General features: G+C 54.7%; 50 protein-coding genes and 1 pseudogene (1 of these 51 running past the window's edge). 26 read left to right on the forward strand and 25 right to left on the reverse strand.

Annotation, left to right across the window (positions count from 1 at the left end):
- The 3 genes and pseudogenes from ACR0A2_RS00005 to ACR0A2_RS00015 form a co-directional block, all read left to right on the forward strand.
- On the forward strand, positions 1 to 1,199 hold a 1,199-nt coding region (locus tag ACR0A2_RS00005; RefSeq protein WP_480833644.1), incomplete at its 5' end, for a fasciclin domain-containing protein.
- A gap of 124 nt (positions 1,200 to 1,323) precedes the next feature.
- Positions 1,324 to 1,998 (forward strand): annotated as a pseudogene (locus tag ACR0A2_RS00010) (IS6 family transposase).
- Between the two features lie 2 nt (positions 1,999 to 2,000).
- A complete protein-coding gene (locus ACR0A2_RS00015; protein ID WP_480833645.1) occupies positions 2,001 to 2,240 on the forward strand; it encodes a hypothetical protein in 240 nt (79 codons plus the stop codon).
- Positions 2,241 to 2,379: 139 nt separating this feature from the next.
- Here ACR0A2_RS00015 and ACR0A2_RS00020 read toward each other — a convergent pair whose 3' ends face one another.
- The 9 genes from ACR0A2_RS00020 to ACR0A2_RS00060 all read right to left on the reverse strand — a co-directional run bounded on the left by ACR0A2_RS00020 (position 2,380) and on the right by ACR0A2_RS00060 (position 12,670).
- A complete protein-coding gene (locus ACR0A2_RS00020) occupies positions 2,380 to 3,465 on the reverse strand; it encodes a BamA/TamA family outer membrane protein (protein WP_480833647.1) in 1,086 nt (361 codons plus the stop codon).
- 342 nt (positions 3,466 to 3,807) lie between these two features.
- On the reverse strand, positions 3,808 to 4,545 hold the full coding sequence (locus ACR0A2_RS00025) for a hypothetical protein (RefSeq protein ID WP_480833648.1): 738 nt from the start codon (positions 4,543 to 4,545) through the stop codon (positions 3,808 to 3,810).
- A gap of 213 nt (positions 4,546 to 4,758) precedes the next feature.
- Positions 4,759 to 5,316: a hypothetical protein gene (locus ACR0A2_RS00030; RefSeq protein WP_480833649.1), complete on the reverse strand. Its 558-nt coding sequence runs from the start codon at positions 5,314 to 5,316 to the stop codon at positions 4,759 to 4,761.
- A 41-nt stretch (positions 5,317 to 5,357) separates the two neighbouring features.
- Complete coding sequence (locus ACR0A2_RS00035) at positions 5,358 to 7,082, reverse strand: amidohydrolase (protein WP_480833650.1); 1,725 nt, start codon at positions 7,080 to 7,082, stop codon at positions 5,358 to 5,360.
- Positions 7,083 to 7,114: 32 nt separating this feature from the next.
- Positions 7,115 to 7,948 (reverse strand): hypothetical protein, encoded by an 834-nt coding sequence (locus ACR0A2_RS00040; RefSeq protein ID WP_480833651.1) that lies wholly within the window; start codon positions 7,946 to 7,948, stop codon positions 7,115 to 7,117.
- A 270-nt stretch (positions 7,949 to 8,218) separates the two neighbouring features.
- Positions 8,219 to 9,160, reverse strand: a complete 942-nt coding sequence (locus ACR0A2_RS00045; RefSeq protein ID WP_480833652.1) for a helix-turn-helix transcriptional regulator — start codon at positions 9,158 to 9,160, stop codon at positions 8,219 to 8,221.
- Positions 9,161 to 9,811: 651 nt separating this feature from the next.
- Entirely contained in the window at positions 9,812 to 11,077 is a 1,266-nt protein-coding gene (locus ACR0A2_RS00050) for a flavin monoamine oxidase family protein (RefSeq protein WP_480833653.1), read from the reverse strand.
- Positions 11,078 to 11,204: 127 nt separating this feature from the next.
- The gene (locus ACR0A2_RS00055; RefSeq protein ID WP_480833654.1) at positions 11,205 to 11,468 is read right to left on the reverse strand and encodes a hypothetical protein; all 264 of its coding nucleotides are present in this window, start codon (positions 11,466 to 11,468) and stop codon (positions 11,205 to 11,207) included.
- Positions 11,465 to 12,670: an aromatic ring-hydroxylating oxygenase subunit alpha gene (locus tag ACR0A2_RS00060; RefSeq protein WP_480833655.1), complete on the reverse strand. Its 1,206-nt coding sequence runs from the start codon at positions 12,668 to 12,670 to the stop codon at positions 11,465 to 11,467. Before ACR0A2_RS00060 ends, ACR0A2_RS00055 begins: the two co-directional genes overlap by 4 nt.
- Positions 12,671 to 13,136: 466 nt before the next feature.
- Here ACR0A2_RS00060 and ACR0A2_RS00065 point away from each other — a divergent pair, with 466 nt between their 5' ends.
- The 5 genes from ACR0A2_RS00065 to ACR0A2_RS00085 all read left to right on the forward strand — a co-directional run bounded on the left by ACR0A2_RS00065 (position 13,137) and on the right by ACR0A2_RS00085 (position 17,913).
- Entirely contained in the window at positions 13,137 to 14,246 is a 1,110-nt protein-coding gene (locus ACR0A2_RS00065; protein ID WP_170352662.1) for an extracellular solute-binding protein, read from the forward strand.
- A gap of 88 nt (positions 14,247 to 14,334) precedes the next feature.
- Positions 14,335 to 15,477, forward strand: a complete 1,143-nt coding sequence (locus tag ACR0A2_RS00070; RefSeq protein WP_170352663.1) for an ABC transporter ATP-binding protein — start codon at positions 14,335 to 14,337, stop codon at positions 15,475 to 15,477.
- Between the two features lie 65 nt (positions 15,478 to 15,542).
- Positions 15,543 to 16,436 (forward strand): ABC transporter permease subunit, encoded by an 894-nt coding sequence (locus ACR0A2_RS00075; protein ID WP_216599185.1) that lies wholly within the window; start codon positions 15,543 to 15,545, stop codon positions 16,434 to 16,436.
- A complete protein-coding gene (locus ACR0A2_RS00080) occupies positions 16,437 to 17,279 on the forward strand; it encodes an ABC transporter permease subunit (RefSeq protein WP_170352665.1) in 843 nt (280 codons plus the stop codon).
- A 1-nt stretch (position 17,280) separates the two neighbouring features.
- Positions 17,281 to 17,913, forward strand: coding sequence for a TetR/AcrR family transcriptional regulator (locus ACR0A2_RS00085; protein ID WP_170352666.1), 633 nt, complete (start codon positions 17,281 to 17,283; stop codon positions 17,911 to 17,913).
- A 24-nt stretch (positions 17,914 to 17,937) separates the two neighbouring features.
- Here ACR0A2_RS00085 and ACR0A2_RS00090 read toward each other — a convergent pair whose 3' ends face one another.
- Complete coding sequence (locus ACR0A2_RS00090) at positions 17,938 to 20,397, reverse strand: GcvT family protein (RefSeq protein ID WP_480833656.1); 2,460 nt, start codon at positions 20,395 to 20,397, stop codon at positions 17,938 to 17,940.
- Between the two features lie 186 nt (positions 20,398 to 20,583).
- Here ACR0A2_RS00090 and ACR0A2_RS00095 point away from each other — a divergent pair, with 186 nt between their 5' ends.
- Entirely contained in the window at positions 20,584 to 21,363 is a 780-nt protein-coding gene (locus ACR0A2_RS00095; RefSeq protein ID WP_480833657.1) for a class I SAM-dependent methyltransferase, read from the forward strand.
- 33 nt (positions 21,364 to 21,396) lie between these two features.
- On the opposite strand, the gene ACR0A2_RS00100 is transcribed toward ACR0A2_RS00095, so the two are convergent.
- From ACR0A2_RS00100 to ACR0A2_RS00115, 4 genes are read right to left on the reverse strand one after another with little or no spacing between them, the layout of a single operon-like run.
- On the reverse strand, positions 21,397 to 22,776 hold the full coding sequence (locus tag ACR0A2_RS00100; protein ID WP_170556619.1) for an aminotransferase: 1,380 nt from the start codon (positions 22,774 to 22,776) through the stop codon (positions 21,397 to 21,399).
- Positions 22,777 to 22,789: 13 nt separating this feature from the next.
- Positions 22,790 to 24,049 carry an aminomethyl transferase family protein gene (locus tag ACR0A2_RS00105; protein ID WP_480833658.1) on the reverse strand — a complete coding sequence of 420 codons (1,260 nt, stop codon included), beginning with the start codon at positions 24,047 to 24,049 and terminating at the stop codon, positions 22,790 to 22,792.
- Entirely contained in the window at positions 23,962 to 25,494 is a 1,533-nt protein-coding gene (locus ACR0A2_RS00110; RefSeq protein ID WP_480833659.1) for a phytoene desaturase family protein, read from the reverse strand. Before ACR0A2_RS00110 ends, ACR0A2_RS00105 begins: the two co-directional genes overlap by 88 nt.
- Positions 25,491 to 27,128 (reverse strand): phytoene desaturase family protein, encoded by a 1,638-nt coding sequence (locus tag ACR0A2_RS00115; RefSeq protein ID WP_480833660.1) that lies wholly within the window; start codon positions 27,126 to 27,128, stop codon positions 25,491 to 25,493. Before ACR0A2_RS00115 ends, ACR0A2_RS00110 begins: the two co-directional genes overlap by 4 nt.
- A gap of 139 nt (positions 27,129 to 27,267) precedes the next feature.
- On the opposite strand from ACR0A2_RS00115, the gene ACR0A2_RS00120 reads away from it, so the two are divergent.
- Entirely contained in the window at positions 27,268 to 27,906 is a 639-nt protein-coding gene (locus tag ACR0A2_RS00120; protein WP_170352673.1) for a TetR family transcriptional regulator C-terminal domain-containing protein, read from the forward strand.
- A 27-nt stretch (positions 27,907 to 27,933) separates the two neighbouring features.
- Complete coding sequence (locus ACR0A2_RS00125; RefSeq protein WP_480833661.1) at positions 27,934 to 29,286, forward strand: MATE family efflux transporter; 1,353 nt, start codon at positions 27,934 to 27,936, stop codon at positions 29,284 to 29,286.
- Between the two features lie 21 nt (positions 29,287 to 29,307).
- Here ACR0A2_RS00125 and ACR0A2_RS00130 read toward each other — a convergent pair whose 3' ends face one another.
- The gene (locus ACR0A2_RS00130; protein WP_170463967.1) at positions 29,308 to 30,600 is read right to left on the reverse strand and encodes an NAD(P)/FAD-dependent oxidoreductase; all 1,293 of its coding nucleotides are present in this window, start codon (positions 30,598 to 30,600) and stop codon (positions 29,308 to 29,310) included.
- A 77-nt stretch (positions 30,601 to 30,677) separates the two neighbouring features.
- Here ACR0A2_RS00130 and ACR0A2_RS00135 point away from each other — a divergent pair, with 77 nt between their 5' ends.
- The 5 genes from ACR0A2_RS00135 (at position 30,678) to ACR0A2_RS00155 (ending at position 35,300) form a co-directional block, all read left to right on the forward strand.
- Entirely contained in the window at positions 30,678 to 31,007 is a 330-nt protein-coding gene (locus ACR0A2_RS00135; protein ID WP_170463965.1) for a DUF6614 family protein, read from the forward strand.
- A gap of 157 nt (positions 31,008 to 31,164) precedes the next feature.
- The gene (locus ACR0A2_RS00140) at positions 31,165 to 31,848 is read left to right on the forward strand and encodes a TetR/AcrR family transcriptional regulator (protein WP_480833662.1); all 684 of its coding nucleotides are present in this window, start codon (positions 31,165 to 31,167) and stop codon (positions 31,846 to 31,848) included.
- A 75-nt stretch (positions 31,849 to 31,923) separates the two neighbouring features.
- Complete coding sequence (locus ACR0A2_RS00145) at positions 31,924 to 33,990, forward strand: oxidoreductase (protein ID WP_480834441.1); 2,067 nt, start codon at positions 31,924 to 31,926, stop codon at positions 33,988 to 33,990.
- Positions 33,956 to 34,498: a GNAT family N-acetyltransferase gene (locus ACR0A2_RS00150; protein ID WP_371810531.1), complete on the forward strand. Its 543-nt coding sequence runs from the start codon at positions 33,956 to 33,958 to the stop codon at positions 34,496 to 34,498. The genes ACR0A2_RS00145 and ACR0A2_RS00150 overlap by 35 nt, the downstream gene beginning before the upstream one ends.
- A gap of 94 nt (positions 34,499 to 34,592) precedes the next feature.
- A complete protein-coding gene (locus ACR0A2_RS00155; protein WP_480833663.1) occupies positions 34,593 to 35,300 on the forward strand; it encodes an IS6 family transposase in 708 nt (235 codons plus the stop codon).
- Positions 35,301 to 35,779: 479 nt separating this feature from the next.
- On the opposite strand, the gene ACR0A2_RS00160 is transcribed toward ACR0A2_RS00155, so the two are convergent.
- The gene (locus ACR0A2_RS00160; protein ID WP_480833665.1) at positions 35,780 to 37,417 is read right to left on the reverse strand and encodes a GMC family oxidoreductase; all 1,638 of its coding nucleotides are present in this window, start codon (positions 37,415 to 37,417) and stop codon (positions 35,780 to 35,782) included.
- A gap of 10 nt (positions 37,418 to 37,427) precedes the next feature.
- Complete coding sequence (locus ACR0A2_RS00165) at positions 37,428 to 38,456, reverse strand: LacI family DNA-binding transcriptional regulator (protein WP_480833666.1); 1,029 nt, start codon at positions 38,454 to 38,456, stop codon at positions 37,428 to 37,430.
- Positions 38,457 to 38,694: 238 nt separating this feature from the next.
- Between ACR0A2_RS00165 and ACR0A2_RS00170 the strand changes: the two genes are divergently transcribed.
- The 8 genes from ACR0A2_RS00170 (at position 38,695) to ACR0A2_RS00205 (ending at position 47,659) form a co-directional block, all read left to right on the forward strand.
- On the forward strand, positions 38,695 to 40,161 hold the full coding sequence (locus ACR0A2_RS00170) for an aldehyde dehydrogenase family protein (protein ID WP_480833667.1): 1,467 nt from the start codon (positions 38,695 to 38,697) through the stop codon (positions 40,159 to 40,161).
- 55 nt (positions 40,162 to 40,216) lie between these two features.
- Positions 40,217 to 41,191, forward strand: coding sequence for an ABC transporter substrate-binding protein (locus ACR0A2_RS00175; protein ID WP_152458551.1), 975 nt, complete (start codon positions 40,217 to 40,219; stop codon positions 41,189 to 41,191).
- Between the two features lie 67 nt (positions 41,192 to 41,258).
- A complete protein-coding gene (locus tag ACR0A2_RS00180; protein WP_480833668.1) occupies positions 41,259 to 42,794 on the forward strand; it encodes a sugar ABC transporter ATP-binding protein in 1,536 nt (511 codons plus the stop codon).
- Positions 42,779 to 43,756, forward strand: coding sequence for an ABC transporter permease (locus ACR0A2_RS00185; RefSeq protein ID WP_480618070.1), 978 nt, complete (start codon positions 42,779 to 42,781; stop codon positions 43,754 to 43,756). The genes ACR0A2_RS00180 and ACR0A2_RS00185 overlap by 16 nt, the downstream gene beginning before the upstream one ends.
- A 3-nt stretch (positions 43,757 to 43,759) precedes the next feature.
- Positions 43,760 to 44,758 carry an ABC transporter permease gene (locus tag ACR0A2_RS00190; RefSeq protein ID WP_480618071.1) on the forward strand — a complete coding sequence of 333 codons (999 nt, stop codon included), beginning with the start codon at positions 43,760 to 43,762 and terminating at the stop codon, positions 44,756 to 44,758.
- Complete coding sequence (locus ACR0A2_RS00195; RefSeq protein WP_480833669.1) at positions 44,755 to 45,855, forward strand: mandelate racemase/muconate lactonizing enzyme family protein; 1,101 nt, start codon at positions 44,755 to 44,757, stop codon at positions 45,853 to 45,855. The genes ACR0A2_RS00190 and ACR0A2_RS00195 overlap by 4 nt, the downstream gene beginning before the upstream one ends.
- Complete coding sequence (locus ACR0A2_RS00200) at positions 45,852 to 46,892, forward strand: zinc-dependent alcohol dehydrogenase (RefSeq protein ID WP_480833670.1); 1,041 nt, start codon at positions 45,852 to 45,854, stop codon at positions 46,890 to 46,892. Before ACR0A2_RS00195 ends, ACR0A2_RS00200 begins: the two co-directional genes overlap by 4 nt.
- Positions 46,889 to 47,659 carry an SDR family oxidoreductase gene (locus ACR0A2_RS00205; protein ID WP_480833671.1) on the forward strand — a complete coding sequence of 257 codons (771 nt, stop codon included), beginning with the start codon at positions 46,889 to 46,891 and terminating at the stop codon, positions 47,657 to 47,659. The genes ACR0A2_RS00200 and ACR0A2_RS00205 overlap by 4 nt, the downstream gene beginning before the upstream one ends.
- A gap of 30 nt (positions 47,660 to 47,689) precedes the next feature.
- Here ACR0A2_RS00205 and ACR0A2_RS00210 read toward each other — a convergent pair whose 3' ends face one another.
- The 7 genes from ACR0A2_RS00210 to ACR0A2_RS00240 all read right to left on the reverse strand — a co-directional run bounded on the left by ACR0A2_RS00210 (position 47,690) and on the right by ACR0A2_RS00240 (position 54,453).
- Complete coding sequence (locus ACR0A2_RS00210) at positions 47,690 to 48,109, reverse strand: secondary thiamine-phosphate synthase enzyme YjbQ (RefSeq protein WP_480445614.1); 420 nt, start codon at positions 48,107 to 48,109, stop codon at positions 47,690 to 47,692.
- Between the two features lie 112 nt (positions 48,110 to 48,221).
- Positions 48,222 to 49,085, reverse strand: a complete 864-nt coding sequence (locus ACR0A2_RS00215; protein WP_480833672.1) for a sugar phosphate isomerase/epimerase family protein — start codon at positions 49,083 to 49,085, stop codon at positions 48,222 to 48,224.
- Positions 49,086 to 49,096: 11 nt separating this feature from the next.
- Positions 49,097 to 49,987 carry an NAD(P)-dependent oxidoreductase gene (locus tag ACR0A2_RS00220; protein ID WP_480833673.1) on the reverse strand — a complete coding sequence of 297 codons (891 nt, stop codon included), beginning with the start codon at positions 49,985 to 49,987 and terminating at the stop codon, positions 49,097 to 49,099.
- A gap of 224 nt (positions 49,988 to 50,211) precedes the next feature.
- Complete coding sequence (uxuA, locus tag ACR0A2_RS00225) at positions 50,212 to 51,393, reverse strand: mannonate dehydratase (protein ID WP_480833674.1); 1,182 nt, start codon at positions 51,391 to 51,393, stop codon at positions 50,212 to 50,214.
- A complete protein-coding gene (locus tag ACR0A2_RS00230) occupies positions 51,390 to 52,442 on the reverse strand; it encodes a Gfo/Idh/MocA family protein (RefSeq protein WP_480833675.1) in 1,053 nt (350 codons plus the stop codon). Before ACR0A2_RS00230 ends, uxuA begins: the two co-directional genes overlap by 4 nt.
- Positions 52,439 to 53,440 carry a Gfo/Idh/MocA family protein gene (locus ACR0A2_RS00235; RefSeq protein ID WP_480833676.1) on the reverse strand — a complete coding sequence of 334 codons (1,002 nt, stop codon included), beginning with the start codon at positions 53,438 to 53,440 and terminating at the stop codon, positions 52,439 to 52,441. Before ACR0A2_RS00235 ends, ACR0A2_RS00230 begins: the two co-directional genes overlap by 4 nt.
- Positions 53,437 to 54,453, reverse strand: a complete 1,017-nt coding sequence (locus ACR0A2_RS00240; protein ID WP_480833677.1) for a Gfo/Idh/MocA family protein — start codon at positions 54,451 to 54,453, stop codon at positions 53,437 to 53,439. Before ACR0A2_RS00240 ends, ACR0A2_RS00235 begins: the two co-directional genes overlap by 4 nt.
- Before the next feature lie 123 nt (positions 54,454 to 54,576).
- On the opposite strand from ACR0A2_RS00240, the gene uxaC reads away from it, so the two are divergent.
- Together uxaC and ACR0A2_RS00250 are read left to right on the forward strand one after the other, a co-directional pair.
- A complete protein-coding gene (uxaC, locus tag ACR0A2_RS00245) occupies positions 54,577 to 55,920 on the forward strand; it encodes a glucuronate isomerase (RefSeq protein WP_480834443.1) in 1,344 nt (447 codons plus the stop codon).
- Positions 55,921 to 57,117: a mannitol dehydrogenase family protein gene (locus ACR0A2_RS00250; RefSeq protein WP_480833678.1), complete on the forward strand. Its 1,197-nt coding sequence runs from the start codon at positions 55,921 to 55,923 to the stop codon at positions 57,115 to 57,117.
- Here ACR0A2_RS00250 and ACR0A2_RS00255 read toward each other — a convergent pair.
- On the reverse strand, positions 57,104 to 57,671 hold the 3' portion of the coding sequence (locus ACR0A2_RS00255) for a sugar kinase (RefSeq protein WP_480833679.1). The gene runs 296 nt beyond the window's last position; the window shows 568 of its 864 coding nt (coding positions 297–864); the start codon falls outside the window, past its right edge; its stop codon occupies positions 57,104 to 57,106. The two genes, ACR0A2_RS00250 and ACR0A2_RS00255, sit on opposite strands and share 14 nt — an antisense overlap.

Consider the following 57,671-nt stretch of genomic DNA (forward strand, 5'->3'; position numbering starts at 1 on the left):
GCACTGAGCTGGTCGACAATGAACCCGATGTCGACAATCCCAACATCGTTGGACCGGACATTGCGGCCTCCAACGGCACCATTCAGATCATCGATCGCGTCCTGCTGCCCATCGACATTCCGGGCAATGGACCGGTCGAGCTCACCGATCCGACCCTTGCGGGAATCGTCGCGGCAAGTGGCGGTGTTTTCGACGACGATGCGACAGATTTCGACATCCTGTTCAATGCGGTTCAGGCTGCAGGCCTGGTCGAAGCCCTTGACGATCCTAATGCCAGCCTAACCGTTTTCGCTCCGAACGATGCCGCCTTCGTCGCGCTAAGTCAGGCGTTGGGCTTTGAAGGAGGGGATGAAGCAGGCGCGTTCGACTACCTGGTAGAAGCTCTTGCACTTCTGAATGGAGGCGATCCAATCGGAATTTTGCAGAGTGTTCTTAAATACCACGTGGCACCCGGCGAATTGGGCTCAGACGAGGTGCTGAATGCCAGCTCGATCCAGACCTTGCTGGATGGCGCCACGCTAGGCGTAGACGGCGCGACGCTGGTGGATGCGGATCCTGACGTTGCGGATCCAAATCTGATCGTAACGGACGTTCCGGCCAGCAACGGTGTTGCACATGTGCTGGACGGAGTTCTTCTACCGGCAGATTTGCTGCAATCCGACGGTTCAAATGACGTCGATTTCGTGATCAAAGGCGATCAGTCAGACTATGTCCGGACCGGGCGTGACAATGATTTCGTCGACGGAAATGGCGGAAGTGACAGGATCCTGCTGGGCCGCGGTGACGATGTCGGCTTTGGGGGTCTTGGGAAAGACAAGGTCTTTGGAGGGCACGGCGATGACAGCCTCTACGGCGACGAAGGAGCCGACTACCTAAGCGGCGGCAGGGGCGATGACATGATCACCGGCGGAGCCGACAATGACCTGTTGGTTGGCGGACTTGGTGCAGACACGTTCATCTTCAACTCGGGGGATGGGCATGACACCATTCTAAGGTTCCAACAGGGAGAAGACACAATCGACCTGTCCGGCGCCGGGATCTCGGGTTTTGACGAGGTGTCCGATATGATCGAAGCATCCCTTTTCGGTGCCACAATCCACCTCGGAGAAGAACAGAGCATATACGTGCAGGCCTTCAAACTGGACTTGGATGAAACCGACTTCGTTTTCGCCCCAAGCGCATACGACACAATCGCGTAAGGGCTCAAAAGAACTGAAGAAGTGCCCGCTTGGATCCGAGCGGGCACTTTTTGTGTTATCAGCAAACTGGTCCTGTCAGAAGAACTTGGTTTGAGGCGTGCAGGTGCTCTCGTAACCCTCGCGCATGACTAAACAATCGCCATTCAAGTACTTCAAAACCAGTCCCGAGATCATCCGCCTTGCTGTGACGCTGTACATCCGTTTCACGCTCTCGCTTCGGAATGCCTAAGATCTGCTTCATGAGCGCGGCATCGATGTGAGCCACGAAACTGTCCGATACTGGTGTAACAGGTTTGGCTCGATTTTTGCATCAGAGATCCGAAAAAGGGTTCAGCAACTCCGCGCATTCTCGAAGTGGAAGTGGCATGTGAACGAAGTATTCGTGAAAGTGAACGGAAAACGCCACTACCACTGGCGTGCCGTCGATCACGAAGGTGAGGTGCCGGAAACCGTTGTTCCCAAACGCCGAAACAAATCTGCAGCACTGAAATTCTTCAAGAAATTGATGAAGCGGCACGGTTGCGCCGATTAGGTCTTCCCAGATCGCTTCGCTTCCTACAAGGCTGCGCTCAGAGAAATGGGCGCGCTTGAAAAACAACGGACGGGCAGGTGGCTCAACAACCGCGTCGAGAATTCGCACCTCCCGTTTCGACGACGCGAACGCGCGATGCAGCGTTTCAGGCGCATGCGAAGTCTACAGATATTCGCCTCCTTACATTTCTCTGTCTACAACCACGTCAACCAGGAAAGATCGCTAGCCACTCGAGACACCTTCAGAAAGCGACAGAGCAGCTTGTGAACATGTTGCTGTCATCGGTTAAAGCTCAGCACGGAGCGGACTTTCATTTCCTCGAAGCCAACGACCGCTTTGTCCGCATAGCCGACTTCGATCCAATGGCAGCAAAGTCCGCAGAGCGGACATTCATGCAAGCTGTAGCGAATGGCTGTTTCGAGCCCATAGTGACCGATGCTGCGCGATCAACCGACGGCGGCTATGCGCAGAAAGCTGACTTTGCAAATTTACGAGAACGGCTCAAATGAAATTGACTTTCACCAAACGACGAACATGCAGGCGTGAGGTCGGGTAGGCGTCTTGGTTGAAATCTAAACGGGGCGCGTACTCGGAATTGGAACGACTGCAATTTGAGGGAGAATATTCGCTGTATCTTACAAAAGTGACTTAAAATCTTTGGCCGACATAAAAATACAGAAAATCATCGCCGTCGTCGTTAACTGCCGCGTCTATGGAAAAATCCAGTTTGTGTTTTTTCGTTACTCGGTAGCGCAAACCGACACCGCCAGCGTAGCGGAAGCCACTATCGACAGAAATACTGTTCTTTTGCACTTCGCCACCACCAGCAAATGCGACGTATCCAAATCGCTTAGAAAGTCTTCCTCGGTATTCAGCTTGCGCGGTAAGCATCGAGTTTCCATAAACATCAAACAATGGAAAACCCCTTATTTCAGAACCTAGAAGGCAACTGTCGAAGAAAGGAGTGCGGTCGCTTTTTTCGCAAGCCGTTGCTCTGAAGGCGACAACTGATTCATTACTAACGGGCCAAAACCTATCGTAGCTTAGCTTCAGTCCGTAATAGGACAGATCCCCGTTTTGAACATCGTTTGAGTAGGTCAGCGCCAGATCCACTTTGTTCCCGCTAACCGGGTAAAACGTATCGTCGCGAGTATCCCATTTCGCGACGAGGCCTACTGTTGCTAACGCAGTGTCTGAGAGTTCGGCAACTTCAGGAGGCAACGCGATACCGTCTACACCTGAAACTACGGTATTCAGATACTGCAACGATGCACCTGCGGAAAAAGAATCCGTAAAGCTGTAGCGATACGCGCCTTGGAACGCGAGGCCCTGCTGCTCGACGTTTATCGAGTCATTAATCAGGAACAGATCGTATCTTAAATCTCCGTATGCGAGTATGAACTCAACGTTTTGGCGATTGTTGTCGAGAGACAAACCGCCACCTAGACCGATTGCGTAGCTTTCCTTGTTTGTCCCCGCAATGGCTGCACCTAAAGACGAGGTTTTTGATCCTTCGTCACTTTGAAAAAGATATCCAACACCCAAAACTAGCCCAGCACCGAAAGTCGGGTCGTTAATCGGGATGGGAACACCAACAAAAGAACCATTTTTAAACCCCGGTTCACTTTTGTCCTGGCTTGCATTGTCATCAGTGCCTTCCGCGCTCGCTACAAACGCAGTGCAGAACATCGCAACTGCGCAAAAACCGGCCAAAGAAGTGCGACGTTTACTCATTGAATAGGTTTCGTGAAAAGTTTGGCACTTAGTAGATACTCAGTCTTGTAAGCTAATCTGGACGTTTTTTACTTTCACCAGAATTAAGAGTAGCAAGCAGCTGTCAGACCTGTCCAGCTTATCGGTTGGGAACGCTCAAAGCACGTCCTGTGACTCGCCAATATTCATCTAAGCCGGATTTTTTCGCATATAAATTTGGCTGATCATGACAGCGTAATGAGCTGAATTGAGAGCAAGGTGCACATTCTGCCGAACGGCGGGAGCAGTTTTTCAGAAGTTCAGTCCACGATAAAATGGAACATCTGAAATGTGATAGCCCGTTGGTGAACAGAATGATTGGCATCAAACCAAACCGGAACCAGTGAGAAAATACTTGAATGCGTCAGCGATGAAAGCCAAGCCCAAGACACCAAACAGCAGTGGGATGAACCATGATGCGGTGCTGCCTAGGAACGTGATGAGCACTTCCAGTTTGTCTACAATGGACTGTCCCATGACAGCATATGCAAATGGAATCAGCACATATGGTAGCGCGTACAAAAGGTTGTAGATCAGCAAACCTAGTGCCTTAGATTCAACATTGAAGCTGAACAACTCATTGATGAAGCCGAAATACGGTACAGAAAACGGCATACTCAAAACGCAAATTGTTACTCCCATCATGAAAGATGGAAACAAACCTTCTTTCTGCTCGCTGACTTCAGATCTTGTAGATTGCTTTTCAATTTGGGCACTTGTGCTCATCCTCATAGCGAAGCCGAGCAAAACCAGCCCCAGAACAAAGCCGATGACGAAGTTGATGCGCGTTGGGTCCACGAAACCTTTGACGACGAAGTCCACCACCGGAGCGAAAAGTTCCGCAAGTCCGTTGGCGACCAAACTGCCCATCACAAAGTAGACAAATCCGTAAACGATTAAAATGCCCATCAGAAAGTAGGCAAGTGTATGGCCCAAGATTAGTGCGTAGCTTTTTGCAATCGGACGGCTCCTTGTGAGAGCAAATGCAATTGCGACGAGTAGGACGGGGTTTGCTACATCAACCAATAAAATAGGTATTCCTACCGCCCAAATACTACTCATTCCCGGCACCACACAGTTGCATCATTTGGCTTCTTGGACATCCATTCACGTCTTCATTTAAGCTTGCAAATGAGCCAGGAGCAAAAGATGCTGCACTGCCCTGTGGCCCATTATCGGTTTCAACGTGTCGCGAGGTGACCCAAAATTGCAGCGTTCCGAAAATCTCTCGTATCGTAGATTCATCTGACGGCTCTAAGCCAATTGTTACAAGACTTAGGGCTTGAACGACGCATTCGACACGCCTCCAAATACCCCGGACAGAGTTTCACCAGATCGAGATTGTGAAATTACCAAGAGTTCGTTTTCGACCATCGCGTCGAAGCTGAGGTCGTGCCGCCAACCTGAATGCAAAACGTTCACTGTCGTGGTAATGTCGTAGTCCGAAATCGTCTTGAGTTCAGTGGCCGCCAGAATTTCGGGTGCTTGATCACCACTGTGAAAACGAATGGCCGCAACTTCGATTGCAAGCAGGACAGTGAGTGTCTCACCCTCCTGCAAATTGGCAGAAATCGACGGTGCCATTTCTTGGGCGAGCCTGTTCAGGGACCTAACGGACCACGCGTGATACGAGACGCCTGGTCTTTTAATATATGGTCTCGCTTGGACAAGACCCGACGTTCGCGCAGCCAAATCTGCCGTGAAAGCAACCTTCGCTTCCGGGTGGCGTTCAAAAAGCATGGCCCATTGCATTGGGTTGCCGCACGCAAGCGATGCTCCTGCCGTAACTACAAGACAAAACCCGACCAATACCGCACTAAATGAAAGTTTCATCGCTTTCTCCTGTTCGGGCGAACGTTAGAAATCCAGCACTCTTACTTTTTCGTATGGTCCCACGTAAGCTCGCCGTCCATGATCGCGTAAAGAACATCAACTTCCGAGATGTCATTCGGGTCGATCTCAAAAATGTTCTCGCCCAAAACAACCAAGTCTGCTTTTTTACCGACTTCGAGACTTCCGACTGTGTCTTCCATTCTTAACTCGTAAGCCGCATTGATTGTCGAAGCTCGTAGGGCCGTATCGACAGACACGCCGGCCTCAATCCCACCAAGTGGTGCAACGTCTTTGCGTCCATCTATTGTCCGGGTAACAGCCGTTTCGATTGCAGACAGCGGCCGATATTCTGAAATCCAACCGGAGACAGGCCAGTCTGAACCAAGAACAACCGTACCGCCCGACTCGGCAATCTTTGCCATCGGGAACATTTCCTGAACGCGTTCTTTCCCAAGTTTCTTGTCTGAAATCAGTTGAAGGTTAGGGTCATAGCTCATCCACGCTCCCGAGCTATTCCAAGTCACACCGAGTTCGGCAAACCGGGGAATGTCATCAGCATGTACCGAGTTTCCATGTGCGACAGCAAATCGGCGATCTCGCTCCGGATTGACTTTGATGGCCTCTTCCACGGCATCCAGCATTATTCTAACCGCTGCATCCCCGAAACAATGGCAAACGGAATCAATGCCTTTGGCATCGGCTTCTACAACTGCATTGATTATAACGTCGCGCGGAATAATCGGTTTCGGGTCGTTATCCGGATTGTCGGCATATCCATCTACGTAAAGTGCGCTATCGCTATCGTCTCCGCCATCAACATTAATCTTTATTTTCAGAGGCTTGGCGTCTTCATGCTTGAATTGGCCAATGAGTGCTTCGATCTCCTGAACAGGGTCAACGCTCTCATCATTCCAATAGAAAACCCCTCGAACTCTAAATGGGAGGTCACCGCCATTCGCCAAGTTTTCGACAAGTGCAAATCCTTCGTCCTGCCCTATGCCTTGAAAGCCAAGATCCTGAACTGTTGTAATTCCGGATGCAGCAAATCGTGGCAACCAATCCCTCATGCCATCCACCATGTACTCTGGCGTTATGTCCACAAGCGCGGATAACACCTGCATTTGGGCCGGTATCTCCACGATCCAACCTGTCGGATTTCCGTCAGCATCGCGTTCGAAAAACGCATATCCAGGCACGGTATCGGGCGTATCCTTGTCTATTCCGGCAATTTCCAGTGCTTTGGAATTCACCCACGCCTTGTGACCATCAATTGCCCAAAGGAAAACGGGGCGTTCACTTTCAATTTCGTCAAGCATTGCCGCTGTAGGGTTGCCGTCGGTCCATGGGTTGAACCGCACACCGTATCCCGTGACTACGTCATCAGTACTTTGTTCAGCATGTGCGCGAACGCGATCTAAAATTTCTTCGACGCTGTCAGACTGAAGATCAACACCAGTCATAATCAGCCCACCCGCGAACAGGTGCATATGAGCTTCGACAAAGCCGGGAATGACCATTGCGCCGTCGAGATCGATTACCTCTGTTCCAAGTCCAATCACGTTTCTGAGGCCGTCTGCGCCGCCAACATATACGATCTCGCCGCCTTCAATACCAATGGCTTCAGCAATTGTACCGGCATCGTCCATAGTGTGGATAGATCCGTTTATCAGCGCGTAATCTGCGGTAGGGTTTTCACGTCCCGTTTGCGCGTAGACCGCAGTAGTCAGGAGGTTTGCAGCGGCAGTTAGCAGAACAATATTTCGCATGACTTTAGAGTTCCCTATCTCGTCTATTGTGTTCAGAAGAAAAATGAGATTCCAAATTTGAACTGTCTGTTTGGTCCGCCTGTCGGAGACTGGTTAACGTCGTAGTAACCAGCGCTCAGGTCCAGTGCCGTACCCTTCTCCTCGTTGGTTATGATAGTTTTGCCGACCGTTAGGCCCAATGGCACTAACCAGGCGTCATCACTGCTAGAGGCATTCCAGTTATATGATATCACATTATTATATCCGAAATACCAACCCCCACCAAGGCCATAGATCAGGATCGGTTGTAGTATAGTCGTGCTGAAGTCGCTCTCTCCCCACATGTGAGCAAGAACACCGCCCCAGGACAAATCTCCTGCCTGGCCAAATATCACGACGGCCGGACCCGCCCCCCAGCCTGCGCCCTGAAGCGCGTCATCGGTGTGGGTCGGTAAAGATACTTGTAGCCCATAGCCGAGAGAAATATTGCCCGAAGGTGTCGGCGCATAAAACGCCTGAACCGTTGAATCACCTATACCCCATTCGAGATCGGAGTTTTGGGTAGGTTCACCTATGCCGGGTGGTAGAACTGCACCTGGTGCAACACCTTGAATTGGGATAATGCCCCTCAGCACCAGGTTGGCGCCGTCAAGTGGAACTGCGTAGACTGGTTGAATCTGAAAGTTATAACTGTCTTCCTCATCCGTGCCCGTTCTGAATGCCACCGTGTTGTCGGTCATGATCGCGCGAATGTCGGCGAGGGGGTTGGCGGCTTTTCGGGCAGCTTCACATGCAGCATCGCAGCCGGCGTCCTGAGCTTGCACAATCGCAGGCAAAAAGCTGTATGCCAGCACACCAAAAAGCAGATGTGACAACTTCTTTTTCATCTTCAATTCCCCGCCCTTAGAATACTGATTTAGCACAAGTCTTCTGTCTCAAGGCTGCAAAGCGAACCGTCAGCGCTCAAGTCCTCTATCAGGAGTTAACATTCATTTTTGTTTAAGTATGCCGTTTCGCTTAAAAAATATCGAACGGTTTGAATACGCAAATTGTGCAAATCTCGCTCAATTTGCTCTTCCAGTTGTGACCGTAGTTTTGGGCGAGTATGGGGGTGGAGGACCAGTTGAGAACTCAGAATGGAATAGCAGTCCAATATCTTACTGCTTTCTCAGTGTATCGCTCGGCAACTCGCCATATTGTCGTTTGTAATACTCAGAGAAACGCCCAAAATCGCGAAACCCATGTTTGCTTGCCACTTGCTTGATCAAAGTGTTCTGACTGTTGCTCATCGCCAATTCGAACCGGGCGTTCTGAAGCCTGCGATAGCGTATAAATTTTACTGGGGAGACTCCAAGCTCCTGTCGGAAAGACAGATATAACAGTCTGGGACTAACGCAAATCGCATCGGCAAGCTGTCGAGAGCTCAAAAACTGCTGGGAACTTCTTATGGCTTCCAAGGCTCGTGCAACAGTCTTCCAAGTGGCGGCGCTTTTCAGGTTCGCGAAATCCTTTGACTTCTCGTTGTCTTTGCAAAGCATGTCACCAAGCGAAAACAGGATGTGGTCTTGGAGATCATCGGGCGGAAATTGATCCCAAAGATGCGGATGGTCAAATAAGCTGAACAGCAATTTCCGTAAACGTCGTCCAGTCGTCCCAAGCTTTGCAATTCCGTTTGTGGTATTCTGCGCCGAGTAAATTCGACCAAGTTCATGGACCCCGTAGCGGTCTAGCAGGTTGGTCTCGAAGGTCACAAAAATCGAACTAAGGCCAGCTGGTGTCAGGCTTGCATGGTCACGACCGGAGGACGTTATCAAAACATCATCCGCTTCTACAGGTAAACCACACCAAATCTCGTTTTCGCTATTCGGGCGATAGAACGCAAAGCTTGTTGTTTCGCCGTCATGGGTCCAGTTTAGGTGGCAAGGATGAGATTCTTCATTAAGCATGATTTGAAGGTCCGCTACGCGAACGATCTGCAATTTGGAATGCGTTATTCCAGGTTTAAGTTGGACGGCTTCAATGTTCCAACCACTCATTGCTGCGTCAGTTTCCTGAAGAAAAGAAAACTCCTGATCCACGAGCCATTTCTTTGTTCTCATCCGCTAGGCACCTCAAATCAAAGATAGACAGTTTTTACCTCTACCGCGAGACCAAGGTGGCAAAATCCAACTTTTTGGAATAATTGCTCCAATCGATTATCATTCCCCAAAGTAGCGGTGTTCCGCCACCGGGTAGGGGAGCACTGAACTGTTGCTCCGACGTATGATCCCTTGTTCATCTAATACCGCCGATACCATCAGCAGTTTAGCTCGAATACCGGATGCACGCATTGCGCGGATGAAAGCGAACGGCAGTTTGTCCGCGTATAGGAAGTCACCATGCTTGGATTTGAAGGTCCGCTTTGGGCTGTCTGCGGTCCTCCGGTGAAAACGGGCCAATGGCGGCAAAGTCCGCACAGCAGACATAGTCGTTTTACGAAACAAAGTCTGGTTCCGTTCTTTAGCGGACATCAAGGGAAACTGCTCAAGACAGAGAGTATCTGGTCCCCATCGAGCCACCCCGCTGAAACATGGTCAGCTTTTGTTCTTCAAAACTTTCAATTTCTTATCATCTGTCTGTGACCGGATAGCTTACCCTGAACTGGTCGCGGAGCATGCGAAAGATGAACTTGGCCTTGTGACTTATAGTCAAAAGTTCATTCGAAATTCTAAGACTGTTCCACTTGCTGGAGCAAGTTGATCGCCAGGTGTTCAGCGTAGCTGCGCCAACACATCTTCCGCGGCCCTTAATCCTTCCAGGTGGGCTCCGCTGACCGAGCATTGTTGGTTAGGATGTGTAGCTTCACCGGCGAAGTGCACCCGCTCAGCATGAGACTGGCGTAAGATAGCGCGTTTGTTGTGGCCTCCCGGCTTGGCTCCAGCGTAAGAACCACGCACATAGGGTTCATTTCGCCAAGCGGTAGCGTGGCCTTTGATGAAGGCTTTTCTGACTGTTGTGCCGAAGAAGCCAACCAGTGTTTCGAGCGCATGTTCGATGGCGCTCTCAGGTCCGTCATCCTGCAACTCTTTGGAAAAGCTGCCAGAGCTTTCAAAGCTAGTTAGACCGGTGTTTGAGATGTCGCAAAGAAAACCACCTCCACGGGCTACCCCTTTGGCGTCGGGTTCTAATTGGTATGTTAGCCAAGTATCCGGTTGCACGGGCAAAGCACCGGGATGGAAAAGGAGGCCAGCGTGATTGTAGTCACCCATAGTGATGAGCTCGAGCGCTGAGCGTCGGTCGGGTTCTAGTGGGGGATCAAAGCGGATGATGTCTTCGGCTAAGACCCCGACAGAAACTGTTACGATTACGGTTCGAGCATTGATCTTGCCAGTAGCCGTGGTTATCTGCACGCCTTCAGTGAGAGATTTTATTTCTGTGACCGGAGTGGCCAATTTAATTGGCAGCCCCTTTGCAGTGCATGCAATTAGGTGTCCGAAGCCTTCGCGACAAAACCAATCGTCTCCGCCCTCCCAGGCACTGATGTCTCGCAGAGATGTATCCGGCAAATCTCTGGCAATCGACAAGGCAAATGTCATCGCTGCCGTGAACGACCAATGCCCTTTGTTCTGCCAAATGTCTGCCAAGGACCGGTCTGTTGGAATTCCGGTACTTGCTTCAATTTCTGCATCGATGCGCGCCGCTTCAGTGATCGCGCTATGAAGCTCGTCGACTTCGTCCCACAGAACAGCGTCATCCTCCAAGCCATATGTCACCGCGTTGTCTGGGGCTGCATAGAGATCAAGGCCGAGTGCGAGACCTGGAGCTTTCAGAGCGTTTGCATGTTCGGTGTGCATCCAGTGCGCACCCATGTCGAACGGGACGCCAAAGATTTCCGTGTCCGTGTGTGTGCGCCCCCCGACGCGGTTGGATGCCTCGATGCAGACTACTGAGAGTCCCGCGGATTTGAGAGCGTGAGTAGCTGCAATTCCTGCTGCTCCGGCGCCAACGACAACGACGTCAAAGTCGTGAACTTTCAATGCTTTCGCTCCAGAAATGAGATTGGCATGAGAGATGTTTTTCGGAGTGGGTTTGCGCTTTCCTTACATTTTGAGAATTTACAAGGATTTGAGTTATCCAAGGATTTTGTCGTTTGCGCGGAAGCAGTCATTGATTGGTTCTTGAGTTTGGATTGCAAACGAATTCTGGAATTGAAACGCCCTCGTATCTAGCCAGATCGAGCGGATCTTCCGTGTCAAGCTTGCTGCATCTTCGGTAGATTTCCAGCATCTCGGCAGAAAGCTCGCCGCTCTTAAAAAAATACATCGCGGCAGCATATCTTGTGGCGCCAGAGCCAGGTTTTCCGATGGCTGTTACCAGGAACTGCGTTTGAGCTTCTGCTTCCTCCACTTTGAATATACCTTTAGTCACGATTTCGGCTCAGCGGACATCGCATCATTCAACGCGGCAACTTCATCTTCTCCAGGCGCTGATTCAGAGTTGTAGATTGGCAGAATGTTCCTGAGATGGTCATGATGAGAGCGCACGCCGTACTCGAGATCAGAAAGATAGAAGCCTTCAAACGCCTCCGAAACCATGGCTTCGTTGGACCATATCGTGAGCTGAATATCTTCTTCCACTGTCTCTCGATCAATCCGGGCGGCAAGGTAGCGTGCCGCTCTTTGTTGGCGGTCTTCGTTCGGGTTTCGGTATGTCGCGCTCCGTAGAATGGATTTATCCGTCGTGATCGGAAACTCTTGATAAAAGAGGGTCGTCTCAGGTGTGACGGCTATGACCGCATTTGGAAAAATGCCGTAGTAAAGCCAAGTTTTGTGCAAGTGTTCTGGCAGGTGAGGCTGTGGTTTAGTGAATTTCTTGTAGTTGCGAACAGCCCACCTCCGGCCCTTTGTCGGAGTGAATTTTCCGTCAGAACGTGAGATACCATCGACATATGGTTCGTCTGAATAGGTCGAGCCATACAGATCCTGAAGGGCAGGGTGCGCGAGCGGGACATGATACCCTTCGTTGTCGACATCTCTGATCGATTTCCAGTTTACAGGAGTCTCCTCGGTCCAGATTCCGTCCGTCGGGACATGTTCGGCCATTTTGTAGGCAGAGACTTCCTGTTCAATCGGGGCTAGCAGTTCGGCTACTGATGGCTGGGGTCCAGGTTTGAATCGGACGAAGACAAAACCCTGCCAGATTTCCATTTCAATCTCTTTCAGGCCAAACTCGTGCTTGTCTAGATCGGGGAACGACTCCGGACGGGCGGCGCCGCGTAGCGTTCCATCAAGATTGTAAACCCAGCCGTGAAATGGGCAGACTAGAGCGTTTGCACATTTTCCTTGCTCTTTCGAGACCAGCCGAGAACCGCGGTGACGACAAACGTTTAGAAACGCGCGGATGTCCGAGTTGCTGTCCTTCAAGATCAGGGCGCGCTCACCGCACATGTCAAAACATAGAAAATTACCGGGTTCCGGAACATCCGAAACATGGCACGCGATTTGCCAATGCGTTTTGAAAAGTTCGCTCTTCTCAAGTTCAAGAAGGGCATTGCTGTGATAGCACCAACCGGGCAACCCGCGACGGTCCCAATTGGTAGGAGTTTCTGTGTTTCTTACTTCGTCGCGCATCGGAACAACCCGCATAGTTTTGGTTTGGTCAGTTTGGGTCTCAGATGGGGACAATATCCAGGAGTGAAAATTTGGCCTTGCTGGATCCGCCACTCTTCGACTGAGTGTAGGTGTCGCTTAAATTGACTTGCTCGTCAACTTTTTCTGACTGAATGATCATTCAGAAATGTGCTGCTAGTCACGCCTGTGAGGTTTCCTTGGTCGATGGTTTTCGATTTACCTGCTCAAATCAGGTGCAAAACCAGTGATACGTAGAGATATGATCAAAATTCATTCAACCAAGCTTGACAGTGCAGATTTCAGCGGACTACCGTTCTGAATGACCAGTCAGATAAAAGCATAGCGACTTGGGGGAATGGGGTGCTTTGTGATCGCGCCGGCAACGCAGGCGCGATCATTCGAGAAGACAGACTAGCAAACAAGGCAGGACAAATTCAGCCACCACTCAGGGAGAGGAAGCGAAGTTATGAACTCAATCAGGAAAATCGCCGGAATTACAGTTATAGCAGCAACTACTACTGCAGTTTCGGGATCGGCTTACGCGCAAGAGCGTGTGTTGAAGGTTACGAATTGGGGAGAATACATCGCTGAAGACACAATCGAGAACTTCGAAAAAGAATACGGTATCAAGGTGATCTATGATCCGTATGACTCTGCCGAAGCAATTGATGCCAAGCTACTCGCGGGAAACAGCGGATATGATGTGGTTAGTCATGCCGGCAGTGATACGGCTCGTCTGATTAAGGCGGGAATTGTTGCACCGTTGGATATGTCGAAGCTGGACAATATCAAGCACATCGACCCGGCAATCATGGAGCAGTTGTCAAGTGAATGGGATCCAGGCAACCAACACTTCATTCCTTATATGTGGGGAACGCACGGCGTCACATACAACGAAGAATTGGTGAAAGAGACGTATCCAGATGCCCCCATAGGCTCGATGGATATGGTTTTCGATCCTGTTCACATGAAAGAGCTGTCCAAGTGTGGAGTTTCATTCCTGGATTCCCCGGGCGACATCATTCCGATGGCCTTAGCGCATATGGGCCTGGATGCGAACTCCACAAACAAGGAAGACTATGAGAAGGTTGGGGAGATGTTGGCGGAAATCAGGCCATACATCAAAACCTTCGATAACTATGCTTATCAACGGATGCCTCAGAAAGAGTTCTGTGTCTCGACCACATGGGGCCCTGACGGTCTCCTTGCCATGTCTGGCGCAGCGGAAGCCGACACTGGTGTAGTGCTAGACTTCTTCCTGCCCGAAGGTGATCGTACAGCGCAGCTGTGGATTGATGGTTGGCTAATCCCGGAAGACGCCGCGAACAAAGAAGACGCTCATCTTTTCCTGAACTATATGATGCGCCCCGAGGTTGCGGCCAATGATAGTAACTTCACCTGGTATGCGACCGCCAACCTGACGGCCAAGCCCATGGTTGATGAGGCTGTAACCTCCAGCCCAGCCGCGTTCCCAACATCGGATCAGGTTGCCAAGATGTACACGACTGCCGTTCTTCCTCCCAAGGTCGAGCGCTTGCAGACACGTACCTGGACTGACTTTAAGGCCGGAAACTAAATCCACTCACACCGGCAAATGAAGTAGCGGACCAGACCGGTTCGCTACTGCATCCCCAGATCCCGACTGGCAGACTAAGAGGCCCAAATTGACTGTTTCCACGGCTGTCAGCCCAGAACCATGGCTCGATCAAAAAGAACAGGAACCTCTGGTCAAAATCAGAGGCGTAACCAAAAAATACGGTGCAGTGACTGCTGTCGATAACGTTGATCTGGATATCTACAAAGGAGAGTTATTCTGCCTTTTAGGCGGATCTGGATGTGGAAAGTCGACACTACTTCGAATGCTTGCTGGGTTTGAGGATTTGAACAGTGGTACAATCACTATCGACGGAGTCGATATGGCCGATGTGCCAGCTTACGAACGTCCGACCAATATGATGTTCCAAAGCTATGCGCTGTTTCCGCATATGACCGTCGAAAAAAACGTGGCTTTCGGGTTGGAGCAAGACCATGTCCCCAAGCTAGACATTGCGGACAGAGTTCACGACATCCTCAAGCTTGTTGAGTTGGAAGATTTCAAAAAGAGAAAACCTAAACAATTGTCCGGTGGGCAACGCCAGCGTGTTGCATTGGCGCGGGCCTTGGTCAAACGTCCCAAGTTGCTGCTCCTGGATGAACCTTTGGCTGCTCTGGACAAAAAACTGCGTAAGCAAACGCAGTTTGAGCTTGCCAACATTCAGGACAAGGTCGGCGTCACGTTCATCGTCGTGACTCACGATCAGGAAGAAGCAATGACCCTGTCTTCGCGAATGGCCGTTATGGACGCGGGTCGCTTCAAACAGATTGGAACTCCGACAGAGATCTACGAGTTTCCAGAATCCCGCTTTGTGGCTGACTTTATCGGATCAGCAAATATTTTTGAGGGCAGGGTGACCGAGGATGGGGTCGACCATGTTCGGGTCGAAACCGAGTTCTGCGAAGTTTATATTGATCACGGTCATTCTGTTAAGGCTGGCAGCAAGATTTGGGTTGCGCTGAGGCCCGAGAAAATTCGACTTGAGAAATCTGATACAATTGCTGAGGGCGCGAACCAGACAGCGGCCGTTATCGACGATGTTGGGTATTTGGGAGAGACATCGATCTACAAGGTAAGGCTTCCCAATGGCGAAATCTTCGACGTCACTCAGCCCAACCAGTCACGTCCGACGCATGCTGCGCAGCGATTAACCTGGGAAGACAAGGTAAATATCAGCTGGGATCCGTCTAGCGCCATGTTGCTCCACTCATGACGGATTTCACCGAGGATATGTTCGAACCGCCGCAGGTTGAACGACAACCCATGATCCGTTTAGTGATGCGGCGTATCCATAGCAGATGGCGTCAGATCGTCACCGTCATACCGTTCTTCTGGTTGCTTGTATTCTTTCTGGCACCGTTCTTCATTGTCGCCAAGATAAGCTTAGCTGAACTGGCGATTGCGAGCCCGCCATTCACAAGTTTAATTGAGTGGACAGGTGACGGGATCATGACAATCCGCCTGGTCTTCGACAATTTTGTCTACATCTGGGAAGACAGCCTGTACTTTGACACTTACGTAAATTCACTCAAGATTTCAGTAACGTGTACGTTCTTGTGCCTCTTGTTTGGCTACCCTATTGCCTATGCAATTGTACGATCGGGGCCGGTTGCGAAGCCGCTCTTGTTGTTTGCAATCATTCTTCCGTTTTGGACGTCTTTCTTGTTGCGGGTCTATTCGTGGATGGGCCTGCTTGCGGATCAAGGCACGATCAACAACCTTCTGATAGCGCTGGGGGTGATCGATGAGCCGATCCGCATGCTTTACACGGAATTCGCCGTCTATATCGGGATCGTCTACACCTATATGCCGTTCATGATCCTGCCGCTGTACGCGAATATGGAGAAGCTGGACAACAGCCTGAACGAGGCGGCCGCCGACCTTGGTTCCAAACCAACGAACACTTTCTTCAAAATCACATTGCCTCTGACGATGCCTGGAATTGTCGCTGGTTCACTGCTGGTCTTTATCCCTGCGACCGGCGAGTACGTTATCCCCGATCTGTTAGGTGGCGGCAACGTGCAGATGATTGGGCGGGTTCTCTACAATGAGTTCTCTAGAAACAGCGATTGGCCAGTGGCCGCCGCAGTTGCGATTGTTCTGCTGTTCATACTGGTGCTGCCAATCATGGTTTTCCAGCACTACCAAGGCAAAGCAGCGGAGGAGCAATAGATGTACGCCAAACGCTCCCGTTTCTTAACCATCATGCTGACCTTGGGACTGGCATTCTTTTACATCCCAATGATCCTGTTGGTTATTTACTCATTCAACTACTCCAAGCTGGTACCGGTTTGGGGTGGATGGTCGTTGCGCTGGTACAAAGAGCTTTTTCAATCTGCGGAAGTCTGGAGCGCTGTTTCACTCAGTCTTCAGATTGCCGTTGTCAACGCTACTTTTGCCACGGCGCTTGGCACCTTGGCAGGTCTGGCTATGGTGCGCTTTGGACGGTTCAAGGGGCGGACCTTGTTCGGTGGCATGTTGGTCGCGCCCTTGGTGATGCCCGAGGTGATAACCGGATTGTCCTTGCTGGTTTTCTTCATCTCGCTGAACCAGCTGATCGGATGGCCTGCTGAGCGCGGTTTTGCGACGATTACGATCGCGCATATTACCTTTTCCATGGCCTATGTGGCGGTAACAATTCAGGCACGCTTAACCGGTGTGGGGCAAACACTGGAAGAAGCCGCCGCCGATCTTGGCGCAAAACCGTTCAAAGTTCTGACGGCCATAACGATCCCACAGCTGACGCCGGCACTAATTTCGGGATGGTTGCTGGCCTTCACGCTGTCTCTCGATGACTTGGTCATAGCAAGTTTTGTTACCGGCCCAGGCGCAAATACCTTGCCAATTTTGATCTTTTCGCGCATTCGACTGGGCCTCAGGCCGGACATCAACGCGCTAGCAACCATCATGATTCTTGTGATCGCTATCTGTGTCGCTATCGCAGCAATAATTATGTTCCGGCAACAGAGAGCGGATTTGTTGGACAGGCAAATGGCTGAACGAGAGGAGAGTTAAATTGGAGACGCATGAGCTTCAGAAAAAACGACGCACCGAACCTCCCGAAGTTCGTCGCTTACAGTTGATCATGGCTGCCATAGACTCGATATCGAAACGCGGGTTTTCTGACACGACGCTTAAACACGTGACAGAAACAGCCAATCTGTCCCATGGCGTGGTGAATTATCACTTCGACAGTAAGGAAGCTTTGTATGACGCCGCGCTGGGTTTCCTTGCACAAGAACACTATGAAAATTGGCTCAAATACTATGAGGCTGCGGAACCTACAGCCGCACATCGGCTGGCTGCGATTATTCGAGCGGACTTTGACAAGAGCATTTGTACCCACAAGCGGTTGGCCGTCTGGTTTGCCTTCTGGGGGCAAGCGAAGTATCGGCCTAATTACCTGAAGATTCATAATAAATATGACAACGAAAGATATGATAGAATTTTGCACCTATGTGGTGAATTGATTGCCGACGGCGGCTACGACGATCTTGATCCAGAAAAAACAGCTCGGGCCGTAGAGGCGATGTCAGACGGGGCCTGGCTAAGTTTGATGTTGTATCCAAAAGTGGCTGATCGTCGGGAATTCAGGGATGTTTGCATGCTTTCGCTGTCGCGGTTCTTCCCAAAACACTTTCCAGTCTGAGCGAAAGCATCGAACAATATGGCTTCAGCGCTTTATTTTGTGCATGCCGGGGTCATAGAGCGGCTTTAACGAGGCTGCCGCGTCGTATTTCTCGTCTGCGATTTCGATCTGCCAATGCCCAGTTGCGACTATGTCCGCGGTCAACGGTTCGTCAATCTCGGCGAAACCAATGCCGACGGCAGCGCCGAGCGTGTGCCCATATCCGCCAACTTGAATATATCCGACTTCATTGCCGTTTAGATAAATCATCTCATTGCCGTACATGAGAGGCTCTGGGTCTTTTAGCAGGAACTGCAACATCCGGTTGTTGGGCGTGCCTTTCGCCTTGATCGTGGCGAGTGCTTCCCTGCCGATGAAGCCACCGGGTTTGTCCAATTTGACGGCAAAACCAAGCCCGGCCTCAATTGGGTTGTCCGTGTTGTCCACGTCAATTCCGAAATCACGATAAGCCTTCTCTAGCCGTAGGGAGTTGAGAGTTTGCATTCCAGCATTGCGAACACCCAGATCTCGACCTGCTTCCATAATCAGATCGTAGGTCTGAATGGTCTGAGTGGCCGGTACGTGAAGTTCCCAGCCAAGTTCGCCAATAAACGTCACGCGATAGGCCATAACTACGGCGTACCCGATGTCGATTTCACGCGCCGTCATGAAGGGAAAACCTTCGTCCGACAAATCAGCTCCGGATATTCTGCTCAATAGTTCACGCGACTTTGGGCCGTGAACGTTGATTTGGCAGCGCCCTGCGGTGATGTCTGTTATAACAACGTTCTCGTTGTCCAGGACGTGCCGTCGCATGCGCATCTCGGTATGACCCGCCGAGTTTTCTCCCACGATGACCCAGTATTTCCGATCGGATAGCCGGGTAACCGTAAGGTCTGCCTCAAACCCACCCCGTTCATTTACCCAGGCCGTGTAGACGACGCGACCGGCTTCAACATCAACGTCATTGCAGGAAAGGCGAGAGAGGAGGGCGCAGGCATCCGGTCCTTCGACGCTGAAACACGCCATTGATGTCATGTCCATTACGATGACATCCTCGCGTGCTGCCCGGTGTTCTTCAGCGTGCCATTCAAACCAATTTTGGCGATGCCAACTGTATTTCTCGACTTTGGCCTCTTCGGGCGTCGGAGCAAACCAATCAGGTTGTTCCCAACCATTTCCTTCGCCGAAAAAGGCTCCGGCCGCTTTGAGACGGTCATAGAGCATTGAACGCTTAACGTTCCTGGCCGTTTTGTAGTTCTCATTGTGGTAGTGCTGACCAAAGAGCTTTCCCAGCAACTCAGGTGTTCTGTCGCGTCGAAAGGCCGGTGTCGCCATTTCACGGGAAAAGCGATTGACGTTGATGCCGGTAACATCGATGGGCGGCAAGCCGTCCACCATCCAATGGGCCAAAACCATTCCCGTACCCGCGCCATTCAGGATGCCAAGTGAGTTCATCCCACATGCAACCCAGAGATTGCGCAGTTCAGGCGTCGGGCCAACAAGCGGCGCAAGATCAGGCGTAAAGCTCTCAGGGCCGCAGAATAGTTTTTTGACACCGTAGTTCATGGTGTCAGGCACGCGCGAATAGGCTTTCTCCAGGTCGGGCCCAACACGTTCCCAATCTGGTTCAATCTCTCCGAATTGCCATTCATCCGGGATACCATCGAGCTTCCAAGCCGCAGCGCCGGGCTCAAAAAGCCCTAACATCATCCCGCCGACTTCTTCACGGTAATAAGTGTAGGTGGAAGGGTCTTCGAGAACGGGTAGATCGCGAGGTAGGCCCGGGATACTTTCCGTTATCAGGTAGTAGTGTTCAGCCGCCTGGAGCGGTAGATTTACACCGTGTTTTGCACCAAGTTGGCGAGACCACATGCCTCCGCAGATCACAACGTTTTCGGCTGTTATAGTATGACCGTTCGCAGTGCGGACCCCGGTCGCAGTGCCGTTCCTGGCTAAAATCTCTTCAACCCGCACACCTTCAAAGAAACGTGCGCCTCTGTTTTTGGCTCCCTTGGTCAGAGACATTGTCACGTCCACCGGGTTGGCCCGACCGTCCTCCGGAATGAGGAACGCTCCAACGACGTCTGAGAGGTCCCCTATAGGGAACATATCCTGCGCTTCTTTTACTGAGACTTCGTGGTTGTTTATCCCAAAACGCCGCATGAAGGCTGCGACGCGACGCATCTCATGCAGGCGTTCTTCATTGGTTGCAATCTGCAGATATCCAACGTCGCGGAAACCTGTGGATATACCGGTTTCCTTCTCTAGTTTCGCATAAAGGTCTCGACCGTGCGTGTAGATAGCGCACTCAGCTTCGGATTTGAGAAGGCCGGCTACTATCAGGCCGGCGGCATGCCAAGTGGTCCCTGATGTCAGTTGTCCCTGTTCCAGAACGACAACATCGGTATGGCCAAGCTTAGTCAAGTGATAGGCCGTGTTCGCGCCGATCGACCCCCCACCAATAATCACGGTTTGGGCATGCGTCGGTTGGGTGTCAGCCATTGCGAGAAAATCCTTTTAGGCGTTCTTTTCTCCGAATACCAGCCAAATCACTTGCTGTCTACTGACTGAATGATCATTCAATTATAGCTGAATCTATGACCTGCGATTTCGCGATAAAGCTTGTCTGAGATGAGATAAAAGGTTTCACTGCAGTGACTGACTGACAATCAGATGCGGGGGAATCCTATGTCAGACGAGATCCTATATGACCAACAGGCAATCAGCTTTCTGGAGGAGCTCTGGGGAGAGGGGTTTCTTTCACCGGGAGGCCCTGAAGAAGTTGCGCGTGTTGTTAAAGGGATTGATCTGAAAGATAAGCATATCCTTGATATCGGATGCGGATCTGGGGCCATTGCAGTGTTGATGGCACGGGAGTTCGGCGCCGCTAGAGTTACGGGGATTGATGTAGAGGCCCCGGTTTGCGCGGCTGCGAAAGAGCGAGTTGGGCAGGCGGATCTGGAGAGAAAGGTCGATATCAAACAGGTCACTCCAGGTCCAATGCCATTCGAAGATGGTACTTTTGACGTAGTGTTTTCGAAGGACTCGATCATCCATATCACCGACAAAGTAGCGATGGCTGCGGAAGCTTATCGTGTGCTCAAACCAGGCGGTTATTTCGCTGCTTCTGACTGGCTGACCAATCATGATGGTGAGATGTCACCGGAAATGGTGCACTACGTACAGATGGAAGCCTTGGAGTTTCAGATGGCGTCGCCCTCTAAGTACCGAGCTGCTATGGAGCTGGCTGGCTTTGAAGACGTAGAGTTAGTCAACCGCAACGCTTGGTATGCTCAGGTATCAGCTGATGAGCTGGAGGAATTGACCGGGCCAAACCGAGCCGACTGGGAAGCTCGTCATGGTGAGGAGTTTATTGAACATCAGATCGAGATCTGGGACGCTATGCAGCCAGTGTTGAAAACCGGAGAGCATTGCCCGCATCACATCCGTGGTCGGAAACCTGCCTGATCTGACTGGAACTTTGAATGGACGCGATGACCGTTATGCGTCGTAGTCCTTGCTGACCTGCGCCATACCAGCTTCCATGATGTCGAACATTTCGTCTATCTGCGACGGAGTTATGATCAGAGGGGGCGAGAACACGGCCATGTTTCCAAATGGTCGCAAGAGGAGTCCCATCTCCTCGCACGCATCGTCCAGTTTCTGTCCAAACTTCACATGCGCTTCGTAACTCTCGACGTTCAGTCCAGGGCGACATTCTATGCACCCGAGGAGCCCGTCACCGCGCACATCCCCAACTATCGGAAACTTCTCCTTTATTTGATTTAGGCGGTCCTGGAAATGCGGTGTGACGCGTTGAACGTGTCCTAGAATGTCCTCGCGCTCCATGATTTCAATATTCTTAATGGCAGCCGCGCAGCTCACAGGGTGCCCGGAGTATGTGTAGCCGTTGTAGAAAACATCGTCGCCCGGTGCGTCTGAAATGCGTTTCATTACTGCGTCCGAGATTATGCAGGCACCTAACGGCAGATAGCCCGAGGTTAAACCTTTTGCGCAGGTAATAATGTCAGGGACGATGCCAAAGACGTCTTCTGAGGCGAACCAGTGTCCCAACCTACCAAAGCCGGTTACGACTTCATCCGAAATGTACAGAATGTCGTTTGCCCGGCAAATTTCGAGCGTGCGCTTGTGATAACCCGGAGGTGGAACGATCACGCCACCGGAACACAGGATCGGTTCCGCGATAAAGGCGGCAACACGGTCGGCGCCTACGTCAGCAATCAGGCTCTCAAGGTCAGCAACTTTGGCGTCGCACCATACATCAACTGTTATGCCTTCTGGCCGGTGGTAGGGATTCACGTCGGGCAGAAAACGCACCAGATCCTGAGCTTTTTCAAAGCTTGTTTCGAAACGTTCTTTTCCAGTGACAGTCGCGGCGAGAAAGGTTGATCCGTGGTAGCCTTTTTCCCGGCCGATCACGATCCTCTTCTCCGGTCGGCCAAGCCGATTGTTCATGAAAAGTGCGGTCCGCAGTGCGGTGTCAACGGCGGTAGACCCACCGGTCGTGAAGTGCACCGTGTTCAGATCGCCTGGTGTACGTTCCGCGATCATTCGCGCCAGAACGGCCGCGGGTTCGGTCGTAAACGACCACGGCGACGCATAGGGCATCTTCATAACCTGTTGGGAAATGGTATCGGCCATCTCTTGACGCCCGTATCCGATCTGTGTGCACCACATTCCGCCAGGGCCATCAATATATCGCTTCCCGGCAGCATCCCAGAGATAGATACCATCCGCTGTATTTACCCGCATGTACTCGTCGGACCCAAAGCCGTCGGTTCCGGCCCAAGGATGTAGGTGATGGTCGCGATCCCAAGCGACAAGGTCGCCGTCGGTTGGTGTATTATCCAGGGTGTTCACGTCTGCTTCTCCTTTAGGTGCGGGCCGGTGGCGTAGCTCGTGCGCGGGGCGGTGCGAAAAAGGCTTTGGTGACAGGAGTGAGGCGCGCCATCCTGGTGCGCCATTTGCCTTCTTGCAGAGTGTAAATCTCGGCCTTTAAGCCAGATGACCGGCCAGCATCCGGCATACGGACATGGGCCAACGCAATGCTGCGCTTGGCGGTCGGCGACCATATCCCGGATGTTATGTGCCCAACTTCTTTTTTGCGCCGATTGTAGATCAACGACCCTTCCGAGGGTTTGAATCCTTCGACATCGAAACGTAGGAGGAGGCTTCTTGGATTCTCTCGCTTGGACAGCAGCTCTCGCCGGCCATTGAAATGTCCTTTGTTGAAATCGACTAGCCGACCCAGACCAAGTTCGAAGGGTGTTTGGCCTCGGTGCAACCGTTCGGTCGCATGAACCGGTTGAAAATCCACACCTGCGGTCAGAAAACCGGCTTCGATGCGGGCCAAGTTTACAGCTTCGTATCCAATGGCGCGTAGTCCCTGATGTGTGCCGCCTTTCCAAATTCTGTCCCAAAGCGCTTCTGCCTTGTCCCAGTCGCACCAGAGCTCGTAACCTAAGTCACCAGTAAAACCCGTCCGCGAGATCATGAGACTGTGTTCAATTTGAGCGAGATCGAATGGCTTCAGCTTGCTGACATCTAAACCAGCGGCTTCCAAAACTGCATAAGAGGTCGGCCCTTGCAGCGAAAGTCCAGCAACACTGTGAGTTTCGTCGACGACTGAAACGTCAAAACCCCATGCAGCGTCGAGTAGCCATGTCAGCATTTGTTCCTGACAACAAAGGCGCCAATCGTTGTCGCCAAGATGGAAAAGAGTCCCGTCATCGATGACCATACCCTCTTCATCACACCAGACCGCGTACCCCACGCGACCAACGCTGATTTTTCGGACGTCCCGTGTCACGAGGCGATTGAGCATCGCGGTCGTGTCCGGCCCGGTCAATCGGTACTTGTGCATTGGTGAGATATCAAACAAAGAGGCCTGATTTCGCAGCGCGAAGTACTCGAACTCGACACTGTCCAGCACACCCGGGCCAGCATAACCGGCCCAATCGTACCAATTTTGTGCGCGATTTTGCTCTTCGAGTTTTTTGTGAAATGGCCCGGGTATCAAACCGAGTTTTGGATCGGTAAAGATGCTCATGGCTGAGCCTCCAGCGCCGCCAGGGCCGCATTGCGACCAGCGAGGCCCATGACGTCGCCACCGGGATGCGTTGCTGCACCGCATTGGAACAGCCCTTTCGGCCCCATGGAGTATCTGGACATCCCGTTCGTGGGCCGAAGTGTCAGGAGCTGGTCCAAAGACATTTCTGCATGGTGCCAGTGCCCGCCGGGCGCTCCGGTTGCGCTTTCGATTTTATCCGGTGTTATGACCTGCTTACCTGCAATTTGATCACCCAAGCCGGGCAGGGCGCGGCTAAGAGTTTCGACTGCAATTTCCGCAAGCTGTTCCTTTGCAGTCTCAGTCCAGCCGCCTTCAAGGTCAGATGGCGCATATTGCACTATGGTTGACAGCCAGCTTGCCCCGTCGGCTGTCTGCATATTGAAAGCTTCAATCACAGGTGCTTTGGACATTTGACCATACTTAGCCGGATTGAACGCAGCTTCGACGTATTCCACAGAAGGAGCATAGATCAGACGTTCGTGTGCCAATTCGTCACTCAGGCTGGGCAGGGCGGAGCTATCCTTGAGCCGTAGATTGACCTTAGCCGTTGTTCCACGCGCCCGTATATTTCGCACTCGCCGCATCGTTTCGATGTCAAAGGCAGAGGGACCGGTCATTCGGCTTGTTAGTTTCGGGGCAAGGCTGCTGAGCACATTAGGCGCGGCAATGGTTCGTCCATCGGTGGTTTCCACTCCGGAGACTGCATCGTTGTCCAACAGAATGCGGGATACTTCAGTGTCCGGCATCAGCAGGCAACCTGCCTTTTGCGCAGCTTCCACCATCAAATCGGTTAACGCGCACATCCCGCCTGCTGGTTGAGTGATGGTCCCTCCGTGACCCAAACGATAGATCAGATTGAACACAGTGCCCGGAGATCTTGGACCAGTGGCTGTCCCCCAGATTGCATCAGCAGCAAGCATTCCAGCCACCGGTCCTTCCGACAGGTCATCTAGGATAATGTCGTGGACATTAGATAAGACGACCTGCAGGAAACGCCGCATTTCAGATTTGCCCAGCTTTTTCAGGCCTATGCCCAGTTTCGCAAGGCGCAAGAACTCGTTGAGCGCACCCCGGGAAAGGATGGCCTTTTGCCCCCCGGGAGGTGGAGCCTCGGCGAGTTGGCGCAAAAGGTCTCCATATGTAATCAGCTGGCGTGTCAGATCAGACCAGGCATCTGATTCCCGGTGTTTTGTCCCGTCGCTCCAATACACGCCGTCGTTCTTGAAGACGATGTGCCGCCCATCCTCAGACAGAGAGACCGTGGAGACGGGTTTGCTGGAAAGGACAGGGTGTTGAATACCTATGCCGATGTCACCCAATGCCCGCGGGCTCAGGTTGTATAGCGAATGTGCAAGGGTCGGACCGCCGTCCACAGAATAAGACGCCATGCCGCCGAAACTGTCGGATTTCTCAATGATACAGACATTCTTGCCGCGTCGACCAAGGAGTGTTCCGGCAATCAGGCCGTTTACACCGCCGCCAACGACAATCGAATCAAATTGGCTCATGCGGCATACCCCTTCATTCGGCCATGCCGTGTTTCTTTTCTGAGAATAGCGCGGGCAGCGTTTGCACCTGGGGCCCCCATAACCCCTCCGCCGGGATGGGCGGACGACCCGCACAAATAAAGCCCCTTGATAGGTAAATTGTACTGCGACCAACCCGGGACGGGCCGATTGAAGAAAAGCTGATCAAAAGTCAGTTCGCCTTGGAAAATGTTGCCCTCTGTCAGACCGACCTCGCGCTCAATTTCCAATGGTGAGCGAACTTCCATATGAACAACGCGCTCGCGAATGTCGGGACACGCCACAGACATCTGGTCGAGTACAGTTTCTGCCATCGCGTTGCGCTGCTTTTCGTCCCAATTCTCGGCCGATTTAACGCCGTCGACTTCTAGGTCATAAGGCGCATATTGGACGAAAACCGTCATCATGTGGGCACCTGTCGGCGCCATAGTCGGATCAATCTGGCTAGGGATGAGCATGTCAATATAAGGCTTTTCCGACCAGCGCCCGACTTTCCAATCATCGTAGGCCTTTTCAAGTTCAAGGAGGCTCTGCGACACATGCAAATCACCCCTGAGGAAGCTGGTGTGCTCGGGTGCTGCAGGGAAATTTGGAAAGCGATCAAGTGCGATGTTGAGTTTCGCCGAAGATCCGCGAATTTTGAAGTTCCGCACCGCCTTGGTGAAGTCATCCGGCAACTCGGCCGCGTCAATATGGTGCAGAACAGTGCGTTTGATATCCATATTGGAGGCAACGACAGGGGCATAAAAAACCTTGCCGTCCTCGAGAGCTACACCTTCAACGCGTCCATCTTTGCTGAGGATTTTCTCAACCCCTGAACCTGTGTGAATCGTACCCCCGTGCTCTTTGAATGAGGCAGCAATCGCATTCGAAATCGCGCCCATCCCACCGCGCGCGAAACCCCAGGCACCAATGCCGCCATCAATATCACCCATGTAGTGATGAAGAAGTACGTAGGCCGTTCCGGGCGAGTACACTCCGAGGCCGGTTCCGATAATACCTGAACCTGCCAAATGGGCTTTAATCAGGTCGTTTTCGAAGTGTTCATCCAGGAAGTCACCAATGGATATTGTCCAGAATTTCAGCGTTTCACCAAGCTCCCGATTACCCAGCCCATGTGCTTTTTTTACGAGGTATGCCAGTTCGCCGAGATCGCGCGGATGGAGAGAAGCGGGGTCCGGTGCGTCCCGAAGTAGAAACGGACGGATAAAACGGCATTGCCGCATAATGGCTTGCGAATAGCGGCGATAGGCGTCGGCATCTTTTTCAGAATGACGTGCCATCTCACGCTTCAGTGCGTTGTGATCGGAATAGTAGGCGAAGTAATCCCCATCGCGTGTGAAGCTCGCGCCGCCTTCATACGGAATAACCTGAAGTCCGTATTTCGGAAGCTCGAGGTCCCTGGCAATCTCGCGCCGCAGAAGAGAGCAAACGTACGAGCAGTTGGAGTATGTCCAACCCTCGTGTAGCGACCGGCTGACTGCCGCGCCACCAATCCAGTCGTTCTTTTCGACCACCAAAACACGCATGCCAGCGCGCGCCAAATAGGCTGCGGCGGTTAATCCGTTGTGACCAGCGCCAGCCACAATCACATCGTATCTGTTATCAACTGTCAAATTGCTCCATCCCTTTCTCTTCCGTTTACAGATCGGGTGCGCGTTCGTAAAGTTTATTTGAGCGCTCAAATAAACTTCAAGCTATTGACGCATCTTTTTTGCGCGCTGTAGATGGCTGCATTCGTAGGAGGAGCGGCAATTGGTCGAAGTTGAGCGGAAACGTCCTCGCAAAGAGCGGAAGGAGAACGCAGATCGTCGTCGCCGGCAGCTGCTGGACGCGGCTTGCCGCTCTATATTGACGCACGGGTTGGCAAAAACGACGCTTGCAACGGTGGCGTCTGAGGCTGAGCTTTCTCAGGGTGTCGCGGCGTTTTACTTCAAGTCAAAACTAGGTCTTCTGACAGAAACATTGCGCGACCTTTACCAGCGTTACGAAAAGCACTGGACAGCTTCTTTAGAGCGAGCAGGGGACAAGCCCGCCGAAAAGATAAGGGCTTTGATAAAAGCTGACTTCCACCCGGATGCCTGTGGTCCCGATGTCTTGCCCCTTTGGTATGCATTTTGGGGCGAGCTTCGATTTCAGCTGCAGTATGACGAAGTTGCCGAGCATTTTGAGACACGTCGAAGAGAGACTTTGAGATTGATCTGGAATGAACTGCTCTCAGCAGACGACGCTATATCAGCAGATCAAATGGCTGAATGGATGGAGACATTAACGGATGGCTATTGGCAACGATTGCATCTAGCTCCGGAAGGCCTGAGCCGAAAGCAGGCGGAGCAAGCTGCCTGGGGATGCCTTGTTCGTTTGGTTCCAGAATTACTTGGAGATACGGCTTAGTCAATTTCGACTGAAAGGCCCCACAATATGACGCGAGTTCGGATATCGCAGCGGCCTCGGCCATCCTGGGGCGCCATCTTAAAAGAGGCGCGTTACCTTGCGCGGCTTGCCTTTCCGATAGTCATTTCTCTTGCTGCTGCTGCTTTGATTGGTGTCGTTGACACAGTGATGGTGGCCCCGTTGGGCACACTTCCTCTGGCGGCGGTCTCAATTACGGCCTCGGTGCTGATCATTTTCTATTCAGCGCTCTACGGCTTTGTGTCCGCAATTGGTGTGCGTATGGCCGAAGCTTTTGGGAAAACAAGTGACCAAGGGTTGGCAGCAGCAACAAACGCCGGGGTTTTTGTTTCCCTAGTCGTGGGGTCAGTTGGCGCTGTTGCAATGATCTGCCTTAAGCCTGCTCTTTCTTGGATTGGGCAGCCGCCTGAAGTGGTCAGTCTAATTGGCGGGTATTGGATTGCGATGAGCCTTCTTTTGGTGCCCTTCACGGTTTTCTACACGCTTAAGGCTCTCTTTGACGCCATGAACCGTCCGTGGATTGGGGTTGGTCTTGCGTTTCTTGCGGTCGGTTTCAACATCCCTTCAAACTATGTTTTGATCCACGGAGTTGGTGGCTGGCCAGGTCTGGGTCTTGTTGGCGCCGGGATTGCAAGTCTGTTGTCTCAGATAGTGCCGTTGATCATGGCGCTCGTGATCATACGAGTATGGAAAAGAAAGAGAGGCCTTCTGAGGGCCGCGAGTTTCGACAGATCCGAGGTCAAAGCGCAGCTCAAAGAAGGATTCATTATCTCCGTTGGTTATCTGGGGGAGGGGGCCGCTTACGCAGTTGCCGGCCTTATGCTTGGTTGGTTCAGCGCCGCTGCGCTCGCCGCGCATCAAATCGTTTCTGCGGTCAGCGACGTAGTTTACATGGTGCCCTTGGGCGTTTCGATTGCAATTTCGATACGTGTAGCTCAGGCCATTGGCGCCGATGAAAAAGAAAGGCTGAAGCCGATAGTATTGGCATCGCTGTTGGTCATCGTTAGTTGGATGGCCGTTGTCGTTACTGGTATTCTGATTGGCCGCGCTCCTTTGGCCAATAGCCTCTCAGATGATCCAAAAGTTGTTTCTCTCGCGATATCGATGTTCCTTGTGATTGCTGCAATGCAGATCGCAGATGGCGTGCAGGGGACAATGCTAGGCGCATTTCGGGGCATGATGGACAATCATGTTCCTGTCGCCATTACCCTGATTGCCTATTGGGTCTTTGCTTTGCCGCTTGGATATGCGCTGGGCTTTTGGCTTGGGTTCGGTCCCAACGGAGTTTGGATCGGATACGGCTCAGGTCTCTCATTGGCCGCTATCGCGTTGACCTATCGCTTCTTCTCCCAAAACCGCTAGGCGGCGCTGTTTGCGGGCCTTCTAAAGGCCCAACTTGTCTAAGAGTTTCAGGCGCAGGATTTCTGCTTCGACCAGAGTCTCTTTCGCGAAGGAAAAAGGCAGTGGTCTGAGAGGAGTGACAGGAAATTCCAGCTCGTCTGATTTGGTTCCAGTCGCCCATTTGGCGAGGACGCGCCCCATTGCCGTGGCGATGGCAACGCCGCGCCCATTGTATCCCAAACCTGTCACAATCCCTGGTGCGAGCTCATGCAGATGCGGATAGTGATCTTTAGTCAAAGCAACAAAGCCGCCCCACTCGTATTCCCACTGAACACCAGATAATTGGGGGAAAAGTTCAACAGAAATGCGTTTCAACCGCTCAATTTGTTTGAGAGTGGACTTGTCGTTGTAGGTACCGCGTCCTCCCATAAGAAAGCGACCTTCCGCGTCTTGCCTGAAGTACAGAAGCAGGCGTCGTGCGTCTGACAAAGCGTTGCCTTCTGGCAGAATTGACTGGCGGACATTGTCGGACAGGGGCGCCGTAGCGACTTGGACCGAGCGAACGGGCAAAACGGATTTAGCCAAGCGCGGATGCAGATCTCCAGAATAGGCGTTCGTACAGATCAGCACTTTTTCTGAGATAACCGCTCCTTTGGGAGTTTCAATCCGAAAGCGACCGGCCTCTGACAAAATCTGCTTGGCAGGCGTTCCACCGAAAATTTGCACGCCATTGCGGCGACCTGCTTCGGCCAGGCCAAGTGCATAGTTTAACGGGTGCAAAACACCGCCGCGGCGATCCAGAACGCCGCCAAGGTAAGCTTCGGTCCCGGTCAGTCGCTGCATTTCGCTTTGATCAAGCGATACCATACCCCCGCCGTGGTTGTCCCAATCCTCGGCTAGTTTGTGTAGTTCACTGAGTGTTTTTTTACTATGCGCCGCGCGCAGCCAGCCAGGACGATTTGCGTCGCACTCAATCCCGTGTCGAGTTATTAAGTCAAACACAAGATCGGCGGCGTCACCGGCCATTCGGATCATTCTGGTTCCCCAGATGTCACCAAATTTGGTTTTGATGCCCGTCGGCCCGTCCTTTAGGCCTACATTGATTTGACCGCCATTACGTCCAGAAGCTCCCCAGCCCGGATGATGCGCATCGATGACAACAGCTTTGACGCCTTTCTCGGCCAGGTGAAGTGCTGCCGAAAGCCCGGTAAACCCGGCGCCAATCACGGTCACGTCAGAGTGCTGTTCGCCAACCAATTGTGGACATTCTGACGAATAGCCTGCTGTTGCTGACCACAGGCTATTTGCAATGACTGGGTTTTCGTTTCGGATCATCTAGTGGCCTCGCGCTTGCCTTGTGGGGGGAACTACGTAGGTTTGGCTCGTGATACTTGCCGGATAGTATGTGACGAATGCCCAGACTTTTGAACCAATTCGAATTGAAACCAACCGTCGAGCTCGATGCATTCGAGCAGGCGTGGAACGCGTTTGTCGAACACTTGATCAAGACGGACCTTGCCGCCGAGGGTACGCCTTTGTGCAGGCGCATCCCCGCAAGTGGTTACGATACCGACGAGCTGCGCAACCATACGCTTATGGCTGTTGTAGAGTTCAGGGATCAATCGCAGGCAGACGCGGCTTGGGCCGCCATTGAAGGCCGCGTTGAGCCTTTGGGGGCTTTGCATCGTAGAGTTATTTCTTTGGTGCACGATCCGGTTTTCACTTTTTGGTCGGAACTCTAGATCTGCGATTGCGTACGTCCGGATGTTTTCAAATCATTTTCTCTTTTCCATTGAATGATCGTTCAATCAATGGCATCTATCGCTTAGATGTCAATCGTCCACACGCTGAGTGAGAACGGCTGTTGGGGGCAGGCAAGACAAAAGAAGTGCTTAGTAGATGGGATGCATTTTGGTGAGACAATCGCCAATCGAAAAAACAAACCCTGAGGGACGGCGTCGTACCGAGACCAAGGAGGTGAGGAGACAACAACTCATCGATGCGACAATCGACTCGATTGCCGAAAACGGGATTGGTGGAACGACCATGTCCACAGTGACCGAGATTGCAGGTTTGTCATTGGGCATCGTCAACTTCCACTTCAAAAGTAAGCAGAACTTGCTGGAAGAAACGTTGCTGTTTCTAGCAAAGGAACACCACGAACAGTGGTTGGAAGCCTTTGACAATGCAGGATTGTCAGCGCCTGAAAAATTGTTGGCGATCGTCGATGCGCACTTTTACCCTCAGATTTGCACGCCAAAAAAGCTAGCTGTTTGGTTTGCGTTTTTTGGAGAGGCAGGACGGCGCGAAGTCTATCGCAGTCTGATCAATGACATCGATCAGGAGCGGTACGACGTAGCACTGAGACTGTGTTCAGAGATTGCTGAAGACGGTGGATACAAGGACATACCGCCAAGGCAAGTCGTCAATATTCTGGAATCTCTGTACGACGGAATCTGGTTGGAGCTTTTGACCTATCCCGAGAACTTTCAACGTTCGGTTGCCCGGGATCACATTGCCGCCTTTCTTGCCAAGGTCTACCCAGATCACTTTCGAATGCCCGCGTTCAAAAACGGTGGTTGAAACAGAGCGGCTTTCAAACCGGACACTCCAGACAAGATCAGCCAGCGCATGGCGCAGCCAACCAAGGATCAAAAAATGGATAGGGACCCTCGCTACGATATCCTTTTCGAACCGGTTCAAATCGGGCCAGTTACTGCGCCAAATCGGTTCTATCAGGTGCCGCACTGTACAGGTATGGGTTGGCAATATCCGCGTACTCTTGCTGCAATGCGAAAAGTGAAGGCGCAAGGGGGGTGGGGCGTCATATGCACAGAGTATAACTCGATCCACCCGTCGTCTGATGACCTACCGCATCCTTATGCTTCGCTTTGGGATGAAAGTGATGTTCGGGCGCACACACTTATGACCGATGCCGTACACGAATACGGTAGCTTGGCAGGTGCTGAGCTTTGGTACGGAGGCGCCAACTCGAACAACTTGTTTTCCCGGTTGCCGAGCATGGACGTCGACAGCCGTCCCAATACGAAAGGGCACCCTTTTCAGACCCGTGCAATGGACAAGCAGGACATCCGGGATCTACGCCGCTGGCATCGAAAGGCCGCATTGAGGGCACGGGACGCTGGATTTGACGTTGTCTATGTCTATGCAACGCACGGATACCTGATCTCGAATTTTTTGCATCCGCGCGTGAATACGCGCGGTGACGAATATGGTGGCAACTTAGAAAATAGGGTGCGTCTCACCCGAGAATTGATTCAGGAAACCAAGGACGCCGTTGGCGACCGGTGCGCCGTGGCCGTTCGGTTCTCGGCTGACGAAGAGATCGGCGAGGATGGCCAGCCAATCTATGGTGAGCGACGAGAGATGTTTGAGATGCTCTCCGATCTTCCGGATTTGTGGGATATCAACATCGCAGATTACTCGGTTGAGATGGGTGTCTCCCGTTTTACTAAAGAAGCTGCTCTTGAACCCTATATGCATTGGGTCAAGTCCGTGACGGATAAGCCCGTCGTGACCGTTGGTCGCTTCACGTCACCTGATACCATGGTCTCGCAAGTCAGGCGGGGGATTACGGATTTCATTGGGGCTGCACGCCCCTCAATCGCTGATCCTTACCTTCCAAAGAAGATCGAAGAAGGACGCTTGTCCGCGATCCGCGAGTGTATCGGATGCAATGTTTGTTACGCCAGTGACTCGATAGGGGTACCTATTCGATGCACTCAGAACCCAACAATGGGAGAGGAGTGGCGCAAAGGCTGGCACCCTGAAATCATTCGTAAGAAATCCTCAGATGCGCGCGTCTTGATTGTCGGGGCAGGCGCTGCCGGACTGGAAGCGGCACGGGCACTTGGCGTGCGTGGGTATGATGTCCAATTGGCGGAAGCTACTCGTGAGTTGGGTGGCAGGGTCTCGCGCGAAGCGGCTCTGCCTGGAATGAGCGAGTACATTCGCGTCAAAGATTATCGCGAGCAGCAATTGATGGAGATGCCCAACGTTGAAATCTACCGTGAAAGCCCGCTGACAGTTGACGATATCTTGGCCGTCGATGCTGACCACGTTGCGATCGCAACCGGCGCGACTTGGCGAAAAGAGCATTTTGACGAAGAACGTTTCGCCCCGGTCGCAAAAGGGTCAGCCTTAGGTCGGGTCTTTACTCCCGATGACATCATGGATGGGAATCTTCCCATTGGACCAGCGCTCGTTTTTGATGGTGATGGCTACTACATGGCCAGTGTTGTTGCTGAAAAAATCAGAACGCAGGGACATGCCGTCACGCTGGTCACACCGTTTGACAGTGTTTCTGACTGGGCAAGAAATACGTCCGAACGTTGGCGCATCAGAACGCATTTGCTTCGCTTAGGGGTCGAGGTCCTGCCGTCAAAGTCGCTTAAGCAATTTGATGGCGAAATCGCAGAGTTGGAGTGCGCCTATGGCGGTCCAAATGTGAATGTTCCGGTTGCCAACATAGTGATGGTTACTGCTCGGAAGCCAAATGATGGTCTCTACAGGGGATTACTGGGGCGGGCGAGTTCCGAGGATTTGCCGTTCAGCCTTCGTCGCATAGGAGATTGCGACGCTCCGGCGATAATTGCGGCGGCGGTTTATTCAGGCCATCGATACGCGCAGGAATTGGACGAAGCAGTGGATGAGGACATTCCACTTAGACATGATCGTCTGGATGTCCGGCAGCAGCCGATTTGACTGCGCTGGACGATCTCGGTTGTACGCACTCAAGGGAACGCAGGAGAAATCACCCATGCCGGAAGGCTTAATCATCCGTCCGCTTGAATTGAAAGACAACGAAGAGTGGCGGCGCTTATGGACGGCATACTTGGATTTCTACGAGACCTCTGTCTCAGAAGAAGTCTACGAGGTTTCGTTCAACAGATTGTTGTCAACAGATGCAGGTGAATACAATTGCCTCATCGCTGAGTTAGAAGGGAAACCGGTTGGACTAGCGCACTACCTTTACCATAGGTTCATGTGGTCGGTGGAGGATACCTGTTATTTGATGGATCTCTTCGCTGATCAGCAGGTTAGAGGAAAAGGTGTTGGTCGAGCTCTAATCGAAACTGTCTTCCAGATCGCCAAGCAGGACGGTGTTCCGACCACCTACTGGACAACTCAAGAATTTAATTATCCCGGTCGAGTTCTGTACGACAAAGTCGCTAAGAGAACGCCATTTATAGTTTATGAAAAAGATGAATAATTGGTAGCGACTTGCCAGAAAAACTCGTCTAAGCGCTGGTCTTGTCAGAAGAACTTGTCTTGAGGCAGGCAGGACGGTTGCGTAGCTTTTGCCCATGACCAAACCTGCCTCTTTCAAGTACTTCAAAACCAGTCCCGAGGTCATCCGCCTTGCGGTGATGCTGTACATCCGTTTCCCGCTCTCGCTTCGAAATGTCGAAGATCTGTTGCACGAGCGAGGCATCGACGTGAGCCACGAAACCGTCCGATATTGGTGGAACAGGTTTGGTCCAATGTTTGCAGCTGAGATCCGACGGAAGCGTGTGCAGCAGCTGCGCGCGTTCTCGAAATGGAAGTGGCACGTGGACGAGGTTTTCGTAAAGGTGAATGGCAAGCGACATTATCTGTGGCGTGCAGTAGATCACGAAGGTGAAGTGCTGGAAGCCGTTGTCACCAAGCGCCGAAACAAGGCTGCAGCACTAAAATTCCTCAGGAAATTGATGAAACGGCACGGTTGCGCCAAGGAGGTCGTCACAGATCGCTTCGCTTCCTACAAGGCTGCGCTCAGAGAAATAGGCGCGTTCGAAAAACAACAGACGGGCAGGTGGCTCAACAACCGCGCCGAGAATTCACACCTGCCGTTTCGACGACGCGAACGCGCGATGCAGCGTTTCAGGCGCATGCGAAGTCTACAGAAATTCGCCTCCGTCCATTCCTCCGTCTACAATCACTTCAACCAGGAAAGATCGCTAGCCAGTCGAGACACCTTCAAGCTGACCCGCGCCGCCGCTCTTAGCGAGTGGCATCAGCTTTGTTCCGGATAGGTTCGCGGTTTCCGCGGCAAACTGAGACTGGTTCGAATTCGTCTGACAGCACCGCCACTCATACCTGTCTCACTTCAGTTGTGTTTTCTGATCCGGAATTGAGCCGAAATTCCAGCGATTTGACGCATGCGCTATCCATCAGAGGCGAAGCAGACCGTACCCTCGGCGCACGAGACAGGCCCCGGGCTCAGTGTCGCGTTTTGGGAGGGTCGCTTTGGGTGGGACTTGTTGACAGCCTGATCATTCCTTCTGGCGCAAGCCATGGGTGTGTTTGCCTGACTGCCGGAGAGTTGATCGATTGTTTCACGCCCGGGCGGGACAACTTTCTGTAGGGCGTTTGCCACACGCTCCTGCACCTTTAGCGGGGAACGTCCTGACGGCTTGAGGCAGGGTATTCTGTTTTCGGTGCAACGGGCAGGGCGGGGGCCATATCATTGCGCCAGAAGTTGGATCAACCAATGGTGACGCCGCAGCTCAGGTCAGGAATTGCGTATCTCGCGGGCCGATCCGATGCCAAGGATCAAGTCGGCACATCGTTCACCCAGCATCATGGCAGGCGCGTTTGTGTTGCCGGCGTTGATGTCCGGCACGGCGGACATGTCGCACACCCGCAAGCTCTCGATCCCGCGCACGCGCATTCTGGCGTCCAACACGGCCATTCCGTCGCCGTCCCGGCCCATTTTCGCGGTGCCCGCCGGGTGATAGTTGGTTTTCACGAACCGCTTGCAATGTGCTCGCAGCGTCTGATCGTCATCCGCTGTTGGAATGACGATTTCGCGGATCCTTCGCGCAAGCGGGCCGGACGTGAATGCCCGGCGAAAGAACCGCTGCCCCCGGATCATCTCCTGCATGTCGTCTTCATGCTTCAGAAGGTTGGGCGAGACCACCGGCAGGGCGTGAGGATCGGCCGAGCGAAGCCGAACCTCTCCGTGTGATTTCGGTTTGACCACCACGGTCGTAACGGTCAGGCCAAAGTCATCCTGCACCTCGTCCAGCGCGTCGCGATCCAGATAGACGATGGGCACGCAAAAGGCCTGAATGGTCGGTTCTCCGTCGGGGTTCGACGGATTGACAAAGGCGCCGGCTTCGACCCCCGCGGAAGTCACCGGGCCGCTGCCGAACAGTTTGAACTGGATGCCGTTGCGCAGCATCCGCCAGCCCTCACCTTGTTTGAAATATCCGTAAGGACCATTGGCAAAGGCAGTGATGGGAACTTCGGGGTGGTCGATCAGATTCTGTCCGACCCCGGGCAATGGGCAGATGGCGGGAATACCGTGTTCTGCAAGTTGTGCATCCGGTCCGATACCTGACAGCATTAGGATTTTCGGCGTGACCAGAGCGCCCGCAGCAAGGACAACCTCGCCATCGCACCGGACGGTGTTTGCTCCGCGTTTGTCCCGGTACTGCACCCCGACGGCCCTGTCGTTCTCAATGATGACTTTGCTGACCGTTGCGCCAAGCCGGATGGTCAAGTGCGGGTTCATCTCTAGAGGGGCGAGGAAAGCATAGGCCGACGAGCTGCGCTTTCCAGCGCGATTGGTGAACTGATAGAACCCGACACCACGCTGCGTTGCGCCGTTGAAGTCCGTGTTGAATGGTTCGCCAAGGGCCTGAACCGACTGGACGAACCAACGGGACATGTCATCGATATGCCCCGGATCCGAAACCTGCACCGGACCGTCGCTGCCATGCAGGTCATTGTGAAGCCTGTTATTGTCTTCCATCCTGCGGAAATAGGGCAGTACATCGTCCCATCCCCAGCCGACCCCGTCATTGGTCTGTCGTAGCAGGTCGTCCCACGCGTCATAATCAGAAGGGCGACCACGCATATAGACCTGCGCATTAACGGAAGACCCGCCGCCCAACACATTGGCCTGCGGAATGTCATGCACACGACCGTCCAGATGGTCTTGCGGTTCAGTTTTGTGATAGGTCATGAACTTTGACCCGTTGATCATCTTGAAGATGCCCGGCGGCATGTCCAGCAACGGATGGCGGTGCGCATGACCGGCCTCTAACACCAAAACCCTGCACTTGCCTTGGTTTACCAGTCGCGCTGCAGCTGCGGCGCCGGCAGAGCCGCCGCCGATGACGATGTGATCGAAGGTTTCCGTCATGATTTCGCCTTCAGGTCCGGCGTTTGGGCTCGCTGATCGAGTCGCGCTCGACCAGTTCGCATTCAAGCTTCACGAGGGGGTGCCGCTGACCATCAGTTGGTCCGTGGAACAGTTGTTCGACGACCCAGCGTCCCATCGCCCGAGTAGGAAGGATCATCGAGGTCAGGGGCGGCGACAGGTGTCGCGCGGTTTCATCATCGTCAAATCCGATGACCGAGATGTCCTCGGGGATGGACAGGCCAAGTTCCTTGAGCGCTTCATAGCAGCCAATCGCCATGCGGTCATTTTGGCAGAAAATGGCGGTTGGCGGAGAGTGCAGGTCCATCAATTCCCGCGTGGCAGCATAGCCTGCGCTGGGCAGCCAGTTGCCTTCGATGACCAAGTCCTCGTCAAATGGAATGTCGGCAGAAGCCAAGGCGTTTCTATACCCGGTCGTTCGTCCTGCCGCGCATTCCATGAACGGCTCGCCGGTGATGGTGGCGATTCGCTTGTGCCCAGCCTTGATCAGGGCGTTGGTCGCCGTATGTCCAGCAGCGACTTCGCCGGGGATCACCGCAGGAAAAGAGAGGTCGTCACAAAAACAGTTCAGCAGCAGAACCGGGGTAGCGGTCTGCCTGAGGATTTCCGGAACAACTACCCGCCGGGTGAAAACGGTTGCGTAAATGATGCCCGCAACCTGTTGGTCGAGGAAATATCTAAGCGTTCTGGGCTCGACCTCGGGGTCGTTTTGGGTTTCTGCCAGCAATACAAGATTTCCGGTGTCCCGAACGACCTGTTTCACGCCGTTGAACGCGTTTACCATTTCGGGGCTTGACGCCAGATCATCCACGACAAAAGCGATGGTTCCGTCCAACGCCGCTGGCCGGCGTGCGCTGTCCTGGGGTTTCCTGAGTTGAGAGGGCATGGCGTATCCAAGCGTGTTGGCGGCATCCAGGACTCGTTGCTTGGTGTCCTTGGAGATTTTGACGGAATCGTTTTTGTTGAGGACCAGCGATACTGTCGTCTGCGAGCATCCGGCGACGCGTGCAATGTCGTGCATCGTTACGCGCTGCCGGCCCGCGACTCGTCCCACACCCCTGTGCTGCCCGGCTTTGTTCGCTTGATTGTTCATCGCTCAACCTTTTTGTTCGCATCCTTTTTATCGATTATGCAGAAGGTGTGCAACTAATATTAGTAACTAATAATTAATATTAGTGTTGACGAAATAATATTATTAGTGTTTTGATCGACGGTGCGGTCGCCACTGTGGTTTGGCCGAGCAAGCGCGGGAGGCGAAATTGCGATCTGTAGTGGGGGAGTTGGGTCAAGTCATTCGCCATTCGATGTTTGTCGATGGCCGCTTTGCCGACTTTGGCGCGGGCACGGTTGATGTCGAGAACCCTGCAAATGAAGAGATCGTTGCGCAAGTTCCAGATGGCACTGCCGCTCATGCGGATGCAGCGGTCGAGGCGGCCCGCCGCGCTTTTGGCGCGTGGTCTTCGCGCCCGGCGATCGAGCGGGCGCGACTGGTTTTGAAACTCGCTGAGGCCATCCGGGCCGACGCCGGTCGTCTGGCAGTCCTGATCACGGCCGAGCAGGGCAAGCCGATCTCGCAAGCCCGAGGTGAAGTAGATGCCGCCGTCACTTTTCTTTGCCATGCAGCTGAAGAGGCCCGGAGGATTTCGGGTGACATAGTGGCATCGGACAATACGTCCGAGGAAATCCAGATCCGGCGTCATCCTTATGGCGTTGTTGTTGCGTTGACGGCCTGGAACTATCCCTTGGCATTGGCCGCCAGGAAGGTCGGACCCGCGCTGGTCGCGGGCAATACCGTTGTTCTGTTGGGGCATGAAATCACGCCGTTGTCCGGTCTTGCGGTCGCCGAGCTTGCCGACAAGGTCGGGTTTCCGCCCGGTGTTCTGAATGTTCTGACGGGGAAGGGGCCGGTGGTGGGGCAGCGGCTGGTCGAACACCCCGATACGTCACTGATCACGATGACCGGCAGCACGCGCGCCGGGAAAGAGATATTTCGCGCCGCGGCCGACCGGATAAAGGTCGTCCGGCTCGAGCTCGGCGGTAAGGCTCCGTTCATAGTGATGGAGGATGCGGATATTGATGCCGCAGTCTCGGCCGCCATTGGCGCCCGGTTTGCCAATTGCGGCCAGATTTGCACCTGCAACGAGCGGATGTATCTGCATCACGACATTGCGGATCAGTTCCTTGAAAAATTCGTGTCCGCAGCCCGCGCTTTGTCGATCGGGGATCCCATGGAAGACTGCGATCTGGGTCCCAAAGTCAGCAAAGTCGAGGTGACCAAGGTCGCTAATATCATCCAACGCAGCATCGCCGAAGGTGCCACGGTCCATCTCGAAGGTGGGCCCTTGACGGACGGTGCGCATCGCAAGGGGCACTGGATGTCCCCGACCGTTCTTGAGGTCTCCGACAACGGCAATGCCGCGATGCAAGAGGAGGTCTTTGGTCCCGTTGCGACAGCCATGCGAGTCGAGGATTTTGATCAGGCGATTAGTTTTGCGAATGACACTTCATTCGGGCTGTCCGCCTATCTCTTTACGGCATCGCACCGCCGATTGATGGAGGCCCCGAGCCGATTGAAGTTCGGCGAATTGTACCTGAACCGCTCGAATGGCGAAGCCGTGCAGGGATTTCACACCGGTTGGGGGCTGTCCGGTGTTGGGGGTGAAGACGGCGCTTATGGCTTCGATGGCTATCTGAGGAAACAGACGACTTACATGAATTGGGCATGACCTGAAAACTTGCGGTCAAAACGGAGGCGACCGCACCAATGGAGGAGGAATAACCATGAAACGCAGAACTCTTTTGATCTCGACTGTTGTCGCGGGTGCGCTCTTGGGCACTACGGCGATGGCACAGGATCTACCACCGCTTGAGCAGAAGGATCGCTACAAGGTCGGCTTTGCGCAGATGGAGTCGAACAACCCGTGGCGCATTGCTGAGACGAAATCGTTCCATGACACGGCCGAGGCCTGTGGCTGGGATCTGATCGCGACGGATGCGGCTGGATCTGCTGCCAAGCAGGTTGCGGATGTGGACAGCATGATCGCGCAAGGTATCGACGTTCTGTTCCTGCCCCCGCGGGAAGAAAAGCCGCTGATCCCTGCCGTTATGAAGGCCCGTGCTGCGGGAATCCCAACCTTTCTGGTGGACCGCTCGGTTGATCCGGCCGTTGCCAAGCCGGGCGAGCATTTCGTGGCATTCCTTGGGTCCGACTTCATTGATCAGGGCAGCCGGGCCGCACAATGGCTGATGGAGAATTTCGACGGCGACAAAGGCATCATTGTACAGTTGGAAGGCACGACAGGGTCTTCACCTGCAAATGACCGCAAAAAAGGTTTCGACGACGCGATTGCAGCGGATGACCGTTTTGAGATCGTGGCCTCTCAGACCGGTGATTTTGCACGCGACCTGGGTCGACAAGTGATGGAAACCCTGCTTCAGGCGCATCCAGACGTGAACGTGGTTTACGCCCATAATGACGAGATGGCGATCGGCGCGATTCAGGCTTTGGAACTGGCTGGCCGCAAGCCCGGCGAGGACGTGACCATCGTTTCGATCGACGGGACACGCGACGCGCTTCAGGCCATTATCGATGGCAAGATGGGGGTAACGGTGGAAAGCTCGCCCTTCTTTGGCCCATTGGCCTGTGAAGTCATGAAGAAATACGCGGCCGGCGAGACGATCCCGGAATGGGTGAAGGTCGAAGATCGCATCTTCACCAAGGACAATGCGGCCGATCACATCGACGAAGCCTATTGATTCTCCCTGGTGGGTGGTGCTGGCCTGTGGTCGGCGCCGCCTGCAAGCAATCGGAGGAAGACATCTCATGAATGCGCTCGTCTCGATGTCGGGAATTGAAAAGTCCTTTGCCGGTGTACCGGCACTCAGCCAGGCCAGCCTTGAGATCGCACCCGGCGAGGTTCATGCGCTGATCGGCCAGAACGGTGCGGGTAAATCGACGATGATCAAGGTTCTGACCGGAGTTTACGACCGGGATGTCGGTGACGTCCATCTGGCCGGTGTGCCAAGCCGCATTTCCACCCCGCGCGAAGCACAGGAATCCGGAATTGCCACGATCTATCAAGAGCTCAACCTTGTGCCTCTTCGGTCAGTGACCGAGAACATCATTATGGGGTACGAGCCCAAACGTCTCGGTTTTCTGGTCGACTGGCGCGAGGGCAACAGGCGCGCACGCGAGGTTCTTGCGCGCTTTGGCATAGTAATCGACGTGACCGAGCCGCTGGGAAATTTCTCGACAGCGATCCAGCAGTTGGTTGCGATTGCACGGGCCGTTTCGCTGGACGCGAAACTGGTCATCATGGACGAACCAACGTCTTCACTGGATGCCAGCGAAGTCGAAGTTCTGTTCGGTGTGGTGCGCGAGTTAAAGAAACAGGGCGTTTCCGTCCTGTATGTCTCGCATTTCCTCGATGAGCTGTTCCAGATCTGCGATCGGGTCACAACGATGCGAGACGGGCGTACCGTCAGCACGCGCAACGTCCGGGACACGACCAAACTGGAAATGATCGCGGACATGCTGGGCCGCAACAAGGACGAGATCGCGGCAGACGGTCTGACGGATTTCGCCGGCGCAAAGGCCAAGAAAGGCGATATCGTCTTGCGGGCCGACTCTGTTTCGACAGGCCCGCGGCTGACGCATTTTGACCTCACGCTCCACCGCGGAGAAATCGTTGGGCTGGGCGGGCTTCTGGGCTCGGGTCGGACCGAGGCCGCGCGCGCTTTGTTCGGTGTAGACGGGGCACGCAGCGGCGCAATCGAGCTGCACGGTGCGGTCGGGCAACCGTCCGGTCCGGGTGACGCAATCACAAACGGGGTTGGCTTTCTGACCGAAGATCGCAAGACCGAAGGGATCATTCCAGACATGTCCGTGCGCGAGAACATGACACTGGCCCTGCTGCCGAAGCTGGCCAGCCGTGGTCAGATCGACTTTGCCCGCGAGCGCGAGATCGTTCAGGCGTTCATCGACGATCTGGGCATCAAGGCAGCGCATATGGACCAACCCATTCGCGAGTTGTCCGGCGGCAACCAGCAAAAGGTGCTGCTTGCCCGCTGGCTGGCGACGCAGCCCGACATCCTGATACTGGACGAGCCGACCCGAGGTGTGGATGTCGGCGCCAAGCGAGAGATCCAGTCGTTCATTCGGTCTTATGTCGAAAAGGGCTTCGGCGTTGTCCTCATCAGTTCGGAGTTCGAAGAACTGGTGGAAGGCGCCGACCGCATCGTTGTCATGCACGAGGGGCACTCGGTCAAGGAACTGACAAACCCCGGGATTACCGAGAACATACTGGTGCGCGCGCTTGCGCATCATGAAGAAGGAACTGGTTCATGGACCGCGCAATGAAGTTGCCGCAACGGGTCGCATCGATGCCCTTCCGCTTTCACGGCGGCATCGCCGCGTTGGTCGCCCTGCTGGTGTTCAACGCGTATTTCACCCCCAATTTCCTGCAACTGCAAACTTTGTTCGTAAATATCAGCCAGGTTGCCACGATCGCCATCGTGGCCATGGGTATGACGTTGGTCATCGCCACGGGTGGAATTGATCTGTCGGTTGGCGCGGTCATGGCTCTGGCGGGGGCGCTGGCCCCGCTGATATTTCTGTCGGATCTGGGGACCGCGAATCCAATGCTCGGCGTCACTTTGGCCATTATCCTGCCGCTGTTCATCGCAGGGTTATGCGGGGTGTTCAACGGAGTGATGGTTGCCATATTGAACGTTCAGCCCATTGTGGCAACGCTCATTCTCTTCATCTCTGGTCGCGGTATTGCCCAGGTTTTGACGAACGGGAACCTACAGACATTTTCAAACCCTTCATTCAGTTATCTTGGAACCGGAAAAGTGCTTGGCTTGCCGTTTCAAGGCTGGCTGGCGCTGGCCATTGCCTGTGTGCTGTTCTGGGTGATCACCAGAACCACATGGGGCCGTTACCTGCTGGCGATAGGCGGCAATGAACGCGCGGCTTACCTGTCGGGTGGTCCCGTCCGGCGGGTCAAGATCGGGGCCTATGTCATCTGCGCGGTGCTTGCGGGCCTGGCGGGTCTGATCGTGGTTGCGATCAACTCGGCCTCGGATGCTGCGCGCAACGGCAATCTGATGGAACTTGATGCCATCGCGGCCGCGGTTGTCGGCGGGGCTCTTTTACAAGGCGGGCGGGCGCCGATCTTTGGTGCCATACTGGGAGCCGTGATCATCCAGTTAGTCAAATATACATTGCTGGCCAACGGGGTAGAGGACGAAGTTGCACTGATCGCCAAAGCTGTCATCATTATCCTGGCCGTTTGGGTCCAGCAGTTCCGGAGGGCTTGATCGATGTTGGATGAAACGGCTTTTGACCTGCGAAAGTACATTCGGCGCAATTCTGCCTCGGTGACAGTGTGGATCGCACTGCTGGCTTTGATCCTGTTTGGGTTGATGCGCTATGACAACTTTGGCAGCGCCTACAACTTCTCGTCTTTCCTGAATTACAACGCGATGTTCATCGCGATTGCGCTGGGCATGTGTTTTGTGATCATGACCGGCGGAATTGATCTGTCGGTTGGATCCGTGGCGGCCTTTACCTCGGTTGTTGCGGCCTATCTCAGCCCATACGGGATTCAGGTTGCGCTGCCGGGGGCCGTGCTTGCCGGGGTGGGCTTCGGAGCGATTAACGCCTTTTGCATCATCATCCTTCGGATTCCGCCCTTCATCGCCACATTGGCGACCATGCTGGCCGCCAAAGGCGGCGCATTGGTGATTTCGGGCGCCCAGACAATTTCGGTTGATTGGGGGTCGAATTTCACCAAGCTTGGCATGGGGCAGGCGTTCGGCCTGTTTCCATGGGCAATCGTCATCGTGGCCGGACTGACGCTGGCACTTTGGCTGGTGCTGGAAAGAACAACCATCGGGCGGACCGTGTTGGCGATCGGGGGCAGCGAGGATGCCTCGAACCTCATGGGCCTGAAAGTCAACCGGGCCAAGGCTTTCGTTTACCTGCTGTCGGGTGGCTGTGCCGGGCTGGCCGGAGTCTTTCTGGCCTCGGGCTTTGGAGCCGGACAACCCCTTGAGGGCATCGGATGGGAATTGTCGGCCATCGCATCCGTCGTTGTGGGCGGCACTCTGTTGACGGGTGGAATGGGATCGATCCCCGCGACAGTGGCCGGCGCGCTGCTGCTGGGTCTGGTCTTCAACGTTCTGAACTTTGAAAACGGTCAGGGGACCATCAGTTTCAGCGCCTATTGGCAGATGGTCATACGTGGAGGCTTTCTTTTTGCGGTCATCCTTTTACAGTCTCGGGTTATTGCCAGGCAGCAGAAGGTCTTGGGTTCGTGAATCGCATAGAAAGTGTTTCAGCGCGGCTGTTCAACGTCCCGCTCGCCGAAGTCCTGGTTGACGCCAAACATGGGGATCACACGTTCTTTCAATTGATCACCGTCACCATTCAAACGTCGGATGGGGTTGATGGGGTTGGGTACACCTATACGGGCGGCAAAGGCGGTCATGCCATTCTGGCGATGATCCAGCATGACCTTGCGCCATTCCTGGTTGGACAAGACGCCGAACAGATCGAAAGCCTGTACGATGCCATGCAGTGGCATGTGCACTACGTTGCACGGGGCGGGATCGCCTCGTTCGCTATTTCGGCCGTGGATATTGCCCTTTGGGACATTCGCGGCAGAACGCAGAATGCACCGCTGTGGCAAATGGCCGGCGGAGCGTCCAAACAGTGCAAGGCCTATGCTGGCGGGATCGACCTGAATTTCTCGTTAGAGAAACTGCTGCGCCAGACCGAAGGCTACCTTGCGCGTGGGTTCAACGCGGTCAAGATCAAGGTCGGTCAACCGGATCTGGCCGATGATCTGGCGCGCGCCCGGGCGGTGCGCGAAATGTTGGGGCCGGACCGGTTCTTCATGGTCGATGCGAATTACTCCATGAGCGTCGAACAGGCCATCGAGGCCGCCCGAGGGTTCGCCGACTGCGATATTCTGTGGTTCGAGGAACCGACTATTCCAGATGATTACAAAGGCTATGGCCGAATTGCCGAAGCCACAGGCGTTCCCCTTGCCATGGGTGAAAACCTGCACACCATTCACGAATTCGAGTATGCCTTTGATGATGCGAAGCTGAGTTTCATCCAGCCCGATGCCTCAAATTGCGGCGGGATCACCGGCTGGTTGCGCGTGGCCGCGCTGAGCGCTCAGCATGGCATTCCGGTTTGCAGCCATGGCATGCAGGAATTGCACGTTAGCCTCGTTTCGGCGCAACCCAACGCGGGGTGGCTGGAAGTACACTCATTCCCGATAGACCAGTACACGACCCGTCCGCTGGTTGTGGAAAACTGCCTGGCCGTGGCCCCGGATACGCCGGGAACCGGAGTGGAATTCGACTGGGACAAACTGAATGCGGAACACAAGGAGATGCATACATGACGACCCAGACGATCTCTGCGGCGTTTTACCGGGGCAACAAGAGCTTTGCCGTAGAACAGGCCGCGGCGACAGCTCCGGGCCCCGGCGAGGTCGCCATTCGCGTTGCCTATTGCGGGATTTGCGGGACGGATATGCACGTCTACCACGGTAACATGGATGCCCGTGTCGGTCTGAACCGGGTAATCGGACACGAGATGTCCGGTGTCGTCGAAGCGGTGGGCGAGGGCGTCGATGCGGTAAAACCCGGCCAGAAGGTCGTTGTCCGACCGCTGGATCACTGCGGAGAATGCCGGGCCTGCAAACGGGGGCATCAGCATATCTGCCAGAACCTCAAGTTCCTGGGCCTCGACACTGATGGCGCCATGCAAGAGATCTGGACCGTTCCGGCCCACACGTTGCACGTTCTGCCGGATGACTTGCGCATGGATCACGCGGCGCTGATCGAGCCGGTCGCCGTTGCCTGCCACGATGTGCGGCTATCCGGCCTGCAACCTGGCGAGGACGTTGTCGTCATCGGCGGCGGCCCGATCGGCATACTGGTTGCCATGGTCGCGCGGGACGCGGGTGGCAATGTCGTAATCTCAGAAGTGAATCCGAACCGTCTGGCGATTGCCGAAAAGCTTGGTTTTGACACGATCAACCCAATCGAAACCGATCTGGTGACGACGATCAACGCGCGCACGGGCGACAAAGGGGCGGATGTGGTGTTCGAGGTATCGGGAACGCAGCCCGGTGTTGATGCGATGACCGCCGTTGCCGCGACGCGGGCCCGGATCGTGATGGTCGCGATCCATGCCCTAAAGCCCCAGATCGACCTGTTCCAATTCTTCTGGCGAGAGCTGCAACTGATCGGTGCTCGGGTCTATGAGCCGGAGGATTACGAGAAGGCGATCGCAGTTGTCGCCTCGGGCGGAGTGGACGCGGATGTTGTGATTACCGACGTAAGCCCTCTGTCAGACATTCAGGCTGCGTTCGAAGCACTGGATCGCAGCCCAACCGCAATGAAAAGCCTGATCGAAGTAGGACCGCGTTCATGAGTGTTTTGCAAAGTTTCGACCTGACGGGAAAGACTGCGCTTGTGACCGGGTGCAAACGCGGCATCGGGCGCGGCATGGCCGAGGCATTGGCATCGGCCGGAGCTGATATCATCGGAGTGTCGGCCTCGCTTGAGCTGTCCGGGTCGGATGTCGAAAAAGCTGTGACGGCGATGGGACGCAATTTCCGGGCTTACCAATGCGATTTCTCGGATCGCGCCGCGTTGCATGCGTTTATTGATCAGTTGAGGGCAGACGGACAAGCTATTGATATCCTTGTCAACAATGCCGGCACGATCAAACGAAAACTCGCCGCCGAACACCCGGACGACTGGTGGGACGAAGTGATCGAGGTGAACCTGTCCTCGCAGTTCGTTCTGTCCCGAGAAATCGGCAAGGACATGCTGGCGCGCGGCTCTGGAAAGATCATCTTCACTGCATCGCTGCTGACATTTCAGGGTGGCATCACTGTGCCGGGCTACGCGGCCTCGAAAGGCGGGATTGGACAGCTTACCAAAGCTTTGGCCAACGAATGGGCTGGGCAGGGCGTGAACGTGAATGCGATCGCCCCTGGTTACATCGCGACCGACAATACCCAAGCCCTGCAGGACGATCCGGTCCGGTCGAAGTCGATCCTGGAACGAACACCTCAGGGCCGCTGGGGTACGCCTGGTGATTTTGCCGGACCGGTGGTCTTTCTGGCTTCTGCCGCGTCGGACTACGTCAACGGTGAAATCCTTGTCGTCGACGGGGGCTGGATGGGGCGGTAGCACCGTCAACCCTCCATGGGACCCAAGGCATCAATCCCCGATGTAGTGCACCTTCAATCGGCGGGTTTTAGGTGCCTCGCGATGTTCGAACAGGTACAGGCTTTGCACGCGGCCCAGCGGAAGCTGCCCCTGTTCGACCGGGATCGATACCTGAGTTTGCGTCAACAGCGCCCGCAGATGCGACGGGGCGTTGTCGTCTTCGGTCGGGCGGTGGTGATACTTCCCTGGTGACTTGGGTACGATTTTCTCGAAGAACGTCTCGATATCCTTGACCACTTCGGGATCGGCATTGGCTTGCACCAACAGCGCGGCACCTGTGTGGACGCACCAAAGGGTCAGCAGACCCGAGCCAAATCTATGTTCGGACACCACACGCTGAACAATCCCGCTGATGTCGGTGAGCGATTTGCCGGGCGTTTCAATGGACAGCTCAAAAAACTCTTGCTTCATCCATCAGACCCTTTCCTTGATCTTGCGCGAATGCGCCCAGCTACCCGCACCCCATTCGGCACGCAACCATGAGGCTCAAGTGTATGATTTATAACGTACATTAGCGCTTCATTCATGCAAACAGGCTCTTGAACCTGTCTACACACAGACGAAACCCTTCTTCGAAATTTCCGTTGCCGGGGTGATAAACACTCTCGAAGGAAATGACGCCATCATAGCTGTCGGATCGGAGCGCGCCCGCGATGGGTTGGAACAGAGGCGCAAGCTGACCTTCCCCTATGCGGCGCACTTCCAGCGTTGCCCGCGGTGTGTCGACCTTTACGTCCTTGATGTGAATGTGACCCAGATAACCACCGCGCAACTCTTCATAACCGTCCGGATATGCCAGTTCATGGCACCAGCAGTTGTTTCCGGGGTCCCACAGCACCTTCAAAGCATCTTTTGCGTCCAACTCGTCAATCAGCTTGCGGGCTGTATAGTTGGAGTTGACCAGGGTGCCGTTTCCGGTTTCTACGACTAACGTCACGCCCTCGGCCCTTGCCAGTTCAACCGCTGGCGCGATTAACGGAGGCATCGAGTCCCATACCCCATGTGCTACGTTCCACTTTTCGGCGCCGTTTTTTCCCCAGAGTATCTGCTCTTTTCGTTGGGTCATGATCCGAACCAGCGGAGACCCAACAACATGCGCCATGTCGATTACGCGTTTCAAGGCGTCCATGTGCCCGGTGTGCAGGTCGTCACCGGGCCTGTTTGCAGCTGTCATCCCGGCAAAGATATGGCGCGACAGACAGGACACAGGCTTGCCCCGGTCACGCAAGAGCGCGTCGATCTCGGCAATTTGCTGCGGGGAGTGGTCCCCGACCTCGGTGTCGCCTACGAACTGAAGCTCTGCATAGTCCAGACCGAATTCGTCCATAACGTCCACGGCATGCCGCAAATCGCGGGAAATGCCGTCGCAAATCACACCTAGTTTCATGTTCAGCCCCCTCAGCGATGCAATTCTGCGCCAACGATCTCTTCGATGACGCGCGTACACACCCAATTGTCGCCGTTCGGGTATTTGGTTTTTCCGGCGTGAAAGATCTGCATTGCGGACGAGGCTGTGTGCATCGGAACACCCAATGCACCGGCCAGTGCCAGAGAGATCGTCAGGTCCTTGTGCATGGTTGCGATGTGGCTGCCGGTAGCCTCGAACTTGCGATCAATGATGTTTTCAAGGGCGGTATTCACCACACCGCACCCCGCGCTGGAGGATGAGAACACGTCAAGCAATGCTTGACCGCTGACACCGGCTTTGGCCGCCAGGGCCGCAGCCTCGAATGTGGCGGAAAAGATCGATCCGATAAGGGATTGCAGGCAGGCTTTCACGGTTTGGCCGTCGCCGGCGTTTTCTCCGACCCGATGAATGGTTGCTGACACTGCCTGCATGACTTCGGCATTTCGGTCCAGTACATCCGCGGCACCGGCAGCCATCATCGTCAATGTGCCGTTTTGCGCGCCGGGAAACCCACCCGAGACCGGCGTGTCGATCAGGTGGATGCCCGAGCCCGCCATGTCTTGCCCGATAGCGCGGGCTTCGGCCGGGGTAATGGTCGCCGACAGGATGACCGTTCCGCCTTTGGGCATATTCGCAACCAGTCCGTCTTCACCCAGAATGACATCGCGTGCCTGATCTCCGTTCATCACCATGACAAATACGCTGTCGGCGTGACGACCAACCTGTCCAACGCTGTTCTTGGGCAGGCCGCCCATGTCGGCAAATGCCGTCATGCGTGTCTCGCTCAGGTCGAAACCGGAGGTTTCAAAACCATTCTTGATTAGGTTCTTGGCAAGGCCGCTGCCCATGTCGCCAAGACCGATTACGCCTGCAGTTTTCAATTGGAGTCCTCCCGTTTTTCCGCCATTTCCGTATGGCAGACGTTTCGAAAAATGATGCCCAATCGCATCGGTTTTCGCGGGAGTTTCACGCGTCTTGAACAGACGTCGGGCGAGTCCGGAAGACACCCCGCTGCCCGTTTACGTGCCGTAAGTAAACGAAGAATGCGGCGTTCAGGCAAGCAAAGAAGTGTTCCGGGCGGGAAGAAACCGCCTGACCGGACGCGTTACGAGAACGCCGCCATAATGCCGCGCAGTTCCGCCAGCCCGCGCATACGCCCGATCAGCGGATAGCCCGGAGTGCTGTGTCCGCCCAGATCGCTCAGCAGTTCTTGTCCGTGGTCAGGCCGCATTGGAATTTGCCAGTCGCTGCGTCCTTGGGATTTGCGGCGGCGTTGTTCGTTCATCAGCTCGCGAATGGTGCCGACCAAGTCGGTGTCGCCCTCCAGATGCGGAGCCTCATAGAAATCCGGCTTATGTCTGTCCGACCCCGCGATGCGTTGGGTATTTCGCAAGTGAACAAAGTGAATCCGGCCGCCATGCCGGCGCACGAACTCCGGCCCATCGAATTCAGGGGAAACACCCAGCGATCCGGTACACAAGGTTGCACCGTTCGCGGGCATATCAACCGCATCCAAAACGGCGCCGTAGTCATCGGAGCTGGACATGATCCGCGGCAGGCCAAGCAACGAGAATGGCGGGTCATCAGGATGGCAGCACAAGCGCAGCCCCAGTTCTTGGGCGACTGGGGCGACCTCAGACAGGAAGTCGATGAGGTTTGCGCGCAGCCGGTCACGGTCGATATTCGCATATGTCTGCAACAAAGCGCGCACGTCCTGCACGCTCCACTGATCGTTGGCGCCGGGCAATCCCGCAGTGACATTGTGCTGTAACTGGGCTTTGGATTCATCCGACATGTGCAAGAAGCGATCCTTGGCCGTTTGCTGGACGGCGCTGGAATAGTCTTCGGGCGCGCCCGGACGTTCGAGAATATGTATGTCAAATACAGCAAAGTCGGTCAGGTCGAACAGCATGGCCGTTCCGCCATGCGGCTGCGGGGCGCGAAGGGCGGTGCGCGTCCAATCCAGGATCGGCATGAAGTTGTAGCAAACGACTTTGACGCCACGGGCGGACAGGGCCCGGAGGCTGGATTTGTACGCCTTCAGATGCTCGGCCATGTCCGCCGACTGCGTCTTGATCGCCTCGGAGACGGGCAGGCTTTCGACAACGTCCCAACTGTACCCGGCCGCGGCCAGAACGGCCTGCCGGTCGGCGATGCTCTGTTCATCCCAGGGCTGTCCCGGAGGGATGTGATGCAGCGCGGTGACGATGCCCTGAACCCCGACCTGATGGAGATCGGCCAGGGCGATCGGATCATCGGGTCCGAACCAACGCCAACATTGTTTCATGGCAGCCATCCTTCATACAGCGGGTGATCGGGCCTGATAGGAAGAGCAACGCGCTGCCCGGTACGCGCCGCGTGATAAATCGCCGTCACAAGGCCGATGGACGCAGCGCCATCCTTCAACGTAACGGCCGAATTTGTCTCGGACTGCAGCGCCTTGCCGATTTCAGTAAAGAACCCTTCGAACCCCGTTGGTTCGGCAGCGGCAGCGGCAAGAGCCGCGTCGATAGCGGCTTGATCCGCCGGATCCCGTGCGACGAATGACCAGGGCGTTTGACCCGGAGCGTAAGGTTCGGTGCCAGAAGTGGCGGTCAGTTTTTCAAAGACGAACCGCAGGCGGGTTTCGTCCGTGGCTGCGCCCAAGGTAATATTGCTTGTGCACAAGGCTCCGGAAGTCATGCCGAAGCAGATCGCAGCGCAGTCTTCGGTCTCGATCGGGTTGACCCGCGTTGTGGTCATTGCGGACACCCAGGTGATGTCGCCCGCGATATGAGACAGCAGATCATGGTTGTGGATTGCATGGCCCAGCACTGCGCCGCCGCGTTCCCCGGCCCATGTTCCCCGCCACAGCACCGCGTAATAGTCTGCCCCTCGGGACCAATGGGTTTCAAGCGCGGCAGTTTGGACCGCTCCGGTCAGGCCTGCGCGTTGCAGGTGGCGCAATTGGGCCAGTGACGGGCCCCACCGGTATTGAAAAACCGGAAAGACACGCTTGCCCGCGCTGCGTGCGGCTGCCGTGATCCGATCCACATCCCGCATCGAGGTCGCAAGAGGCTTTTCGCAGACAACGTTTTTTCCTGCGGCCAGTGCTGCAAGGGTAGTCGGTACATGCAGATGGGGCGGCAGGCAGATGTCGATGACATCAATCGTCGGATCATCCAGAGCGTCCTGAATGTTGATCAATGCTCGAAAACCCGAGTTCTGCCGTATCTGTTCGATCCGGTCGATATTCTGGTCGACCACAGCGGTTACCCGGAAAGTACGGTCAAGCCGTTCCAGTGCGCTCAGATGTTGCGCACCGATACCTGCGCCGAGGATCGCAACGTTGATCATCTGCGTTCCGCCATTTCCTGCGCGCGCAGTGCCAGTTCCATGACCGTAAAGCAGTGGGTCTGCGTCATTGCGGTTTCAGTCCGGTTGCGAATGTCATCGGCCAGGCGCGCAAAGTAGGGAAGGCCGGCGTCGGATGCGTCGATCCTTTGGCAGGTTTCACCATTGACGAGGATCAGATGATCTGTCCCCGGGGCTCCACCCACATCGACATATTTCCGCAACTCGATATATCCTTCCGTGCCCAGGATCGTCAGACGACCATCCCCCCAATTTGGCAGGGCATCCGGCGTGAACCAGTCAACCCGGATGTACCCGGTTCCATTCTCGCCGCGCAGATTGACCTCGCCGAAATCCTGCAATCCGGGATCGTTTGGGTTTGCGTAGTTTGCCACATAAGCGTTTGTGATTTCTGCGGTTTTCGAACCTGTATAATGCAGGAACTGATCAATCTGATGCGAGGCGATGTCGGTCAGAATGCCGCCATATCGGTCACGCTGAAAAAACCATTCTGGCCGGGTCGCCCGGTTCAATCGGTGTGGGCCAAGTCCGACCGTCTGGACCACGCGCCCGATGGCACCGGCCTCGACCAGCTCGGTGGCCCGGGTGCTGACGGGCGTTTCGAACCGCTCCGAGAAGTTCACCGACCAGATCCGACCGGTGTCTGCGACCGCTCTTTTGATCTGGTCGAGTTGTTCGAACGTCGTGCAGCCCGGCTTGTCGCTCATGACATCCATGCCATTCTGCATGGCGCGGATCGTCAACGCGGCCCTATCTGCCGGTATTGCCGAAATCAGCGCGAGATCCGCCCCGCAGGTCAGGGCGTCTTCCAGTCGGGCCAGCCGCGGAATATCGGGAAACCTTTTGACGTAGCCCGCCAGCGTTTCCGGATCGCCTTGTGTCCAATAGCCAACGCAGTCCACGCCGATTTTGCGCATGTTTTCCGTCATGCCATAGATATGGCGGTGGTCTAGGCCAAGGGCGACGCAGGTCAGGCTCATGAGATGACTCGTGTTCTCTGGCCGGTTCGATTGGCGATCTGCATCGCGTCTATGACGGCGTGTGTCAAAAGGGCACTGCGTCCGGTGGCCATGGGCTGCGTTCCACTGGAAACGGCCTTGGCGAAGTCCTCGATGACCGCCTGGTGCCAGGCATGTGTGAACGCCATGGGATCGGCCCCTCCGCCTGTGGCGGCGGTCTCGCCGACCGTGGATTCCCGGCCGTCGAAAGTGGTCACGGTCAGGGCACCTGACTCCAGATGCGCTTTGGCTAGGGTGCCCTGGATCGTGATGGACTCAGCAGACCCGGGAAATTCGGCGGTGGTTGCCATCAACGTGCCTACCGCGCCGTTACCCATTTCAAAGACTGCACCTGCCCAATCCTCGGCCTCGAGATCGTGTAGTGGAGTTTTCCTCATCACGGCCTGAATGTCCGAGATCGGCCCCAGCATCCACATCGCTAAGTCAAGCGTGTGGATTGCCTGCGAGATCATGACGCCGCCACCGTCGCGTGCATAAGTGCCGCGACCAGGCTCGTCATAGTAGCTTTGATCGCGCCACCAGGGGACACGGATCTCGACCGTGGCGATCGCGCCCAACTCGTCCTGTTCGATGGCTAATTTCAGCGCCTGCGAGGCGGCGCGGGCGCGGTGCTGAAAGACGATGCCCAGCGGCACGCCAGACATCTCGCACTGCTCGACAATGGCTGTCGCGGCGTCCAGCGTTCTTTCGATGGGTTTTTCCATCAGGATCGGTTTCGAAGCGGTCGAAAGAACCCGCACCAACTCTGTGCGCTGATCGGGCGGGGTTGCGATGATCGCGAAGTCAACGTTTGGGTCGTTTGCAATTTCCTCGACCGAGCCGAATGCGCGGGTATCGTTTCGCCGCGCGAACTCAGCTGTTTTTTCAGGATTGTGCCCGAGGACGCCGGCAAGACTGAGGCCTTGTTCCGATGCCCGAATGGCGGCGACATGCGTGCCAGAAACCATCCCCAAACCAATCAACGCGATATTCATTCAATCCCCCGGATCACCCGGTCAGTCTGCGGGTTCGAACGGGAAAGATGCAACCATTAAAAACTGTGTTAACAATTGCGGGCGGCAGTATCGGAGGCAGAATTGACTGGTAATTTGAATGGGATGGCAGAAGACCTGTATCTGGGCATCAAAGACCTGCCGATCGTGTCTCCGCATGGTCACTGCGATCCGGGTTGGTTTGCAACCGATGCGCCGTTTCCCAACCCGGCAGAGCTGTTGGTGGTTCCCGACCACTACGTCTTCCGTATGCTCTATTCGCAGGGCGTTCCCTTGTCCGAACTTGGCGTTGGGGAAGAGGGACGAAAAAAGGATCCTCGCGCCGTGTTCCGCACCTTTGCCGAGCACTGGCATCTGTTTCTGGGAACGCCATCCCGGATCTGGATGAACTACGTGCTGCATGAAACGCTGGGCGTGTCTGACGAGTTGTCTTCGCGCACGGCAGACCTGATCTATGACAAGATCTCAGAAAAGCTCGCGCAACCCGAGTTTCGCCCGAGGGCTTTGTTCGACAGGTTTGGGATCGAGGTTCTGGCTACCACGGATTCCGCTCTCGACGACCTCGTGGAGCATCAGGAGATCCGTGCAAGCGGTTGGGGCGGGCGGGTTGTTCCGACGTTCCGCCCAGACGGGGTTTTGGATGGGGCGGATCCGGAGTTCGTACAGAACCTGAACAAGTTGGCCGAACTGACAGGTTGCGATCTGGGCAGCTATGATGGCTATCTCGATGCGCTGCGGATGCGGCGGGCTTATTTCATCCAGCTGGGCTGTACAGCCACCGACCACGGTATCGAACGCGTGCAGACCGAGTGGCTGGAAGATCCGGATGCGATGTACCAGCGGCTGAGACGGAGGGAAGGGACCGAACAGGATGCTCGCCGGTTCTATGGGCATATGCTGATCGAAATGGCGCAGATGTCTGTCGATGATGGACTGACCATGCAGATACATGCAGGCAGCAAGCGCAACACGAACCACGCTGTATTGCGGGACTTTGGACGGGACAAAGGGGCCGACATTCCAATCGCGATGGATTGGGTCACGGGCCTTGAGGCGCTGTTGAACCGGGTCGGAAACTCGGCGGAACTGCGCATCATTCTGTTCACACTGGACGAAGGCACCTATGCCCGTGAATTGGCCCCTATGGCGGGACATTGGCCGTGCCTTCGGATCGGACCGCCTTGGTGGTTCCACGACAGCCCGGCCGGGATTGCGCGGTATTTCGATCAGGTCGTCGAAACGGCCGGATATTACAACCTGGCCGGATTCAATGACGACACGCGGGCTTTTCTGTCCATTCCTGCACGACACGACCTCTGGCGGCGGGGAGTGGCGATTCATTTGGCCGAGCAGGTTGCGCGCGGTTACTTCGGTCGGGACAGTGCCGAGCATCTTGCTCGGTTGCTGGCGAACGATCTGGCGAAACAGGTTTATGGGTTGCAAAGCTAGATGGGTACACTTCTTCACTTCGGCCTCGGAAACTTTGCCCGGGCGCATTTGCTGGACTACACCGATCAAGCGGGCGGATGGGACGTTGTCGGTGTCAGCCTGCGTTCATCCTCGGTTCGGGATGGATTGGCCCGTCAGGGTTTCGAGTACGACCTGTGCGTACAGGGGCAGGGCGTCCGGCGCATCAAGGCTCTGCGGGACGTTCTGGTCGCGCCCGAGGATCGTGCAGCGGTATTAGACGCGATGGCGGATGCCGAGATTATCTCGGCGACCGTGACCGAGAAAGGTTATCATTTGGATGCCGCGGGCAAGCTGAACCTTCAGGACTCGGCGATTGCCGCCGATCTGGCGGGGCAAGGGCCTGCGACGCTGATCGGGTTTCTGGCTTTTGGCCTTGCGGAACGGCGAAAGCCAGTGACGGTGCTGAGTTGCGACAACCGCATGGAAAACGGAAAAACGCTCGAGATGGCCGTTTCCGATTTTGCGAATGCAGCCGGTCTGGACGTCAATTGGGATGCCGTTTGCTTTCCCAACGCGATGGTCGACCGGATTACCCCGGCCACTACGGACGCCGTTCGCGCAATCAGCGGCGACCCAATGGCCGTTCCGACCGAAGCGTTCTCGGAGTGGGTGGTCGAAGACAATTTTGCCGGTCCGCATCCGGATTGGCCTGGCGTGCAACTGGTCGATGATGTGGCCCCGCACGAGATGCGAAAGCTGCGCATGTTGAACGGTGCCCATTCCCTGTTGGCTTATGCAGGTTTGGAGCGGGGCCTGACCTACGTTCACGAAGCGGTTCGAGACCCGGTTTTGCGCCCGCTGGTTTCCGGGTTCTTGAAGGATGCGGGCGCAACGCTGCCCGCTGCGCTGCAAGCGCAGGTCATGGACTATGCCGAGGCTCTCTTGCGCCGGTTTGAAAACCCCGAGCTGGCGCACCGTTTGGACCAAATAGCGATGGATGGCAGCCAAAAGCTGTCCTATCGGTTTATTCCCACACTCCGTGAAACCGGGTCTCAGGCGGTGATCGCGGGGGTGCGGGCCTGGATTTCCTATTGCACGTCCGAGACCGCCAAGGGCAGGGCGCTGAATGATCCTTGCGCGTCGGAGATTGACGCGGCGGTAAAGCAGCAAGATCCGCTAGTGCCGCTTTTGCGTCTTGTCGGGGCCGAAGACCTCGCGCCACTTATCCAGGAATGATCGCGCCGCGGAACTGAACAACGGTGGATGCCAGATTGTGTCCAGCCATCAGGGCCTCGGCCTGTGATTTCCCGGTCAGTAAGGCCGCGAGGTACCCACCGTTGAAACTGTCGCCCGCTGCTGTGGTATCCAGTACGCTCTTGGCAGGTTCATAGGTTTGTTCAATGTGCTGACCGATGGACAGAGGTCCGTTCTCACCGCGTTTCAACGCACCGATGCCGTGATGGACGGCAAAGCGTGCTGCCACCTGATCCGCGCTTTCCCTGAACAGTGCCATCTCGTCGTCGATGGATGGCAGGGCAATGTCAGCACGCCGCCAAAGCCGCTGGTTGATCTGCCGGGCGTGTTCAACGCTATCCCAAAGACGCGGACGAAAGTTGCTGTCATAGACCAACCGGACGGAAGAACCTTCGAGCCAGTCCAGAAGTGCAAGCCGAACCGCATGCGGAAGAATGGCCACGGAAATACCTGACAAGTAGAGCACGTCGTAACCATTTAGCGGGCTGAAATTGTGATCGGCAAAAAGCTGACGGGCGGCCGCCTCACTGCGCCAA

The organism is Ruegeria sp. H8 (assembly GCF_056532905.1).

Excerpts from the sequence above, each read along its gene's own strand:
- uxuA (WP_480833674.1), bottom strand. The coding sequence starts at position 51,393 with ATGAAACAATGTTGGCGTTGGTTCGGACCCGATGATCCGATCGCCCTG.
- ACR0A2_RS00105 (WP_480833658.1), bottom strand. The coding sequence starts at position 24,049 with ATGCGGTGCAGCAACGCATCCCGGTGGCGACGTCATGGGCCTCGCTGG.
- ACR0A2_RS00040 (WP_480833651.1), bottom strand. The coding sequence starts at position 7,948 with ATGAAAAAGAAGTTGTCACATCTGCTTTTTGGTGTGCTGGCATACAGC.
- ACR0A2_RS00145 (WP_480834441.1), top strand. The coding sequence starts at position 31,924 with ATGGATAGGGACCCTCGCTACGATATCCTTTTCGAACCGGTTCAAATC.
- ACR0A2_RS00110 (WP_480833659.1), bottom strand. The coding sequence starts at position 25,494 with ATGAGCCAATTTGATTCGATTGTCGTTGGCGGCGGTGTAAACGGCCTG.
- ACR0A2_RS00130 (WP_170463967.1), bottom strand. The coding sequence starts at position 30,600 with ATGATCCGAAACGAAAACCCAGTCATTGCAAATAGCCTGTGGTCAGCA.
- ACR0A2_RS00080 (WP_170352665.1), top strand. The coding sequence starts at position 16,437 with ATGTACGCCAAACGCTCCCGTTTCTTAACCATCATGCTGACCTTGGGA.
- ACR0A2_RS00060 (WP_480833655.1), bottom strand. The coding sequence starts at position 12,670 with ATGCGCGACGAAGTAAGAAACACAGAAACTCCTACCAATTGGGACCGT.
- ACR0A2_RS00090 (WP_480833656.1), bottom strand. The coding sequence starts at position 20,397 with ATGGCTGACACCCAACCGACGCATGCCCAAACCGTGATTATTGGTGGG.
- ACR0A2_RS00045 (WP_480833652.1), bottom strand. The coding sequence starts at position 9,160 with ATGAGAACAAAGAAATGGCTCGTGGATCAGGAGTTTTCTTTTCTTCAG.
- ACR0A2_RS00155 (WP_480833663.1), top strand. The coding sequence starts at position 34,593 with ATGACCAAACCTGCCTCTTTCAAGTACTTCAAAACCAGTCCCGAGGTC.
- ACR0A2_RS00185 (WP_480618070.1), top strand. The coding sequence starts at position 42,779 with ATGGACCGCGCAATGAAGTTGCCGCAACGGGTCGCATCGATGCCCTTC.
- ACR0A2_RS00210 (WP_480445614.1), bottom strand. The coding sequence starts at position 48,109 with ATGAAGCAAGAGTTTTTTGAGCTGTCCATTGAAACGCCCGGCAAATCG.
- ACR0A2_RS00020 (WP_480833647.1), bottom strand. The coding sequence starts at position 3,465 with ATGAGTAAACGTCGCACTTCTTTGGCCGGTTTTTGCGCAGTTGCGATG.
- ACR0A2_RS00200 (WP_480833670.1), top strand. The coding sequence starts at position 45,852 with ATGACGACCCAGACGATCTCTGCGGCGTTTTACCGGGGCAACAAGAGC.
- ACR0A2_RS00235 (WP_480833676.1), bottom strand. The coding sequence starts at position 53,440 with ATGAGCCTGACCTGCGTCGCCCTTGGCCTAGACCACCGCCATATCTAT.
- ACR0A2_RS00015 (WP_480833645.1), top strand. The coding sequence starts at position 2,001 with ATGTTGCTGTCATCGGTTAAAGCTCAGCACGGAGCGGACTTTCATTTC.
- ACR0A2_RS00125 (WP_480833661.1), top strand. The coding sequence starts at position 27,934 with ATGACGCGAGTTCGGATATCGCAGCGGCCTCGGCCATCCTGGGGCGCC.
- uxaC (WP_480834443.1), top strand. The coding sequence starts at position 54,577 with ATGGCAGAAGACCTGTATCTGGGCATCAAAGACCTGCCGATCGTGTCT.
- ACR0A2_RS00180 (WP_480833668.1), top strand. The coding sequence starts at position 41,259 with ATGAATGCGCTCGTCTCGATGTCGGGAATTGAAAAGTCCTTTGCCGGT.
- ACR0A2_RS00030 (WP_480833649.1), bottom strand. The coding sequence starts at position 5,316 with ATGAAACTTTCATTTAGTGCGGTATTGGTCGGGTTTTGTCTTGTAGTT.
- ACR0A2_RS00190 (WP_480618071.1), top strand. The coding sequence starts at position 43,760 with ATGTTGGATGAAACGGCTTTTGACCTGCGAAAGTACATTCGGCGCAAT.
- ACR0A2_RS00095 (WP_480833657.1), top strand. The coding sequence starts at position 20,584 with ATGTCAGACGAGATCCTATATGACCAACAGGCAATCAGCTTTCTGGAG.
- ACR0A2_RS00240 (WP_480833677.1), bottom strand. The coding sequence starts at position 54,453 with ATGAATATCGCGTTGATTGGTTTGGGGATGGTTTCTGGCACGCATGTC.
- ACR0A2_RS00160 (WP_480833665.1), bottom strand. The coding sequence starts at position 37,417 with ATGACGGAAACCTTCGATCACATCGTCATCGGCGGCGGCTCTGCCGGC.
- ACR0A2_RS00150 (WP_371810531.1), top strand. The coding sequence starts at position 33,956 with ATGATCGTCTGGATGTCCGGCAGCAGCCGATTTGACTGCGCTGGACGA.
- ACR0A2_RS00175 (WP_152458551.1), top strand. The coding sequence starts at position 40,217 with ATGAAACGCAGAACTCTTTTGATCTCGACTGTTGTCGCGGGTGCGCTC.
- ACR0A2_RS00140 (WP_480833662.1), top strand. The coding sequence starts at position 31,165 with ATGGGATGCATTTTGGTGAGACAATCGCCAATCGAAAAAACAAACCCT.
- ACR0A2_RS00025 (WP_480833648.1), bottom strand. The coding sequence starts at position 4,545 with ATGAGTAGTATTTGGGCGGTAGGAATACCTATTTTATTGGTTGATGTA.
- ACR0A2_RS00075 (WP_216599185.1), top strand. The coding sequence starts at position 15,543 with ATGCGGCGTATCCATAGCAGATGGCGTCAGATCGTCACCGTCATACCG.
- ACR0A2_RS00035 (WP_480833650.1), bottom strand. The coding sequence starts at position 7,082 with ATGCGAAATATTGTTCTGCTAACTGCCGCTGCAAACCTCCTGACTACT.
- ACR0A2_RS00250 (WP_480833678.1), top strand. The coding sequence starts at position 55,921 with ATGGGTACACTTCTTCACTTCGGCCTCGGAAACTTTGCCCGGGCGCAT.
- ACR0A2_RS00135 (WP_170463965.1), top strand. The coding sequence starts at position 30,678 with ATGCCCAGACTTTTGAACCAATTCGAATTGAAACCAACCGTCGAGCTC.
- ACR0A2_RS00205 (WP_480833671.1), top strand. The coding sequence starts at position 46,889 with ATGAGTGTTTTGCAAAGTTTCGACCTGACGGGAAAGACTGCGCTTGTG.
- ACR0A2_RS00230 (WP_480833675.1), bottom strand. The coding sequence starts at position 52,442 with ATGATCAACGTTGCGATCCTCGGCGCAGGTATCGGTGCGCAACATCTG.
- ACR0A2_RS00165 (WP_480833666.1), bottom strand. The coding sequence starts at position 38,456 with ATGCACGACATTGCACGCGTCGCCGGATGCTCGCAGACGACAGTATCG.
- ACR0A2_RS00215 (WP_480833672.1), bottom strand. The coding sequence starts at position 49,085 with ATGAAACTAGGTGTGATTTGCGACGGCATTTCCCGCGATTTGCGGCAT.
- ACR0A2_RS00065 (WP_170352662.1), top strand. The coding sequence starts at position 13,137 with ATGAACTCAATCAGGAAAATCGCCGGAATTACAGTTATAGCAGCAACT.